Below are 41,233 nucleotides of genomic sequence, written 5' to 3' on the forward strand. Positions count from 1 at the left end.
AAGCGCTGCGCCATGATGCGCGCGTGACCGTGGTTGCTCCTCTGGAGCGACTGCGTCAATTGTCTACGCGGCTTTGGAAATTTGCCGGGCATGAGTTTTTGGCCCATGCCGTGCAAGGTGATGATGCTGAGCTTGTTGCGCTTGCGCCTGTGCTCTTGGTGGAGTCGGCAGCAGCCAGTGTTCATCGCGATGTACTGCTGAATTTGGGGATGGACATGCCTGACGGCTTTGACTCATTTGCCAAAGTAGTGGAAGTGGTCTCAAGCTTTGACGAGCAAGATCGCGCCATGGCTCGTGTAAGGTGGCGCAGCTATCAAAGTGCTGGTCATGTGATAGAGCGCTTTGATCTTGTTCTGAAGGAAGGAGGATGAGTGATGTCTGGTAGGGATAGTCGCCAGCCTCCGCGCTTCGTGCCCACATTGACCGATGTTGTGCAGGAGGCAGTGCATGTGCCGCCTGCAGCAAACTCCGTGGAATATGTCCTTGCGCAGACTCCTGTTCTGGGGGCTGAAGAGGTGGCGTTTGCAGGACAAAGTGCCCAGACAGCCCAGAGCGCGAATGAACCAGATTGGGCCCAGACGGCAAAGGCTATACAGTCCAAGGTGATGGAGCGTATCGACACAGACTTGGAAGAGCGCTTGCGTTATGCCCTGTCCGAGATGGTGCAGTTGCACACGCAGGCTCTGTACCAGGCAATTCGCCAAGATGTGGAAGATTTGGTGCGCACCTCTGTCCATGAGGCAATTGCGCAAGAGCTAGCTCTCATGCGCGATACTCAAAATCGTGATGACCCGGAGGGGGGGGCTTAGCGCTGCAGTGCCTCAGGGTTCAAAATATTGCTTGGTTGGCCGTGGATGAAATTCAGCACATTGTCAAAGGCAGAGCCAAAGTACAGCTCATAACTGTCTTGCTCTACATAGCCTATATGAGGGGTACAGATACAGTTTTCCATGCGCAACAGCGATTGCCCTTGCAAGATTGGCTCACTCTCGAATACGTCGACTGCTGCTAGCCCGGGGCGACCTTGTTGCAAAGCCCTGGTCAATGCATCTGGTTCAATCAGTTCTGCTCGTGCTGTATTCACCAGCAATGCCGTAGGCTTCATGCAAGCCAGATCCTGGCTTCGCACAATGTGCTGCGTGTGTTCGTTCAGCCTCAGATGCAAGGAGAGGACATCACAGGTGGAAAAAAAATCCTCTTTGCTTGGTGCAGCGATATAACCGTCTTGCTGTGCCTTGAGCCGTGAAGTGTCACTGCCCCAGACGATGACTTGCATGCCAAATGCTTTGCCGTAGCCGGCTACGATTTGCCCAATGCGGCCATAGCCCCAAATACCCAAAGTGCGACCACGCAAGGTGGTGCCGATCGCAAAATTAGGTGGCATGGAGGCAGCTTTAAGACCGGACTGCTGCCATGCACCGTGCTTGAGATTGGAGATGTACTGTGGCAGGCGGCGCATCGCAGCCATGATGAGCGCCCACGTTAGCTCTGCTGGAGCAATCGGCGAGCCTATGCCCTCAGCAATTGCTACGCCGTGGTCTGTACAGGCTTGTACATCAACGTGCGGGCCTGCCCTGCCTACTTGTGCGATGAGTCTGAGCTTCGGAAGCTTTTCAATCAGCTGACGCGTGATCGGTGTGCGCTCACGAATCAGTACCAGAACCTCTGCATCACGCAGTCGCACTGCAAGCTGACCAACGCCTTTGACGGTATTGGTGAAGACCTTGATGTTGAACCCATCCAAGCGTGTTGTGCACTGGAGTTTTCGGACAGCATCTTGGTAGTCGTCCAGAATAACAATGTTCATGGGCAATGGAGGCTGAGTGGCAAGAGCGGGAGATTCAGCGCAAACTCGAAAGGTATTGCAGCAGAGCTTGCATTGTCCTATACCTGCCACTTATTAGGCATGCGGATAAACACATCTCGTGTACGGCACTGCGATATTTGTAAGTATTCCCTACTGAAGAGGATGACACATCGGTGTAAGGCGGCAGTTTGACGAGGTGCTTTAGCGCTTGGCTTGCAGCCTGGTAATGTGGGGTGTAGCAGGCAAAACAGACTTCGCACGCTCCCAAGTCAGACGCACATCGGTTTTATCAGCCGAGCGATAGGTGAAGTTGTGGCTCAGCAACCCCCCACTGCTGGGCATGATGGGTTGGCGTGATGTGGACAGAGGTGTGGCACTCATAATTCCTCCTGTCGGTGTATTTGAAGCCTGAGCTTCCATTCGCTGCGACATCTGAATCATGCCGCATTTTTGTCGGCTGAGTCCGCTTGGTTCACTCTTCTTGCTGTCAGCTGTTCGGGGTGTGTGTATGACAGTCAAATGATGGCATTGGAATATTTTTGCGTTCGAACTAGTGCATGGCGATGCGCCAAGCATTAAGTGTTTCTTGAGCAGCCAACTCGTCAAGAGCCGCGCAGACATCAGCAAGTTTGCCAGAGAGGGCAAAGCGCTGGTTATCTCCATCTTTGGTACGCCGCATCAGCCGTACGTTGCCACTGTAGGCGTTGCAATCAAGTGGCACATAGGGATTGTCAGTGAAAGTGGTTTGGTTACTGGCAGCATCAGAGGCTGCATCAATGCGGGTCAAAGGCAGGTTGCAGTGCAGAAGTTGCATGGCGATATCCTCCAGGTTGGGTATTTAAGGCAAAAACAGGCGACAGCTATCCCTGCAGCGCGAAAGGCTACATTGGGAGAATGGATGAGTAATGAAGGGTTTAGAGGTGGAGCGAGTTACGAATCAGACCGACAGCCAAGCCTTCAATCGCAAAGTTTTCTTCTTCTCCAACTTTGATGATTGGATAGTCAGGGTTTTCTGGCAGTAACTCAATGCCGTTGGGAGACTTGCGCAAGCGCTTGACGGTGACTTCATCGCCCAGACGTGCAACGACGATCTGGCCATTGCGAGCTTCACGTGTGGCTTGCACGGCAAGCAAATCACCGTCCAGGATGCCGGCATCGCGCATCGACATGCCGCGCACACGCAGCAAGTAGTCAGGCTTGGTGGCAAACATGCTACTTTCCACGGCAAAGCTTTGATCGATATGCTCTTGCGCCAAAATGGGCGAGCCAGCGGCCACACGACCTACCAAAGGTAGCAAAAGTGGTTGCATGGCTGTAATGGGCAGGTCAAAGTGTGTTCCACGTGCCGCGTTGATGTGGCGCACGGTATCGCTGATGAGGCGGATGCCACGCGAAGTTCCGCTGACCAGCTCCAGCACGCCTTTGCGTGCCAGCGCTTTCAGGTGCTCCTCCGCAGCGTTGGCGGATTTAAAACCAAGGGTGCGTGCAATTTCTGCACGTGTTGGCGGCGCGCCTGTACGTGAGATAGCCTCTTGAATGAGGTCCAGAATTTGCTGCTGTCTGGGGGTGAGGGGGGTGTGCTCCATGCCTGTCCTTGCTAGGAATTACTGTTTGTTTATCCAGTACCTGTATTTTTAACCAGTTTGATGAGGGCTGCAAGTGTCTGATGCAAGAAAAATTGTGATCCTGGGGACGGGAGGGACTATTGCTGGTCAAGGAAGTGCGGATGGCGGCAGTGTTGGTTACAAGGCAGGGCAAATCTCTGTTGCTCAGTTGCTACAGCCCGTGGTGCGAGAAAGCATGCAAGGCCGTTTCGCTTTCGAGGTGGAGCAAGTTGCCCAGCTCGACAGCAAAGATATGGATATTGCAACCTGGCAGGTCTTGGCCAAAGCAAGCTCGAGGTGGCTAGCACAGACCGATGTGGCAGGGATTGTGATTACCCATGGCACTGATACCTTGGAAGAGACTGCTTGGTTTTTGCAATGCGTGTTGCAGCCTGAAAAGCCTGTGGTGATGACATGCGCCATGCGGCCAGCTACTGCGTTATCCGCAGATGGGCCAGCCAATTTGCGCGATGCAGTGATCTGTGCTGCGCAAGCGGCTGCAGGGGTTTGGATCGCAGCGGCAGGGGAGGTGCACAGTGCGCAATGGTTGCGCAAGGTGCACCCATACCGTGTGAATGCATTCTCTTCAGCGGCTCACGGGCCTGTTGGCTGGGTGGAAGAGGGGCATGTGCGTTGGCTGCCTGGCTTGGAGGCGCAGCGAGCAGCTCCGCTGGATAAAGGAGTATGGGCAAGAGATGCTGCTCAGTGGCCCTGGGTAGAAATTGTCACCAGCACCGCGGCTGCAAGGCCAGCCCAGGTGGATGCGCTGGTCACAGCAGGCGTTCAGGGGTTGGTGGTTGCGTGCACTGGTAATGGATCTGTCCATCAAGCCTTGATGGACGCATTACACCGAGCCATGATGCAAGGAGTTCAGGTGTGGCGGACCACACGCTGTGAGCAAGGGCAAATTGTGCTGGGAGACGGAGAAGAGGACTCCTGCGTATCTTCACTGAGTGCGGTGAAGGCACGCATTAGTCTGATGCTGAAGCTATTGCATGAACAGTCGCTCAATTGAAATATCTGTTCAAGAAATGAAAAAAGCTGCCTGAGTGGGGCAGCTTTTTTGATGGTGCGAAATGCAGTACTTATGCGCTCAGAGCTTGGAACGCGCGTGCAGTGATTTCTTCCACAGTGCCCATGCCGCTGATGGCGCGGTACTGGGGAGCCTTGGCGGGATCTTGCTTGGCCCAGGCTTGGTAGTAGTCCACCAGAGGGCGCGTTTGGTTGCTGTACACGTCCAAGCGCTTCTTGACGGTTTCTTCTTGATCGTCAGCGCGCTGAACCAAGTCTTCGCCTGTGACATCGTCTTTGCCTTCCACCTTGGGTGGGTTGAACTTGACGTGGTATGTACGGCCCGAAGCGGGGTGCGAGCGGCGGCCACTCATGCGCTCAATGATCGCGTCAAATGGCACATCAATTTCCAGTACATAGTCCAGATCGACGCCAGCAGCCTTCATTGCATCCGCTTGGGGAATGGTGCGGGGAAAACCGTCAAACAAGAAGCCATTGGCGCAATCGGCCTGGGCGATGCGTTCTTTGACCAGGTTGATGATCAGGTCATCGCTGACCAGTTGACCAGCTTCCATCACGGCCTTAGCTTCTAGGCCCAGGGGAGTGCCAGCCTTCACGGCAGCGCGCAGCATATCGCCTGTGGAAATTTGTGGAATGCCGAACTTCTGGCAGATGAAAGTGGCTTGTGTGCCTTTGCCGGCGCCTGGAGCGCCCAACAAAATCAGTTTCATGGAGATCCTCGAGATGTAGAAATTCTTGGCGGAGCGGGGCTATCTTTGTACGAAGAACAGCAGGCGGCAACCGCTCGTTATCCATGAAAGGATAGCATGCACGCCCTTGTTTTTGACTTACAAATCAAACAGAACTGGGATAGAGCGTATTTTTTTCTATGCGCGACAACTTGCTTGACAGGCATGTCCCGGAGTGCTTGCCACTTATGCATAAATCATAGGTTCACAATACAAATCTTGCATGTCTCGTAGAAGACTTGTTGAGCAGAAACTCAAGAAATGAGCAGCTAACGCAAGCACCAATTTAGTAATTGCTGCGCAAAAACGATGCACAGCAAAAGCATTTATGCGTTAACTGCTTTCATTTCCTCTCAATTTTCAGAAATTTCTGAAATCCTGTCGGCTCATTGCTGAGCTAGCAGCAGGCGCACGCGTTCCAGATCTTCGGGCGTGTCTACGCCAGCGCCAGGTGCTTGGTGTGTGATGTGGACTGCAATCTGGTGTCCGTGCCAAAGTGCTCGCAACTGTTCCAATGATTCAACCTGCTCGGTCGGCGCTGGTGAGAGCTGCGGAAAACTGCGTAAAAACCCCGCTTTGTACGCGTATATGCCCACGTGTCGCAAGGGCGTGAAAGCACTGTTTTCGTTCCACCACTGTGTGCTTGCACTGTCACGATGGAAAGGAATGGGGGCTCGGCTGAAATAGTGCGCTAGCCCCTGGGAATTGCACACCACTTTCACCACATTGGGGTTCAGATATTCTTCATGGGAGGCAATAGGATGGGCGGCAGTACCCATGCTGGCCTCTTGTGCGTTGGCCAGGACTTGGGCCACGGCATTGATCAAGGCTGGGTCAATGAGTGGTTCATCTCCCTGCACGTTAACCACCATCTCATCGCCATCCAAGCCCAACTCTGTGCAGGCTTCAGCCAGGCGATCACTACCACTGGGATGTTCGGGCTTGGTGAGCACGGCCTCAATGCCATGGTGTTCGCAAGCTTGCGCAATAGCGGCACTGTCTGCAGCTACCACCACACGTGTGGCAGCACTTTTTTGCGCTTGCATGGCTACGCGTACCACCATGGGCAGGCCAGCAATATCTGCCAATGGTTTGTTGGGCAGGCGGCTTGAAGCCAGACGCGCAGGTATTAAGACGGTAAAGCCCACGGTGCCTCAGCCTTCCAGTTCACTGTCTTCAAGGGGACGTGCTTCGTTTTCCAGCAAGATGGGCATGCCATCGCGCACAGGATAGGCCAAGCGGGCACTTTGCGAGATCAGTTCCTGGCGCTCTTTGTTGAAACGCAAAGGGCCTTTGGTGACGGGGCAAACCAAGAGTTCAAGCAGTTTGGGATCCATGGCAATCTACCGGTGGTGTTCTTAATGAGTGAATGATAGGCACAGCTGTGTGTCCAGGAGATCAAAATATTCTGGGTCTATTTGCAATTGCAAGGGTACAGCGAGCGCCTGGGGCATACGCTGCCACAGTTTGGCAGCATCTTTTTCAGTGCAAATCACTTGCAGATGCTGATTGTGTGGTGGTTGCCAGTTTTCAAAATTGTAGTGATCCGGCAAGGCTTCCGAGCTGGTCAAGTCCAGAGATTGTGCACGCAACATGGCAAAAAAATCTTCTGGTCGGGCAATGGCTGCAAGTGCATGCAGTTGTACTTCGTGCAAGGAAGACAAGGGAACGCGTTCGCCGTTGCTGCGTAATGCGTAGGAGGCAAGCTCACGCTGAAGTCTAAAACTCGGTGTACTGCTTGGTGTGCCTTTGGGCGGTGAAGACGCTGAATAAAGTATGGCGCTGGCTTGCCGCGGCCAGGGTTCGCGCAAAGGCCCTGCGGGCAGCAGCCAGCCATTGCCGATACCTTCGTCATTGAATACGCAGATTTCCAGGTCTCGGGCCAATGCCAGGTGTTGCAGTCCGTCATCACAGACCAGAATGTTGGTATCAGGGTAAGCAGCAAGCAATGCCCGTGCTGCATCAATGCGTTGACGTGCCACAAAAACGGGAACGCCACTGGAACGTGCCATCAGCAATGGCTCATCACCCACATCCAGTGGTAAGGATTCAGGTCTGGCTTCACGGCAATCGTTCAAGTTGCGGCCGTAGCCTCGAGAGATGATTCCTGGGCGCAGTCCCCGTGCTTTCAGATGTTCTACTGTGGCAAGTGTTACAGGGGTCTTGCCCGCACCTCCTGCAATCACATTGCCAATCACGATGACGGGCACACCAGGGTGCTGCCCCTTTTTTATTCCAAGGTGGTAGAGCTTGCGCTGCAGTCCTGAGAGAGCGCCGTACAAGCCAGCTACAGGCAACAAGGCGCATGCGGCAAGGCAGCGGTTGCGCCAGATGCTTCGAAGTAGCTCAGAACTTGTACCTTGGTGTGAGGGGGTGCGCATCAGAGGGCTTATTGCTTGCCTGCGCTGGTTGCTGACTGCGTGGCAAAGGTGATTTGCGACAAGCCGGCGCGGCGCGCAGCTTCCATGGCGGATACGACAGCCTGATGGGGAGCTGCTGCATCGGCGCTGATGATCACAATGCTGTCGGCACCCGCAGGCGCGGCACCGGACAAGGCGCTGGCAATAGCGTCAACTGAACGATCTTCCAAGGTGTTCTGGTCAATTGCATAGCGGCCATCAGCGGCAATTGAGACGATAACTTCCTTGGGGCGATTTCTCATTTGCTCAGCATCTGCCGTGGGCAGCGTCAGCTGCAGCTCTGTGAACTTGCTGTAGGTGGTGGTCAGCATCAGAAAGATGAGGATTACCAACAGCACGTCGATGAACGGGATCAGATTGATCTCAGGTTCCTCTGCGCGCCGGGTTCTGAAATTCATGGCCATGGTGCAGTGAGCCTTTGCTATTTGGCGCGCAGGCAATTGAGGTGACGCACAAACTGCTCGCTGGCAAGCTCCAATTGCAGCAGGTACGCATCAACACGGGCGCGAAAGTATTTCCAAAAGATCAAGGCTGGTATGGCCACAATCAAACCAAAAGCAGTGTTGTACAACGCAATGGATATGCCATGTGCCAATTGTCCGGGGTTGCCTGTGCCCATGGCACCAGCACCTGCCTGTGAGCCAAAAATCTCAATCATGCCAATCACCGTGCCTAGTAAACCCAGCAAAGGCGCGGCTGACGCAATCGTGGCTAATGCTCCCAGATATTTTTCCAACCGGTGGGCCACTTCGCGGCCGCTGGCTTCCATGCGCGCACGCAGGTCTGCTTCAGTACTTTTTGGGGAGGAGTGCAACTGCTGCAGGCCACTGGCCAGAACTTCGCCCAGAGCGCTGTTTTGTGATAACTGCTGGATCACATCGTTGGAGGGCAGGCGATCTTTGGAGACGGCCATAGCCTCATCCAGTAGCTTGGCGGGTGCTATGCGTGCGGTTTTGAGAGAAATGAAACGCTCGATAATCAGCGCTAGAGCGATGATGGAACATGCAATAAGGGGCCAGATAGGCCAGCCAGCGGCCTGTATGATCGACAGCAACTTCGTTTCTCCCGTGCTAGTTGTGAGTCTGCAGCCGCACATTATCGCGCAGCACTGAGGCTGCGCCTGGCTGGCACGGTTTGATTGGCGCGCAATTGGCAAGTATCAAAGCTTGTATTCGTGTGCAGTGCGTGTGCTGTTGTTTTCTGCGCATTTTGCGCTTATCTGCTCGTCTATCCTCATGTCTATTTTTGATCGTGCATCGCCTGTTGCTCAACCTCGTGTCTGGGATGTGGGGGCTTTGTGCCGGGCCATCGCAGACAGCTTGGAAGCGCGCTTCAACCCGGTGACGGTTCGTGGTGAGATCTCGGGTTTTTCACGTGCAGGAAGCGGTCATTGCTACTTCTCTATCAAGGATGCAGCAGGGCAATTGCGATGTGCCATGTTTCGCCGGGCAGCCATGTCCATGGATTTCTTGCCTCGCGACGGTGAGCTGGTGGAAGTGCGCGGCAAGCTTGGAGTCTATGAGCAGCGCGGGGATCTCCAGCTGATCGTTGAAAGCATGCAGCGTGCTGGACAAGGTGCATGGTTCGAACAATTTTTGAAGTTGAAGGCACAGCTCGAATCGGAAGGCCTGTTTGATGCTGCTCGCAAACGTCCACTGCCAGCTATGCCGCGTGGAATTGGCGTGGTGACTTCACTGGGAGCGGCGGCATTGCATGATGTGGTTACTGCCTTGCAGCGCCGTGTGCCACATATTCCTGTGTGCATTGCCCCTTCTTTGGTGCAGGGTGCTCAAGCCCCTGCTTCCATCGTCCACGCCTTGCTGCAGCTGTACCAATGGGCTGAGTGCAAAGGCGCTCCAGGTGTGCCCGTGATTGATGTGATTTTGCTGGTGCGCGGTGGTGGCTCCATGGAGGATCTGTGGGCCTTCAATGATGAGCAAGTGGCTCGCACCATTGTGCAAAGCCCGGTGCCGTTGATCAGTGGTGTTGGTCATGAGACGGATTTCACCATCGCAGATTTTTGTGCCGACTTGCGTGCACCAACACCTACGGCCGCTGCAGAACTTGTGGCCCAGCCACGCCAAGCTTGGCTGGACGGTCTGGACATGGTGCAAGAGAGAGTACTGTCAGCGCTGCTGCGCCACGTGGATCGGCAAGGGCAGCGCCTGGATGCGGCTGCGATGCGCTTGGGGCGCCCCAGCCAACAATTGAGCGCACAACGTCTGCAATTGTCACGGTTGGGGCAGCAGATCCAGCATGGATTGCGCATGAAAATGCAGCAGCATGCACAGGTGTTCCAAACGCTGGAGCGCAATGTTCTGAGTAACACACGACGACATTTGGAGCAGCAGCGCCAATCCGTTGAGCAGCTGACCATGCGTGTGGAGTTGTTGAACCCGCAACGCGTGCTCGAGCGGGGTTACAGTGTGTTGACCACGCAAGGTGGCGAAGTACTTACCAGTGTGCAGCAGGCCCCTGTTGGCGCTGCATTGAAAGCGGTGTTGGCTGACGGTCATCTTGATGTGACGGTGACGCACCCCAAACTACTGTGAACACAGGTCTTGCCAAGGCGATGAGACATTTTCTGAAGAACGCATGAATATTTGGCTGCAATTGCTCTTGCTTCTTCCTACAATGGATGACAAGGTGTGTAGTTTGCGTTACGTCAAAATACACGCTCAGACTTCGCAGTGCGCAACGTCATTGACTTGCGCAAGTCTTCTAACTATTTAAACCACGATGAGGATTCAAAATGGAACATACCTTGCCCCAGTTGCCTTACGCGATTGACGCCCTGGAACCCCATTACAGCAAAGAAACTTTCGAATACCACCACGGTAAGCACCACAACACCTATGTGGTGAACCTGAACAACCTGATCAAGGGCACTGAGTTCGAAAACCTGTCGCTGGAAGAAATCGTCAAGAAGGCCAGCGGCGGTATTTACAACAATGCAGCTCAGCATTGGAACCACAGCTTTTTCTGGAAGTGCATGACTCCTAACGGTGGTGCAGCGCCTACCGGCAAGCTGGCTGATGCCATCAACGCCAAGTTCGGCAGCTTCGAGAAGTTCAAGGAAGAGTTCGCCAAGTCTGCTGCAGGCAACTTCGGCTCGGGCTGGACATGGCTGGTCAAGAATGCCGACGGCTCTGTCGAGATTGTGAACACTGGCGCTGCTGGGAACCCTCTGGTGGATGGGAAGACTCCTCTGATCACCGTCGACGTGTGGGAACACGCTTACTACATCGACTATCGCAATGCACGTCCCAAGTTCCTGGAAGTTTTCCTGAACAATCTGTCGAACTGGAAGTTCGCAGAAGAAAACTACGCTGCTTAAGACGTTGTCTCGCGCATAGCAGCCATCGCATAACGTGACGATGGTCAAGCCCGCTGGTGAAAGCCCGCGGGCTTTTCTTTTGCTGTGCTGTTAGATTGTCACAAGCAAGCATTAAAAATGGCTTGCGTCAACCAAGTCTTATAGAAGAGTTTTTGAGCAACTCTTGTAGAAGACTTGATAAAAAGTGTCGTTCAACGGTTAGAATTTTGCATAGTGGGAGTCTGCTTCACGTATGCGAAATTTCTGGCGGTTGCTCTATGCACGACAGAAGCCATGCATAACAGCAGGCAACCCGGTCGGGAGCAGGCTACTGAAGTGCCTATCCTCATCCCAGCAATCCATCGAGCCAAAAGCAAGAGATGACAACTCAGCAATCCACCATCATCTACACCCTGACGGATGAAGCTCCCCGTCTGGCGACCAGCGCTTTCCTGCCTGTGGTACAAGCTTTCGCTTCCACCGCTGGCGTGAATGTCGAGACCAGCGACATTTCAGTGGCAGCCCGTATCCTGGGGGAGTTCAGCGATCTGTTGCCAGAAGCGCAGCGCGTGCCCAATACGCTGGCCGAACTGGGCAAGCTGACATTGACCCCTGAAGCCAACATCATCAAGCTGCCCAATATTTCTGCATCCGTTGCGCAGTTGATGGCCGCCATCAAGGAGCTGCAAGGCAAAGGCTATGCGCTGCCAGACTATCCCGAGAACCCCACCACTGACGAAGAGAAAGCCATCAAGGCGCGCTATTCCAAGTGCCTGGGCTCGGCAGTGAACCCTGTGCTGCGTGAAGGCAACTCTGACCGTCGCGCACCAGCTGCGGTGAAGAACTACGCCAAGAAGAATCCTCACTCCATGGGTGAATGGAAGCAATGGTCGCAGACCCACGTTTCGCACATGCATGAAGGCGACTTCTATCACGGTGAAAAGTCCATGACGCTGGACAAGGCACGTGATGTGAAGATGGTGCTTGAGACAGCTTCCGGCAAGACCATCGTTCTGAAAGAAAAGGTTGCGCTCAAGGACGGCGAGATCATCGACTCCATGTTCATGAGCAAGAAGTCGTTGTGCGACTTTTATGAAAAACAGCTTGATGACTGCAAGGAAGCAGGCATCTTGTTCTCGCTGCACGTCAAGGCCACCATGATGAAGGTTTCGCACCCCATCGTGTTCGGTCACTGCGTAAAGATCTACTACAAGGAAGCCTTCGAGAAGCACGGCAAGCTGTTTGACGAGCTGGGCGTGAACGTCAACAACGGCATGGCCACGCTCTACGAAAAGATCGAGACCCTGCCTGCTTCCAAGCGCGAAGAAATCATTCGTGACCTGCATGCTTGCCAAGAGCATCGTCCTGCGCTGGCCATGGTGGATTCCGCCAAGGGCATTACCAACTTCCACTCGCCCAACGATGTGATCGTGGATGCCTCCATGCCTGCAATGATTCGCCAGGGCGGCAAGATGTGGGGGGCCGACGGCAAGCCTTACGACTGCAAGGCCGTGATGCCCGAGTCGACCTTTGCCCGCATCTATCAGGAGATGATCAACTTCTGCAAGTGGCACGGCAATTTCGACCCCAAGACAATGGGCACCGTGCCTAACGTGGGCTTGATGGCGCAAAAGGCTGAAGAGTACGGTTCGCACGACAAGACGTTCGAAATCTCTGAAGCTGGTGTTGCCAATATTGTGGATATCGCCACCGGTGAAGTGCTGCTGACACAGAATGTGGAAGAGGGTGACATCTGGCGCATGTGCCAGGTCAAGGATGCAGCGATTCGTGACTGGGTGAAGCTGGCTGTCACCCGCGCACGCAATTCCGGCATGCCCGCTATCTTCTGGCTGGATGCTTACCGTCCGCACGAAGCCGAGCTGATCAAGAAGGTCAACAAGTACCTGAAGGATCACGACACGACGGGTCTGGATATTCAGATCATGAGTCAGGTTCGCGCCATGCGTTACACCCTGGAGCGCGTGGCTCGTGGTCTGGACACCATTTCGGTAACCGGCAATATTCTGCGCGACTATCTGACCGACCTGTTCCCCATCATGGAGCTGGGTACATCGGCCAAGATGCTGTCCATCGTGCCTTTGATGGCTGGCGGCGGTATGTACGAAACCGGCGCGGGTGGCTCTGCGCCCAAGCACGTGCAGCAGCTGGTGGAAGAAAACTTCCTGCGTTGGGACTCGTTGGGTGAATTCCTGGCGCTGGCTGTTTCGCTGGAAGACATGGGTATCAAGAACGGCAACGCGCAAGCCAAATTGCTGGCCAAGACTCTGGATCAGGCGACTGGCAAGCTGCTGGACGAGAACAAGTCCCCTTCGCGCAAGGTAGGTCAGATTGACAATCGTGGCTCGCAGTTCTATCTGTCTCTGTTCTGGGCTCAGGCCTTGGCAGAGCAGACAGAAGATGCGGCACTGGCTGCCAAGTTCGCGCCTTTGGCCAAGACGTTGGCTGAGAACGAAGCCAAGATCGTGGCTGAGCTGGGTGCTGTGCAAGGCAAGGCTGCCGATATTGGCGGCTACTACCAGCCTGATCTGGCCAAGCTGGACGCCGTGATGCGCCCCAGCGCAACTTTCAACGCAGCGATTGCATCGCTGGCATGAAGCTGAGCTATTAGCTGAAGCATTGCGCAGTTGATTGAAACTGCGCACAACACAAAGAGCTGCAGGCAATTGCCTGCGGCTCTTTTTTAATGTGCAGATGCTGTGAATGCGCTGAAAATTACGGCGCTGGACTTTGGAAGGTAAGGACCACGGCGGTCAGGGCCTGGATTGAAAAGGTGCGCCGCTGAGTTTGCTGCCGGCATGAATGTTTTTGCTCTTGAACCAGCCCTGGTTCATTTCAAGCACGTAGCGCACCGGTTTCTGGGAGCAGTGTGAGGCTTCATCCAGTGGTTGCATGTCTGCCAAATTCACAATCGTGCCGTCGTCATCGACGAATGCCGCAGTCAGTGGGATGAGGGTGTTCTTCATCCAGAAGCACTGCACTCCAGGTTGCTCAAAGATGAACAACATGCCTTCATGCGGGGGCATGGATTGACGGTGCATCAATCCAGTCTGGCGTTGTTGAAAGCGTGCTGCCACCTGTGCATCAATGCGATACATGCCTGCGCGCAGCTCCACACGGGGCAGATTCAGTTGGGGCGAGCCGCTGTGTTGGGCATGGGCTGCAAAACCAGTGACAAGAATCGCAGACAGGGTCAAAGAAGCAGTAAGTCGAAATGGCAGCAAGTTCATGGAGCTATTGTGCAATGTCATGCGAGTGCTTGCCTATGGGTGGAATGCCAGGCAAGCTCACCTAAAATGGTTGTGAAACACCGTTATCCATTCAAACGGCATAGGCTTTGGAGTCAGGAGACCGCGTACCCATGAGCAAAAGCACCCACATTCAAATCCCCGCACAAGGCAAGAAGATAACCGTTAATGCGGACATGTCCTTGAACGTGCCCGCGCAGCCCATTATTCCTTTCATTGAAGGAGATGGGGTTGGTGTGGATGTCACACCAGTGATGCGCAAGGTGGTGGATGCAGCAGTGGCCAAAGCGTACGGTGATGCGCGCCAGATCCAATGGATGGAGGTCTATGCGGGCCAGAAATCCACTCAGGTCTATGGGCCGGACATGTGGTTGCCTGCAGAGACGTTGCAGGCAGTGCGGGACTATGCAGTGTCCATCAAGGGGCCGTTGAATACACCTGTAGGCGGTGGTATTCGCTCGCTCAATGTAGCGTTGAGGCAGGAGCTGGATTTGTATGTCTGCCTTCGACCTGTACGCTATTTCCAAGGTGTTCCTTCTCCGGTGCGCGAGCCTGAGAAAACCAATATGGTCATCTTCCGTGAAAACTCGGAAGACATTTATGCTGGGATCGAGTTCGAGGCAGGCTCGGAAAAAGCCCAAAAGCTGATTGCATTTCTGCGTGACGAACTCGGCACGGACAAGATTCGCTTTCCCGAAACTTCGGGTCTGGGCATCAAGCCGGTGTCCAAGGAGGGGTCAGAGCGTCTGGTTCGCAAGGCTATCCAGTATGCAATCGATCACGACAAGCCTTCGGTGACCCTGGTGCACAAGGGCAACATCATGAAGTACACGGAAGGTAGCTTCCGTGACTGGGGTTATGACCTGGCGATTTCCGAGTTTGGCGGCGAGTTGGTCGATGGCGGACCCTGGGTGGAGCTGAAGAATCCCAAGACGGGTAAACGCATCACCATCAAGGACAGCATCACCGATGCTTTCTTTCAGCAGGTACTGTTGCGTCCTGCCGAGTACAGCGTGATTGCCACCATGAACCTCAACGGCGACTACATCTCGGATGCTGTTGCCGCCCAGGTTGGGGGGATTGGTATTGCACCCGGAGCCAATATGTCGGGTTCTGTGGCGGTGTTTGAGGCCACGCATGGCACGGCACCTAAATATGCTGGCAAGGACTACGTCAACCCCGGCTCTATGATTTTGTGTGGAGAGATGATGTTGAGGCACATGGGGTGGGTTGAAGCCGCAGATCTCATCATCGCCGCGATGGAAAAAGCCATCCAGAGTAAAAAAGTCACCTATGACTTCGCACGCCTGATGGAAGGTGCCACGCAGGTTTCGTGCTCAGGGTTTGGTCAAGTGGTGATTCAGCATCTTTGATGTAGACAATAGCTACGATCACCCCGCGCATGCTGCGGGGTTTTTTTATTTGTCTTGGGGATGAGCGCTGTGATTTTTGGCGCAGATTGTTTTTGAATATGAGTGTTTCAGAGAGTGCTTCTCCGTCCCAGACAGCCTTGCCTGATGGCATGAAGGGCCGACAGCGTAAGCTGGCCATGGCGGTCATTTTGTGCGGCATCATGATTTGTGTGCTGGATGGCACCATGCTGAATCTGGCGCTTCCACAAATGGCCAGACAGTGGCAGATTGACCCGGCTTATACCTTGTGGGTGGTCAATGCCAACCAGATTGCTTCTCTGGTGCTGCTACTGCCCATGGCTGCGCTGGGTGATCGCCTGGGTTACAAGCGCGTCTATCTGTGGGGCATGCTGGTATTTGGCGTGGCAAGTGTGATGGCTGCGCTGGCTCCGTCTTTGTCGTGGCTGATTGTGGCGCGTGCCTTGCAGGGCATGGGCATGGCGGGCGCACTCAGTGTGAATGCGGCATTGGTACGGTTGATATACCCGCGCAGCATGCTGGGCCAGGGGATGGCGTTGAACTCCATGATAGTGGCTTTGAGCACGGTGATGGGGCCGGTGGTGGCGGCGGCGGTGCTGTCCTGGGTGGGGTGGCGATGGCTGTTTTGCCTGCATTTGCCCGTGGCATTGTGGGTGTGCTGGCTGGGTATGAAGTCTTTGCCGCGTCCGCAATATGCCTTGGATGCGAAGGGGCTGTCGTGGGTGGATGTTTTGCTCAATATCACCATGTTCGCGGCGATTTTTCTGGCGCTTGATCGCGTTAGTCACTATCAACCCGGGCAGGGTTTGAGTTGGGCGCTGTTTTGGCTGCTCGTGGGGCTGCTTTCAGGCGTGATTTATGTCAAACGCCAAAAGCATGATGCACAGCCCATGCTGCCTTTGGATTTGCTGCGGATACCGGTATTTCGCTTGTCCATGGGAGCATCCATCAGTGCTTTCAGTGCGCAGACTATCGCTTTCCTCGCCATGCCTTTTTTGCTGATTGAAAGTCATGGCCTGAGCACCGGCCAGGCTGGATTGCTGATCAGCGCATGGCCTTTGGCTTTGGCTGTGGTGGCGCCGATTGTCGGACGTCTGATTGGTCGCGTCCCGGCGGGGCGTCTGGGAGCGATAGGTATGGGACTGTTTGCATGCGGGGTATGGGCTCTGGCTTGGCTGCCGCTCGATGCGGGGATGTGCAATATTGCATGGCGCATGGCCTTGTGTGGCGCGGGTTTTGCCATGTTCCAGTCGCCCAATAATCACACCATAGTCACATCCGCGCCTGTGCATCGTAGTGGTGCAGCCAGTGGTATGCTGGGTTCGGCACGCCATACGGGGCAGGGGCTGGGGGCTGTGTGTCTGGCTGGGGCGTTTGTGCTTTGGCCTGGAAGTGAAGGCATGGCAGAACAGCGCGCTTTGGTACTGGCAGGCAGTTTTGCCGTGCTGTCAGCCTGTTTCAGTGGACTGCGCCAAACACCGGTAAGGCGATTGACGCAAGCAGATTAAAGTACCGTAGCGCAATCCAGTGGCGGCGCAGTAGTTCTGGGTGCTGACGGGGTTTGCAGAATCTGAAGCAAAGACTGTGGATCAATGCATTGCAGCAGCAATGCGCCATGGTTTGCCTTGATCAGTGTTTGTATCAGCAATGGCTCGGTATCACGCAAGCTTGGCATTGGAATGATGGAGTCTTGTGCGAAAGCATGTACGCCATGCAAGTCGCACACCAGGACACCAAGCTTGCGAGTGCCCAGTCGCAGAACCAATACCTGACTTTGGGCTGTAATGTGACTGCGCTTACCAGTCAGCACCTCATGCAGATCAAACACCCATACATAGCTGGTCAGCAATCCTTGGGCATGCCGCGCGAGTGTGCCCAGGCAATAGGGCAAACGGTCTGCAGAGACTGGGCTGATGCTGGATGCGGGCAGTGCTTCCAAGACGGACTCGGCAGGCAGGGCAAACACCTGGGAACCTAAGTAGAAAGTTGCCACTTCCAAGTGGTTGGTAGAGGTGCTGCTGCTTATGATCTTGTGTTCTTCAGGATTCACGATCTCTATCTGAGAGTCAACAGTTCCAAAGTTTTCCACGGAAATTGCAAGTACTTCGTCGCGATAACCGTCGGTGGTTTTGAACTCCCGATATCCGCGGGTGACGCTGGCACCAAGGATGCAATACTGCTGCTGGTAACTGGTGATCACGGCCTCACTGCCGCCTGCCTGGACTTGCAGCAGTTGCGGACAGGGTAGCTCCAGCGTGCTTCCGCTTGGGATAGCCGGGTCGGTGCTGGCAAGCACCAGACCTTGCCGATTGACATACATTGAATGAGTTTTTGGTTTGCCATTCAGTGCGCCGGATAGCATGGCAAGCATCTCGGACTGCGCATTGAACACAATGGCAATACCGCCGATGGTGTGTGCAGCGTCACCTTCTTGGCGGATGGGCGCATGGTAGATATAGGTAGCCTGATCGGCTCCTGAGTGTGTGTGATTCCATGGGCTGACGTAGTAATCCTGACTGCTGCTCAACTGCATGACTGCTTGCAGTGTGGAGCTGTCAATATGCTGATCCAGCACGTTGCTGCCGTCGCGGAGCACGGGGTTTGTCGCGCATAGAATGCGCCCCTGCGCGTCATAGACCATCAGCCGTGTGTAAACGGTGTAGAGGCTGTTGATGTGTTCTAGCACTTGCGTAGCTTCCGCTTGCAAGGCAGCGGTAGACGTGCCTTGGGTATGTGCCTCGGTGAGCAGTTGACGCAGTACTGGGGACAATGCCCACCAGCGACAGTCATTGGCCCGCTCGTACAAGTTGCGATCCAGCAAATCCACCAGCAGCTGTGTGAGTGTTTGGCTGTCTTTCACGCTTGCGCTCAGTACGGTGTCAAACAGGCTTCGAATCGATTGCGCAAAGACTTCGTTGGTCCGGACGCCGGTCTCACCGATTTCCTCCAATACGGATTTGAGGCGGCTCGAGCTTCCACGCTGGCCTGCCGTCATGACCTGACCATTCCATACAACGCGGCGGATGGCTTGTGCAGCCTGAATGATGTTGCTCAGTGGAGGGCAAAAGCTTGGCGCGTGGTTGAGCAATCCCTGGGCCATTCGTGGCGTCAGCATGTTCGTGCAGTGCATTGTTTTGGTGCCAAAGGCCTGCTCGATGGGGATCATGACCTGGCATTGCCAGCCAGAGGGGCCTGCATAGCCTTGATAGGCAACTGCCTTGACGGTCTGCACCAAATATGTGCGACCCGAGTGATTGTGCATTGGTGCTGCACCATTTTGGTTGGTTGGCACCACCGAGCCAGTTGGCATCCAGTGTGCGTCGCTGCTGGCCAGAATGCGGTTGTCAGCATCCAGTAGCATGGCTACATAGCGGCCATGTGACACCGAACTACCGGAGAAGATCGTGCGCATCTCACTTTCAAAGTCGAATGACAGGCAGAGCACGCCGCAGACTTGGGCGGTTTCTGGGTGCAGCATGCGATGGGAGTAGATCAGCGCTTGTGCTTTCGCTGGCCTCAGTGGAGTGGCACGAAAAGTTTCGACAAACTTATTGCTTTGAAACGTATGCGCAAGCAGCGGATCCTGAACCTGCTGGACAGGGGAAGCGGTATCTATGTGAGTGATGACGGCACCTTGCGCATCAAGGAGCAGGATTTCATCGTACACACTGTATTTGCGCTGATATTCCTTCAGACGCTCCACAATACCTTCGCGATCACTCAGTCCAGCTGCATAGCGGCTCAATGTCTGGTCGGAGGCCAGAAAGCCCACGTCAGCTGTGCGCTCGTAGAGGTTGCGAACAACAATGTCCATGACATGGTGCGCGCATGTAGAGATTTCTGTCATCACTGCGGTGACAGCCTCCGCCACCATCGATTGCACCAGATCGTTTTCCAGCCGCCGGAAGCCTTCACGAGTGGCAGCCATCATGGGCAGCAAGCCATGGGCTTCCTCCGCGCAATTCATTTTTGCGGATGCTTCAATCAAACGCCACATGAGGCTAAGCTCATGCAAGGAGCGCTCACAGCGCCCTACATCCCGCATAAAGGGGATCAAAGTATCAACCTGGATGTCGTCGTGGTAAGCCATGTCTGTCCCTGCGTGACAGAGCGGCGAATGCACAAAGCAGGCACCGCTCTTGTAACTCATTGTTAGCAAGAGACAGGCCAGTCCTGCAGGAAAATTTATATCAAATCGATGTTGTGAACTTGTAGTGTGCCGCTTGCGCGATCTTCCAGATAACGCTGCAGCGTAAGGCTCACCGTTCGAAACGCAAGTTCATCCCAGGGAATGTCTTGCGCTTCGAACAAACGCGCCTCGATAGTCTCATGTCCTGGGTTGAGGACATCGCTGCGCAAGCGCGCGCAATAAAACAGATGTACCTGGCCTACGCGCGGGACACTGATGACTGAAAAGAGGCGACCCATCTCAATGTCTGCACCAGCTTCTTCGTCGGTTTCGCGGGCGGCTCCTTCAGACGTGGTCTCGTCCAGTTCCATGAAGCCTGCAGGCAATGTCCATTTGCCCCAGCGTGGCTCAATATTGCGTTTGCACAGCAAAATACGCCCATCGTCCATGACTGGAATGCAGCCCACCACATTCAGCGGGTTTTGGTAGTGCACAGTTGCGCAGGCAGGGCATACAGCGCGCATGCGGGTGTCCCCATCATCGGGAATGACATGGTTCACAGGGCTGCCGCACTGATTGCAAAACTTGATAGTTGCGCGAAAACTCATGGGTGAAGCGTAGCTTAAGCTGTGATTTCCACGCGCAGAGGGCTTAAACCGGTGATTCCACCTTCAAGCACATCACCAGTTTGTACGGCGCCCACACCTTCGGGAGTGCCGGTCATGATGAGATCACCTGCCTTCAATTCCCACGCTTGAGAGAGATGCTCGATTGTTTCAGCAATGTTCCAGATCAGCTGATCGACACTGCTTCGCTGGCGGTCTTCGCGGTTCACTTGAAGCCATATTTGTGCTTGTTCTATATTGCCAGCTTGCGCTACAGGAGTGATGGCGCCGATGGGGGCACTGTGCTCAAAAGCCTTGCCAATGCACCAGGGACGGCCCTGTTTCTTCATCTCGCCTTGCAGGTCTCGGCGCGTCATGTCCAGGCCGACAGCGTAACCCCAAATATGTTCCATCGCTTGTGCAGAAGCAATGTTCTTGCCGCCTTTGCCAATAGCCACCACCAGCTCAATTTCGTGGTGCAGATTGTGGGTCAAGCCGGGGTAGGGCATGCGCACCGTCTGGCCATCTTCTGCGGGCAAAATGGCATCGGCAGGTTTCATGAAAAAGAACGGGGCTTCACGGCCTGTAAACCCCATCTCCTTGGCATGTTCTGCGTAGTTGCGGCCGACACAATAGATGCGGTGCACGGGAAAACGCTGGGTATGGCCGACGACAGGGACGGAAGCTTGGACAGGAGGCGTGAACACAAATTGCATGGCAAACAGACAAAGCGGTTGGAATGCGCAAAGTGTGCCACGAGTCAGTTGTCATTTTTGCAGGTTATGCTGCGCATGTGACTGATACCAAGCTCCTCGCGCAGCAATGGCTGCAGCCCGCATGGCCCGCAATCGACGGCGTGCATGCCTTGTTTACCACGCGTGAAGGGGGGCGTAGCCAGCCTCCCTTCGATACGATGAATCTGGGTGATCATGTACATGACAATGCAGCGCATGTGGCTGCCAATAGGCAGACATTACGGGCGGTAATTGACCACCTCTCTGGCACAGCGGTGCACACGGTGTTTTTGCAGCAGGTCCATGGCTGCGATGTACAGGTGCTTGATCGCGAGGCTCTAGCGGGCCAGACTTTCGATGCCTGTGTTACCAGTGCGCCTGGGGTGGCTTGCACCATCATGGTGGCCGATTGTCTGCCAGTGTTTTTTGCACATCGGTCAGGGCATGCTGTGGCGGCAGCGCATGCCGGATGGAGAGGCTTGGCGGGGCTGAGCGGTTATGGCGTGCTTGAAGCGACATGGCAAGCCTATGTCAACACTTTGCCTGAAATGTTGCGCAGCGATGTGGCCGCGCAGACCCAGGTATGGCTGGGTCCATGCATTGGCCCGGATGCGTTTGAAGTAGGGCCCGACGTGAGAGAGGCCTTTGTCCGCGGTGGAGCTCAAATGGAAAGCTGTTTTGTCCCTTCGCCTCAGCATTCAGGCAAGTGGTTGGCCAATCTGCCAGCGCTGGCGCGTCGGCGTTTACAGGCAATGGGTATTTCACAAATCTATGGCAATGACGGCAGCCCGCCATGGTGCACAGTGCGAAATGCCTCACAGTTTTTCTCGCACCGGCGCGATGCCGCTGCTTTGGGAACTACCGGGCGGATGGCCGCCTGTATCTGGAAAGTTTGAGGCACAGGTCTGCGCCGCTTGTGCAGCGTCATAGGCACGCTGCTCAGCATCGCGACGAGCCTTGAGTCGTCGTTTCCGCTCAGGTGTTCCTAAGATATAGATCAGGATTCCCATAGGGAGTAGTCCATACAAGGAGAAAGTGATCAGGGCACCCAGAATGCTGCCTTGCGGGCTGCTTGCCTCTGCAACGGCCATCATTACGGTGACATAAAACCAAGCGATAACAATCAAATACATATTCGAAATGTGCCTCAATTGCTGATGAGCAACTACTAATTAGTCTTGATTCGTGTCATGAAGCTGAGCTTTCCCTGACCATGGGCTTTTGCCGCATTGCCACAATCATGTTGCTACGCAACAATTGGTGCATAACGATGCAAGCCACCCAGCGTTTGCCAGCCATAAGGAAGACAAGCATGAGTTCAACGCCTTTTGGGAACCCTGATTCGCAGCTGTTCCAACAGTTTTTTGCAGAACAATGGGCCAAGGCCTTGGCTGCATTTCCTCAGTCCTCGCCGGATGGTGCGCAGTCAACTGCCTTGCAGTTTGATGCCACCAAGCTTCAAGCTTTGCAACAGGAATATGTGCAATCAGCAACCAGGTTGTGGTCTCAAGGGCTGACAGCTAATCCTATCTTGAATGATAGGCGCTTTGGCGGTGACGCTTGGCAGAGCAATCCATTGGCTGCCTTGACGGCTTCCAGCTATTTGCTCAATGCAAAAGCCCTGACAGGCATGGCAGATGCCATTCAAGCGGATGCCAAAACACGTCAGCGCATCCGTTTTGCGGTGGAGCAGTGGGTCGCTGCCATGTCACCCAGCAACTATCTGGCCTTGAATCCTGAAGCCCAGCAAAAAGCGATTGATACCAAAGGCGAAAGTCTGGCCAAAGGCATTCAGAACCTGTTGCATGACATGGAGCAGGGACATGTGTCGATGACGGATGAGCGCGTCTTTGAGGTGGGCAAAAACGTGGCGACCACTGAGGGTGCCGTAGTCTATGAAAATGAAATTTTTCAACTCATTGAATACAAACCGCTGACCACCAAGGTGCATGAGCGGCCTTTCTTGCTCGTGCCGCCTTGCATCAACAAGTACTACATCCTGGATTTGCAGCCTGAAAATTCTCTGATTCGCTACGCTGTCAGCCAGGGACACCGCACTTTTGTGGTCAGCTGGCGCAATCCGGATGCCTCCATGGCGCAACTGACATGGGATGACTACATCGAAAATGCCGTGATTCGCGCTATTGAGGTGACGCAGGAGATTGGCCCGACTGAACAGATCAACACATTGGGTTTTTGTGTGGGCGGCACCATGCTGACTACAGCTTTGGCTGTATTGGCGGCCCGGAATGTACATCCCGTTGCCAGTGCCACCTTGCTGACGACATTGGTTGATTTCAGCGACACAGGTGTTCTGGATGTCTTTATCGATGAGGCTTTTGTCCAGATGCGAGAGTTGCAAATGGGCAAGAGCGGCCTGCTCAAAGGTCAGGAGCTGGCCTCCACCTTTAGCTTTCTGCGCCCAAACGAGTTGGTCTGGAATTATGTGGTGGGCAATTATTTGAAAGGTGAAACACCGCCACCTTTTGATTTGCTTTACTGGAACAGCGACGCAACCAATTTACCCGGACCGTGGTATGCCTGGTACTTGCGCAATATGTACCTTGAGAACAATCTGGTGAAACCTGGACAGTTGACTGTGTGCGGTCAGGCTGTTGATGTGGGAGCAGTTGATCTGCCTTTGTACATCTATGGTTCGCGCGAGGATCACATTGTGCCGATCACAGCTTCGTATGCGGCAACCCAGGTCCTGGCAGGTGAAAAGCGCTACGTCATGGGCGCGTCCGGTCATATTGCAGGAGTGATCAATCCTCCTGCCAAGAAAAAACGCAGTCACTGGATTCGTCCTGACGGTGCACTTCCTGCAACGCACTTGCAGTGGTTGCAGGGGGCCGACGAATTGCCTGGCAGTTGGTGGGATGACTGGTCGCAATGGCTCAGTGGTCATGCTGGCAAAAAAATTGCAGCGCCTAAACGCTATGGCAAGGGCAGCACATACAAGGCCATCGAGGATGCACCAGGGCGCTACGTGCGGCAAAAGGCATAGCCGGGCATAAAGGACATATTCGCTTTTACTTTTACAACGGCAAGGTGAGGTTACACAGAGAACCTGCGCTGTAAACCATCCAGTTAACTACGAGGGAGATAGAACATGGAAGACATCGTCATTGTTTCAGCAGTACGTACCCCAGTGGGTAAATTCGGGGGAAGCTTGGCAAAGGTGCCTGCCGTCGACCTGGGGGCAATTGTGATCAAGGAAGCACTGCAACGCGCCAAGGTGGGGCATGATCAGGTGGGCGAGGTCATTATGGGGCAGGTACTTGCTGCTGGCGTTGGTCAGAATCCGGCACGTCAAGCCATGATGAAGGCAGGGGTAGCCAAAGAAACCCCAGCGCTGACCATCAATGCGGTTTGTGGCTCAGGTCTGAAAGCGGTCATGCTGGCAGCACAGGCTGTTGCTACAGGTGATAGCGAAATTGTGGTTGCCGGTGGTCAAGAGAATATGAGCTTGTCGCCCCATGTGCTGAACGGCTCACGCGATGGTCAGCGCATGGGTGACTGGAAAATGCAGGACACCATGATCGTTGATGGTCTGTGGGACGTTTACAACCAGTACCACATGGGCATCACGGCAGAAAATGTGGCCAGAGAAAACGAAATCTCGCGTTTACAGCAAGATGAGCTGGCGATTGGTAGCCAGCAAAAAGCGGCAGCGGCCCAGGATGCAGGCAAGTTCAAGGACGAAATCGTTCCTGTGGTGATTCCACAGCGCAAAGGTGAGCCTGTAGTGTTTGATGCTGACGAGTACATCAATCGCAAGACCAGTCTGGAAGCGCTGGGAGGGCTGAGACCAGCTTTTGACAAGTCAGGCTCGGTGACGGCGGGGAACGCTTCGGGCATCAACGACGGCGCAGCTGCGGTCGTGGTGATGTCGGCGTCCAAAGCCAAAGCCATGGGACTGACGCCATTGGCAACTATCAAGGCCTATGCAACCAGCGGCCTGGATCCTGCCACCATGGGTATGGGCCCTGTTTTTGCTACTCGTAAAGCGTTGGATCGCGCGGGCTGGCAAGTGGCTGATGTGGATTTGTTTGAACTCAACGAAGCGTTTGCTGCCCAGGCTTGTGCTGTCAACAAGGTGTTGGAGATTGACGCTGCCAAGGTCAATGTCAATGGTGGAGCGATTGCTATTGGACACCCCATTGGGGCGTCAGGTTGCCGTGTTTTGGTGACCTTGCTGCATGAAATGCAGCGTCGTGATGCCAAAAAGGGCGTGGCGGCATTGTGTATCGGCGGTGGTATGGGGGTGGCGCTGGCGGTAGAGCGCTGAGTGCATGGCATGCATGCAGCCGTGGTTGTATGCATGTCTCCAAGGGTTCACCACATCGTGGAAGAGCTGCCTTTAACGTAGAGTCTTTTAAATAGATTCAATTAGAGCAATTACATCAGGAGATAGTGAATGACTCAGAAAATTGCATATGTCACAGGGGGAATGGGCGGAATTGGTACCGCTATTTGCCAGCGGCTTCACGATGATGGTTTCAAAGTGATTGCGGGTTGCGGCCCTACCCGTGACTATCAAAAGTGGCTTGACGAGCAAAAAGCACTGGGCTACGTTTTCCACGCCTCCGTGGGTAATGTAGGTGAGTGGGATTCAACGGTGGAAGCTTTTGGCCAAGCCAAACAGACCCATGGCGCTATTGACGTATTGGTCAACAACGCGGGGATCACGCGAGATCGCATGTTCCTGAAGATGACGCCCGAGGATTGGCAGGCAGTGATCGAAACCAACCTGAACTCCATGTTCAACGTCACCAAGCAGGTGGTAGGCGACATGGTGGAAAAAGGCTGGGGCCGCATCATCAACATCAGTTCGGTTAACGGTGCCAAAGGTCAAGCTGGTCAGACCAACTACTCGGCAGCCAAAGCAGGCATGCATGGTTTCACTATGGCTTTGGCGCAAGAGTTGGCGAGCAAAGGAGTGACGGTGAATACGGTCAGTCCTGGCTATATTGGCACTGACATGGTCAGGGCCATTCGCCAAGATGTGTTGGACAAGATCGTAGGCACAATTCCTGTGAAACGACTGGGTGAGCCCAAGGAGATCGCTTCCATCGTGTCGTGGTTGGCATCTCAGGAAGGTGGCTATTCAACAGGAGCAGATTTCTCTGTGAATGGTGGATTGCACATGCATTAAGCGGCTTGTGTCAGCGCTGGATGTAAAAAGCCCGCAAAAGCGGGCTTTTTTACAGGGTGAAGGTTTATTCAAAGACCGTCTGAAGTTTCACTGCTCTGCCATCCATATTGCAGAGCCTGCATTTACAGACGAGAAGGTGCGCGTTTGCGATCGCGTTCGTCTTCAGGCCAGACAGAAAAAATTGCTTGGGTTTGCATAGCTTTCACTCCTTTGCTTCTTCAACGATTGCTTTGCCATATGCGTTGACGCTGGATGTGCAAGCGTCTGCATGAATTGTTCAAAGCTGTATCCGTATAAGAAGTTCTTAAAAACAAAGCCCGCCTAAAGGTGAGCGGGCTCAGTGGCTGCCAGCAGAAGCTAGCAGCTAAAAAATTCAGGCGAGCAGGGGGGTGCGTTTGCGATCACGTTCGTCTTCAGGCCAAATAGAAAAGATGGTATTCATGGTGGTATCAGTTCCTTGTGTGTTCTTCAACGCTGCTCGTGAAACATTGGTTGACAGAACTTCCAAATTTTTTTGCTTGGGCTTAGATGCGGACAGGAGCGCGTTTGCGGTCGCGCTCATCTTCAGGCCAAACAGTCAGAACAGAGATGGTTTTCATGGGGATGTTCTCCTTATGTAAGAGAAACAACGTGACGGATCTGAACAACGTTGACAGTCAAAAGTAAAAAAATGCACGGTTTTTATGGGGCTGTTCTGCGGGTCAAGAGACCGTATCTAATTGCCTAGAATGAAGTGTTTTGCAGCTTTGGAATCAGCCCGCTTGCAGTGTGGATGGAGTGCTTGGCATGTCTTGGGATTTGTGGCTTCTATATGTGTCTTTGGCGACTGCGGTGATCGTTTCGCCAGGTCCATCGGCGTTACTTTGTGTTTCACATGGAGTCAGCCATGGAGCGCGTAAGACTGTGGCGACCATCGTCGGAGGGATTACTGCCTCAATGACTTTGATGTTGCTCTCTGCGCTTGGTCTGGGTGCAGTGATTGCAGCATCTGATACTTTGTTTCATGCAATCAAATGGGCAGGCGCTGCCTATCTGGTGTATTTGGGGATCAGCACTTGGCGCAGCAAGCCTGAGAGAGCTGAGCCTGACGAGGTCGACATTGTGGTGGCTTCATTGCCGGAGCCTTCTGCGGGAGCAGTGTCTGGTACCACCTGGAAGCAGCTTTACCGTAAAGGCTTCATGGTGGGTATTGGCAATCCGAAAGACCTACTGTTTTTCAGCGCCTTGTTCCCTCAGTTCATGAATCCTGCCGAGGCGATTGCTGCGCAACTGATCATCCTGGGCGTGACCTGGATGATGCTGGATGGCACCATCATGTTTGCTTATGCCGTCTGTGGTTCCAAAGTCATTGCGCGTATGGGACGTGGTGGTGTGGGCCGCTGGTTTCAGCGTGTGACAGGCGGCGCATTCATTGCTGCCGGTGGTGCACTGGCGGCATCTAACCGCTGAGCGTAGCGAATACGCGCACCTCGCTGTTCGTTTTATCGAACAGCGAGCAAGTCAGTTGGGCCTCTTGTGGGCGATCTGGGCTGGGGCAGATATTGCTGCGCTTGAAAATTGGAGATAGCAGATAGCAGATAGCAGATAGCAGATAGCAGATAGCAGATAGCAGATAGCAGATAGCAGATAGCAGATAGCAGATAGCAGATAGCAGATAGCAGATAGCAGATAGCAGATAGCAGAGGCCTAGCTGATCAAGCCTGCAGCTTGTGAAAGCTGCTCGATTTCCTCGCTCAACTCCAACCAACGCTCTTCCAGCATATCCAGCTCATCGCCCACAATTTTCAGGCGCTTACCTGCTTCGGCAATTTCTGCGGGGGGAATTGGTGTTGCCAGCTTTTCTTCCAGTTGCGCTCTTTCTGTAGACAGCGCTGCCATCTTTTTATCAACCTGTTCCAGTTCCTTTTTTAAAGGCCTGGTTTTTTCGCTGAGTTGCTGGCGTGCTGCTGCAGCAAGTTTGCGGGCTTCTCGCTGATCGACAACTGGAGCTGCTTGTGTTGAAACAGGTGAATGAATGACTACCTGCTGCAATTGGGCTTGCTTGGCTTCTTCGCGCAAGCGCTTGGACTCATCCAGCAGGTAGCGCTGGTAGTCGTCCAGGTCGCCATCGAATGGCCCCACAACGCCACGCCCGACCATCCAGAAGTCCTCGCACACGGCACGCAACAGGTGGCGGTCGTGCGAGACCAGCATCACCGTACCGTCAAAGTCATTGATGGCCATGGCCAACGCTTCCCGAGTTGCAAGATCCAGGTGGTTGGTGGGCTCGTCCAACAGCAACAGGTTGGGGCGCTGCCAGACGATCATGGCTAGCACCAAGCGGGCTTTTTCTCCGCCACTCATGCTTCCAACGGTTTGCTTGACCATGTCACCGCTGAAGTTGAAAGTGCCTAACCAGTTGCGCAAATCTTGCTCGCGGCTGGCAGCTGGCGCATCAGCACCCAGATCCTTGGCAAGGCGCGTCATATGTTGCAGCGGATTTTCGTCGGGGCGTAGCACGTCCAGTTCCTGCTGGGCAAAGTAACCTATGTTCAGCCCCTTGCCTTCGGTGATCTTGCCTGCCAGCGCGCCCATTGTGCGTGCAATGGTTTTGACCAGAGTCGATTTGCCCTGGCCATTGGCACCCAGGATACCGATACGCTGGCCGGCAAGCACAGAGCGGTTCACACCACGCAAGATCACGGTTTCATTGCCGGCTTCATCCTTGTAACCAAAGCTGGCATCGGAAATTGCCAGCATGGGATTGGGCAGGTTGTTAGGTTCTTTGAATTCGAAGGTGAACTCAGCATCTGCCAGCACGGGGGCCACTTTTTCCATGCGTTCAATCTGCTTCATGCGGCTTTGCGCCTGCTTGGCCTTCGTAGCTTTGGCTTTGAAGCGGTCAATGAACTTTTGCAGGTGTGCAATCTTGTCTTGCTGCTTGTCGAAAGCTGATTGCTGTAGTTCCAAATGCTGGGCATGCAGCTCTTCAAATTTGCTGTAGTTGCCACCGTAACGTGTGATCTGGCCGCTCGCAAGGTTCAGTGTGACACTGGTCACTGCATCCAGAAACTCTCGGTCGTGCGAGATCACAATCATGGTGCCGGGATAGCGGTTGAGCCACGCTTCCAGCCAGACCAGTGCATCCAAGTCCAGGTGGTTGGTGGGTTCGTCCAAGAGCAGCAAGTCGGAGGGGCACATCAGCGCACGGGCCAGTTGAAGGCGCATGCGCCAGCCACCAGAGAAGCTGTTGACCGGGTGTTCCAATTCACTGGTCTTGAAGCCCAGACCCAGAATCAATGCCTGCGCGCGTGCAGTGGCATCGTGGGCGCCTGCATCTTGCAAGTCGGCATGGGCTTGGGCAATCGCCATGCCATCACCAGAGGTTTCGGCAGCTTGTAGGCGTGCTTGTACTTCCGACAGTCGGGTATCGCCATCCAGCACGAACTGGGTGGCTGATTCTTCGGTTTCAGGCATGTGCTGGGCAACCTGTGCCATGCGCCATGTCGGAGGAATGAAAAAGTCACCACTGTCTTCGTGCAGCGTGCCGTTCAGCAATGCGAACAGTGATGATTTGCCAGCCCCGTTACGGCCAACCAAGCCGACATGCTCGCCGGGGTTGATGGTGGCATTGACGCTGTCGAGCACTACTTTGGTGCCGCGGCGCAGGGTGACGTTTTTCAGGGTAATCATCGACTGTCTAAGAAAAAAGCACACCCGCAGAGGTTGCCCATCGTGCGGGTAAAAAATCAGATAGGGTGAGGCCTCACAGCATCCAGCGGGTTATTGTGCCGTGCGTTGGGCTTGGGCGAGCAGCTCCTGCTTGGTGACCAGCAACACGGCGTCTTCGCCCACGCTGGTGTCCAGCCAGTAGACCAGCATTTCGGGGAATGCGGCTTCAAAGAAAGGGCGTTCATTGCCGATTTCCAGAACCAGGACTGCATCATCATTCATGCATGCAGGGGCATCGGCAAACAGTTGGCGTATGAAGTCCATGCCATCCATACCACCGGCAAGAGCCAGTGCAGGCTCTGCCAGATATTCGGCAGGAAGTTTGGACATGCTGTCAGCGTTCACATACGGAGGGTTGCACAAAATCAGATCCCAGGGGCCTGGGACTTTGGACAACCCATCGGTCTCTACCAAGGTGACACGGTCTTGCAGGCCGTGTTTGTCTACATTGATGCGAGCTACGGCCAGTGCATCGGTGGATAAGTCTCCTCCGGTCACATGAACTTCGGGGTAGGCCATGGCAGCCAAGCAGGCCAGAGAGCCATTGCCGGTGCACAGATCCAGTACGTTCTTGGTTTTGTCCGAGAGAAAGTGGTCAATGCTTCCATCAGCCAACAATTCCGCAATAAAACTGCGCGGCACAATGGAGCGCTCATCAATGTAGAACGGCACACCCATGAGCCATGCTTCATTGGTGAGATAGGCCGCAGGTTTGCGTGTGTCTATACGTTCTTTGAAAAGCCTGGCAACCTGAGCTTGCTGTTCAGGTGTCACGGCTTGGTTTTCCACAGACTCTTCTTCATTGCCCAAAGGGGCATCAATAGGCAAATCCAGCTTCCACAGCACCAGCCAGATGGCTTCTTCTTCGGCATTTGCAGTGCCATGCCCAAAGCCTACGCCTGCCTGTTCCAGGCATTGGGTACCGCTTGCAATCAGCTCACCAACAGTGCAGCCATGGGGGAGGGTGTAAGCATGGCTCATGCTGCTGCACCTTGTTCTAGGTTGGAGGTTTGCAAGCGTGTATGCAGGTTGACCAGCATGCGGCGGTAGATGTTTTTCAGTGGCTCCACATCAGCGACAAAGATATGCTCGTCAATTTTGTGGATGGTGGCATTGGGAGGGCCCAGCTCAATCACTTGTGAGCAGACCTTGGCAATGAAACGGCCATCGCTGGTGCCGCCGGTGGTGGATAACTCGGTCTCCAGGCCCGTTTCAGCGCGGATGGCTTGTTGCGCTGCCTCCACGAGGTCACCGGGCGTGGTCAAAAAGGGTTCTCCAGACAGACTCCAGGTCAGGTCGTATTCCAGGGCGTGCTTGTCCAATACCGATTTGACCCGCTGTTTCAGGCTTTCTGCCGTGTTTTCCGAGCTGTAGCGGAAGTTGAAGTCAATCACGACTTCACCAGGTATTACATTGGACGCTCCGGTGCCACCGTGAATATTGCTGATTTGCCAGCTGGTGGGTGGAAAAAAGTCGTTGCCCTTGTCCCACTCGATACTGGCCAATTCGGTCAGCGCCGGAAGGGCTTGGTGAATGGGGTTGCGTGCCAGCTGCGGATATGCAATATGGCCCTGAACGCCTTCCACGGTCAGGCGGCCGCCGAGAGAGCCTCGACGGCCATTTTTGATCATGTCTCCGGTTTGTTTGACAGCAGTGGGCTCACCCACAATGCACCAGTCCATGGGCTCTTGGCGCGCTTGTAATGCTTGCACCACAATTTTGGTGCCATCATGCCCGGGGCCTTCTTCATCGCTGGTCAGCAAGAAAGCAATATCCAGTGGTGTTTCTCGGTTTTCTGCCAGGAACTCCTCCACGGCAACCACAAAGGCGGCAATTGAAGTCTTCATGTCGCTGGCACCGCGACCAAACAGCTTGCCGTCATGGTAGGTCGGTGTAAAAGGCGGATGTGACCATTGAGCGGCAGGCCCAGTGGGCACCACATCCGTGTGGCCGGCAAATATCAGGGTTTTGGCGCTGGCTTGCCCGGTGCGGCGTACGGCCCAGAGATTGTGTACCCGAAATGTGTCCGGGCCGCCGTCCATGCGTTCGCATTGGAAGCCCAATGTGCCCAAACGCTCTGCGAGCAGTTCCAGACAACCCGCGTCTTCTGGTGTGATGGAGGGGCGGCTGATCAGTTGCTCAGCCAGTTGCAGGGTGCGAGACATGAGAGAAATCCAAGTGGGGCTGCACGCTCGGTGCAGCCGACCCCCAGGTCTGCACCTGGGGTTTTATGTTTTAGGGCCAGTGTTCAGCAACATTTCGCCAAACTCAGGCAGGGCCGGTATGAGCTCTTGAATCGCTGGTGATGCTGCTTGCACAGTCTTGACCGGAGCGATGCTTTGAGGCGCATTTTGCAGGCGCCACATCAAGTTGGTGGGAGAGTCTGCATTGGCCAAGCCTTCATCACGGTCAATTGTGCCATTGCTGATGAGCTCTGCCAGGGCTTCTTCAAAGGTTTGCGAGCCTTGGGCCATGGACTTTTCCATGCTGTCGCTCACACCGGAGAAGTCGCCTTTCTCTATCAGTTCGGATACCAGCTTGGTGTTGAGAAGCACTTCCACGGCAGGGACGCGATGTCCAGAGGGAGTGCGCAGCAAGCGCTGAGTGACGATTGATTTGAGTGACGAGGACAAATCTCCCAGCATGGTGGCGCGAACCTCCACAGGGTAGAAACTCAAAATACGGTTGAGTGCGTGGTAACTGTTGTTGCCGTGCAGAGTGGCTAAGACCAGGTGGCCGGATTGTGAATACGAAATGGCTGCTGACATGGTTTCTCGATCACGGATCTCACCAATCAAGATCACATCTGGTGATTGCCGCAGTGCATTTTTCAGTGCAACCTGCAGTGATTGCGTATCGCTGCCCACCTCACGCTGGTTGACAATGGAGCGCTTGTTGCGGAACTGGAACTCGATAGGGTCTTCAATCGTGAGTATGTGGCCGGATTTGTGTTCGTTGCGATGGTCAATCATTGCAGCGAGCGTGGTGCTTTTGCCTGAACCTGTAGCACCGACAACCAAGATCAGTCCACGCTTTTGCAAGATCAAACTTTCCAGAATGGGAGGAAGGTTTAGATCCTTGAGCATCGGTACCTGCTGGGAAATAAATCGAACCACCACTGCAATAGAGCCGCGTTGGCGCATGGCACTGATACGAAAGCGACCCACACCTTTGAGTGGAACTGCCAGATTGAGCTCACCGGATTCAAGCAATGATTCCATGGCCTGGGGGGACACTACTTCGGAAAGCAATGCGCGCGGTGCATCGGGAGGCAGCAACTGGTTGTTGATGGGGATGCATTCACCATCTATTTTGATCAGTGCAGGCGAATTGGCAGACAGGTAAACGTCAGATGCTTTTTTCTCAGCCATCAAACGCAGAATGCGTTGCATCATGCTCATGCGCTAAACCTTGTTGTAGTGTTTGAAAACTCGCGAATCCCTCGCTTTGGCAAGTCTGCCGCAAAAAGAAGCAAAAAAAAGCCGGACAATTTGTCCGGCATCAGAGGTGAATCAACTGGTTATCAATCGCGCAGCAGATCGTTCAGGCTCGTTGTCGAGCGGGTCTTGGCATCCACGGTTTTCACAATGATGGCGGCGTACATGGAGTAGTCCTTGCCGTCTTTGGTCTTCTTGGGCAGATTGCCAGAAACCACCACCGAACCAGCAGGCACGCGACCATAAGTGATCTCGCCAGTCTCACGGTTGAAGATAGGTGTGGACTGACCGATATACACACCCATGGAGATCACGGAGTTCTCTTCGACGATAACGCCCTCGACCACTTCAGAGCGCGCGCCGATGAAACAGTTATCTTCGATGATGGTTGGATTGGCTTGAAGAGGCTCGAGCACGCCACCCAGGCCCACGCCGCCAGAGAGGTGAACGTTTTTGCCAACTTGTGCGCATGAGCCCACAGTGGCCCAGGTGTCGACCATGGTGCCTTCATCCACATAAGCGCCAATGTTCACGTAAGAAGGCATCAAAATGGCGCCCCTGGCAATGAAGGAGCCACGGCGGGCCACGGCAGGGGGCACCACGCGCACACCAGTCGCGGCGATTTCGGTTTCCGTCATGCCTTCGTACTTTGTGGGGACTTTGTCGAAGAAATTCAGGTCGCCAGATGAGATCAGCTTGTTGTCATTGAGGCGGAAGGACAGGAGCACCGCTTTTTTGAGCCACTGATGAACAGTCCATTGACCTACGCCTTCGCGAGAAGCAACTCGCAATGTGCCATTGTTCAATGCGTTGAGTGCGAACTCAACAGCCTCAACCACTTCCTTGGGCGCAGCCTTGGCGGAGATTTCCGCACGGTTTTCCCAGGCTTGGTCGATGATTTGCTGCAGTTGTTGGGTCATAACAGTGATTTACTTGACGTTCTTTTGAATGAAATCCGCGATGCGCTGAGCTGCCTCGACGCACTCAGCCGTCTCTGCCACAAGAGCCAGACGTACACGTTGCGCACCGGGGTTGTGTCCTTGCACATTTCGTGCCAGATAGCTTCCAGGCAGCACGGTCACATGGCTTTGCGCGAACAACTCGCGTGCAAACTCGGTTTCGCTCATACCCAGGGCATCGGGGATGCGTGGCCAGAGATAGAAGCTGGCGTCGGGCAGACGCACATCCATCACTGGTGAGAGAATTGGCATCACTGCAGCGAATTTCTCTTTGTATAGCGCGCGATTGTGAGCCACATGGGCTTCATCGGACCAAGCCGCAATTGATGCGTGCTGAATGGGCAACCCCATGGCTCCACCGTGGTAGGTTCGGTAGAGTAAAAAAGACTTGAGCAAACGCGCATCGCCAGCAACAAAGCCACTGCGCAGGCCTGGCACATTGCTGCGTTTGGACAGGCTGGTGAAAGCCACAAGATTGCGAAAATCTTCACGACCTAGCTGCGACGCTGCTTCCAGACCACCCAGAGGCGCTTCTTCGCGGAAATAGATTTCGCTGTAGCACTCATCCGAGGCGATCACAAAGCCATAGCGATCAGACAGCTCGAACAGCTTCTTCCATTCGCTCAGTGGCATCACGGCTCCGGTGGGATTGCCGGGTGAACAGACATACATCAACTGGGTTTTCGCCCAGACATCGACAGGCACACTGTCCCAATCCACGGCAAAGTTGCGTGCAGGGTCGCTGGAGACGAAATAAGGCTGAGCCCCTGCAAGTAGTGCCGCACCTTCGTAGATTTGATAGAAGGGGTTGGGGCACAAAACCGTCGCACCTGCTTGCGTGGGATCAATCACGGTCTGGGCGAACGAGAACAATGCTTCACGCGAGCCATTAACGGGCAAAATTTGCGTGGCAGCGTCCACATTGATGTGGTAGCGGCGCTGAAGCCAATCACTGCATGCATGGCGCAAATGCGCATCGCCCGCGGTAGCTGGGTAAGTGGCCAAGCCTGCGAGGTTGTCAGTCAGACTGGTCTGAATGAAGGGGGGCGTTTCGTGCCGGGGCTCACCAATGCCCAAGCTGATGTGGCGCAGTTGTGCAGGTGGTGTGACTCCCGCAAGCAGTTGGCGCAGCCGTTCAAAGGGGTAAGGCTGAAGTTGTTGGAGCAGCGGATTCATGATCCAAATATTATGTGCCGAGATTCAGCCTCGTAGCTGATCTTTATGCGTAATTTCATTGGAATGCATGCAGGGATTGCATGAATGTCGCGCTGACTTGCGTACAGATTACATCTGCTCCTAGGAAAAATCCGGGGATAGCCATGAATGCGCCCACGGTAAAAACCTTTTGATACAAATTCAAAAGGAGAGTGGAGCATGCAAAGTCCAATGCAATGGGTGCTCAGCCGCTGCAGTTTGGCCAGCAAGCTGGGGTTTGTGGCCTTCAATGCCTTGTTTGTGATGAGCGGCGTGTGGGTGGTCGCCCATTCAGAATGGAGTGCTGCAACCACTGCCGGCCTGGCTTTCTTGGGCGGAGCTTGGTTTTTGTACGTTCTCTACGGTGTTTATCAAAACATTCGAAGTGAAATGAAGCGGCTGCTTGATGCCATGGGCCATGCGGCGCAAGGTAATCTCACACACCGCATTTCGGCACGCAGCAAAGATGAATGGGGCGTGATGGCATCCTTGCTGGACAGCATGGTGGTGTCGCTGTCGAGCATGGTGGCAGAAATTCGCAGCAATGCGGCCTTGGTGGCTCAAGCAGGGCAGGTACTTACGCACGACAACCGTGCTTTGGCCGAACTCACCGAGCATCAGGCCTGCAATATGGCACAAACGGTGGTGAGTGTGGAACAGGTTACGACCTTGATACAGAACAACAACGAGGCTGCGCTGGCGGCAGATCGTTTTACCCATCAGTTGCGCCAAGTGGTGGAGCAGGGTAGCGGCGTGATGGAGCAAGCCGTGTACTCTGTGGAGAGTATCGAGCGTGGGGCCGGGCGTATGTCAGAAATCATCGGTGTAATAGATGGCATTGCCTTTCAGACGAATATATTGGCCTTGAATGCAGCGGTGGAAGCTGCACGTGCTGGAGAGCAAGGTCGGGGTTTTGCAGTTGTAGCTTCTGAAGTGCGTAGCCTGGCGCAACGTGCATCGGAGGCAGCCAAGGAAATTCGAAGCTTGATTGAGGCTTCTGTGCAGCAGGTGAGCAGCAGCACGCGCCTGATACGACAGGCTGGCACTGGCATGCAGCAAGCAGCCGATGGCATTCGGTCGGTGGCGCATCATGTAGAGGCCATCTCGCAGACAGGCAATGTCCAGGATACAAGCTTGCAGCAGGTCAATATTGCTGTGCACGACATTGACAAAGTCACACAAGAAAATGCGCGTATGGTGCGCAATGTGGTGTACGAGGCACAGGCGCTTGAACAACGCGCCGCCACGTTGTCGGCCTCTGTGGAACGCTTTTGCTTGCTGCAAGGCACAGCTGATGAGGCGGTGGCCATGGTTCAGCGCGCGCAAGCCTTGCGTCGCATGGGGATGCCTCTGAAAAAATATTGGCAGGCCTTGACGGACCCCCAGCAGCCCTTTCATGACAGGGACATGTATGTTTTTGTTCTGGACGCCGCAGGACGTTATCTGGCTTTTGGTGGCAATGCCGCCAAATGCGGCACCCAGGTCCAAGATGTGCCCGGCGTGGATGGCGATGCCCTGCTTGCAGCCATTGTGGCGCAGGCGGAGCAGGGTGCGGGCTGGGTCGAATACGACATTACCAACCCTCTGACAGGCAAGCTGCAATCCAAGATGTCTTACGTGTGCAAGCAGGACGGCGTGTACCTGGGTTGCGGTGTGTACAAGAGCTTTGCCGGATGAAGCATCCGGCTTCACTGCTTGCGCAAGCCGCGCGCTTTGGCCAATGCTGCGGCAATGGCGGCTTTTTTGTCAGGTGGCGCTGCGGGAGCTGATGCTGTGGCCTGCGCATTCGCAGGCTCTGCCTGAATAGACTGGGTGCGCTGTTTGTGGGCTTCGTAGCGTTGCCGGGCGTGAGCGGCCTGTTCTTGCGACCACGCATCCCAGCCAGTTCGAGTGCCGCTTACTACGTCCAGCTCAATGCAATCGACCGGACACACCGGGATGCACAGCTCGCATCCCGTGCAGTGCTGCGCAATCACCGTATGCATCAGCTTGTTGGCTCCGAGAATGGCATCGGTCGGACAAGCCTTGATACACAGCGTGCATCCGATGCACCAGTTCTCATCAATGCGTGCCAGCGTCAGCGGACCTTCAATCCCGAATTTTCGATTGAGCGAAGTCGATTCGCGCCCTGTGATGGCCGCCAACCGTGCTATGCCCTCTTCACCACCGGGAGGGCATTGGTTGATGGGGGCACCCTCATTGGCAATGGCCTGTGCATAGCTGGCGCAATCGGGGAAACCACAACGTTGGCACTGCGTTTGAGGCAGTGCGGCATCAATGGAAAAAGCCAGTCCGGTCAGGGCTGGCTTGCTGGAAAACTCAGGCATGCAGTCTAGCGTGAATCAGATCAGCGCTTTTTCCGGGAGATGGGCGCTGGCTTGGTGGTGTTGGGAGATATGGGGGCTGAGTGTCGCGCAACTTCAGGAGCAGTGTTTGTCGCTGACACCAATTCCCCTTCGTTTGCAGCCGTCGAGCTGCCGGATGCTTCCCATTGGTGGTGCGCGTAAATAAATCCTCGCACCTTGGGATACACCATATCGCGCCAGCGGCGACCGCTGAAGATGCCGTAATGGCCAGCACCCATCACGTCATATTGCAGGCGCATGTTCGACGGAATATTGGCGCACAAATCTTGCGCAGCATGGGTTTGGCCCGATCCTGAGATATCGTCCAACTCACCCTCAATGGTGAAGAGTGCGGTTGTTTGTATGTCCTGAGGCCTGACGCGCTCAAGCTGGCCTTCTGGCGAACGAACATCCCATGTTCCATGAACGAGCTTGAACTCCTGAAATACAGTCTGAATTGTTTCCAGATAGTAATTCGCATCCATGTCCAGTACAGCGTTGTACTCATCGTAGAACTTGCGATGTTGCTCCGCGCTGGCATCGTCGCCTTTGACCAGATTCTTGAAATAGTCGTAATGGCTGCTGGCGTGGCGGTCAGGGTTCATGGCCACAAAGCCTGTGTACTGTAAAAAACCTGGATAGACGCGGCGACCAGCACCTGGGTAGTTTTCTGGCACGCGGTGAATCACATTGTTCTCAAACCACTCATAGCTGCGTTGCGTAGCCAAGTTGTTGACGTCGGTGGGTGATTTGCGTGCATCGATAGGTCCCCCCATCATGGTCATGCTCAAGGGAGTGGTCTCGCCGCGGCTGGCCATCAGGGAAATGGCCGCCAGCACTGGTACGGTTGGCTGGCACACGCTGATGACATGGCAGTTTCCATACTGCTTTTGCAGATAGCGAATGAATTCCTGCACGTAATTGATGTAATCGTCCAGGTGAAATTCGCCGTCCTGTACTGGCACCAAGCGTGCGTTTTTCCAGTCGGTAATGAATACCTTGTGGTCACTGAGCAAGCTTTTGACGGTGTCACGCAGCAAGGTCGCGTAGTGACCAGACAATGGTGCTACAACCAGAACGGGGGGCTGGGTGAGCAGGGCATTGAGTGTCTTGGGATCATCCGAGAAGCGTTTGAAGCGACGTAGCTCACAGAATGGCTTGTCCATCTCGACGCGTTCCATGATGGTGACATTCACACCCTGTACAGGCACCGACTGGATACCAAACTCTGGCTTTTCATAGCCCTTACCCAAGCGGTAAAACAAGTCAAAACCAGCGACTACGCGTTGTGAAAAAGGAGCTTGTGATAAAGGCAGCAGAGGATTGCTATAGAGCTTGGCAGTAGCCTGGGCAAAATCTGCAAAAGGCTCAAGCAGGGCGCGCTGTGTTTCATAGAGCTGGTAGAACATGGGACAGATCCTGTTATGTTGCAGTGCAATATATCAGCATGTTGCAACAAAACGGAACAGCGTTTTTCTGCATGCAAAGTCACGGTGGAGACAATTTTTGATGTGCAATCTCTATAAATTTTGCAGAAATTGATAGCAATCAACCTATAAGTTGTAAAGCTAAAGGGGTAAATTTGAAAGCATTGCATCAAAATGGCTGGCAACAAGTGCCGAGGGCTGGTTTGAAGCACTTTTTTGCTCCATAGCAGCGCTGCACATCAGTTGGTTGCTATGCTTTTTTTAGTTTTGTCAAATTTGGTCAGCTACATTGCTTACATGGCGGGTGTTGGCAATGGTTGAAACCTCGCTTGGCGACAGATGCTTGAGTTTGTGGTCACTCCAGACTTGTCGCCAGCGGCGTGCACCAGGCAGGCCATGACGTAGCCCCAGCATATGGCGGGCAATGCTGTACCAATGTGTGCCGTGTTCCTTCGCTTCTCGCTCCATGTAGGCCACCATGGCATGTTCTACCTGAAGATGCGTTAGCTCAGAGGGAGCGGCACCGAAATACAGCTCGTCCCAGCGCGACATCCACCAGGGGTTGTGATAGGCCTCACGACCCACCATCACACCATCAACTTTTTGCAACTGCGCCTGGACCACATCATCAGTCTTGATGCCGCCGTTGATGGCAATTGTCAGATGCGGAAATTCCTGCTTGAGCTGGGCAACCATTTCATAACGCAGCGGCGGAATATCGCGGTTTTCTTTGGGGGAGAGACCTTGCAACCAGGCATTGCGTGCATGCACGATGAAAACCTCGCACCCTGCTTCCGCGACCGTACCCACAAAATCGCGAACAAAGTCATAGCTTTCAATCTTGTCGACGCCAATGCGGTGCTTGACGGTGACTGGAATGTCTACCATGTCGCGCATGGCCTTGACGCAATCAGCCACCAGACTGGCCTCTTTCATCAGGCAGGCTCCAAACGCGCCGCGCTGGACGCGTTCGCTTGGGCAACCGCAATTCAAGTTGATTTCGTCGTAACCCCAATCCTGGCCAATTTTGGCAGCCTTGGCCAAATCTGCAGGTTCGCTGCCGCCCAGCTGCAAAGCTACAGGGTGCTCTTCTACGTTAAAGCGTAGATGCCGAGCCTGATCACCATAAATCAGGGCGCCCGTGGTGATCATCTCTGTATAGAGGAGGGTGTTTTTGCTCAGCAAACGGTGCAGATAACGGCAATGACGGTCTGTCCAGTCGAGCATGGGGGCTACAGACATGCGCGGATATGGCTTAAGAGTTTTTTTTGATTGCGTTTCTTTTTGATTCATTAGCATTTTCTGCTATCTGTAGCACCGTGTGTAGCACCCTAAAAACGCCTAAAAACCCCGATCTTCCATTGTCAGTGCTACGAACGAGACTTGTAGCACTAGGCATCATGGGAACAATATCGGCAAGAAAGCGTGCGGATGGATATACCGCACACACGGCACAGATTCGCCTTAAAGAGTAAGGCGTTATTGTGCACACAGAAGCGCAGACCTTCATGAAGAAGGCTTTGGCGCAGGCTTGCATGAAACGCTGTGAGGCTGTGCTTGACGAGCTGCGTACAGCTGGTGCTCTCAACCAGGACAAGATAACGGTGGGTGATTTGCGGAATGCCTAAGTCCAGCAGTCTGAGGGTGTTCAGTCCCACAGTGAGCTTGTGCGGATGAAACTAAAGGGGCTTGGATCTTTGCTCCAAGCCTTGCACATGGTCCTGAAGGGTGTTTCAGCGTAATGTTTTCAGGTGATATGCACAAATCCCAGCGCGGTTGCTTCAAACTGCCCACACTTTGGTTTGCAGCATTTTGGGGACAAACGATTAATGTCGAGGTGTTGCAGGCAACGATGCCACGCACTGCGACTGAGCTTGGGAGCGGTACACAATAACTGGCCCATCAAGTCATCTGGCGACGCCCCCGTAGTTTCTGACAGCGATAACTTGACTTCCTGTACAGCACTAAGG

At 54.3% G+C, this 41,233-nt stretch carries 38 protein-coding genes (1 of these 38 cut by a window edge); 14 read left to right on the forward strand and 24 right to left on the reverse strand.

All coding sequences use genetic code 11. From position 1 onward, the window contains the following. Window positions 1-371: the 3' portion of a DNA polymerase III subunit chi gene (locus tag QEP11_RS04860; RefSeq protein WP_284335510.1), read on the forward strand. Its footprint begins 82 nt before the window's first position; only the last 371 of its 453 coding nucleotides appear in the window; its start codon lies off the left edge, out of view; it ends in the stop codon at window positions 369-371. 3 nt (window positions 372-374) lie between these two features. Then, complete coding sequence (locus QEP11_RS04865) at window positions 375-809, forward strand: hypothetical protein (protein WP_284335511.1); 435 nt, start codon at window positions 375-377, stop codon at window positions 807-809. Here the strand turns inward: QEP11_RS04865 and QEP11_RS04870 are convergent. The 4 genes from QEP11_RS04870 to lexA all read right to left on the reverse strand — a co-directional run bounded on the left by QEP11_RS04870 (window position 806) and on the right by lexA (window position 3,393). Further along, window positions 806-1,807 carry a D-2-hydroxyacid dehydrogenase family protein gene (locus tag QEP11_RS04870; protein ID WP_284335512.1) on the reverse strand — a complete coding sequence of 334 codons (1,002 nt, stop codon included), beginning with the start codon at window positions 1,805-1,807 and terminating at the stop codon, window positions 806-808. The genes QEP11_RS04865 and QEP11_RS04870 overlap by 4 nt on opposite strands. A gap of 201 nt (window positions 1,808-2,008) precedes the next feature. Further along, window positions 2,009-2,188, reverse strand: a complete 180-nt coding sequence (locus QEP11_RS04875) for a hypothetical protein (RefSeq protein WP_284335513.1) — start codon at window positions 2,186-2,188, stop codon at window positions 2,009-2,011. A gap of 169 nt (window positions 2,189-2,357) precedes the next feature. Continuing rightward, on the reverse strand, window positions 2,358-2,621 hold the full coding sequence (locus tag QEP11_RS04880; RefSeq protein WP_284335514.1) for a hypothetical protein: 264 nt from the start codon (window positions 2,619-2,621) through the stop codon (window positions 2,358-2,360). A 100-nt stretch (window positions 2,622-2,721) separates the two neighbouring features. Continuing rightward, window positions 2,722-3,393, reverse strand: coding sequence for a transcriptional repressor LexA (gene lexA / locus QEP11_RS04885; RefSeq protein ID WP_284335515.1), 672 nt, complete (start codon window positions 3,391-3,393; stop codon window positions 2,722-2,724). 73 nt (window positions 3,394-3,466) lie between these two features. On the opposite strand from lexA, the gene QEP11_RS04890 reads away from it, so the two are divergent. After that, the gene (locus QEP11_RS04890) at window positions 3,467-4,426 is read left to right on the forward strand and encodes an asparaginase (protein WP_284335516.1); all 960 of its coding nucleotides are present in this window, start codon (window positions 3,467-3,469) and stop codon (window positions 4,424-4,426) included. Between the two features lie 70 nt (window positions 4,427-4,496). Here the strand turns inward: QEP11_RS04890 and adk are convergent, their stop codons facing one another. The 6 genes from adk to QEP11_RS04920 all read right to left on the reverse strand — a co-directional run bounded on the left by adk (window position 4,497) and on the right by QEP11_RS04920 (window position 8,645). Next, window positions 4,497-5,153 (reverse strand): adenylate kinase, encoded by a 657-nt coding sequence (gene adk / locus QEP11_RS04895; protein WP_284335517.1) that lies wholly within the window; start codon window positions 5,151-5,153, stop codon window positions 4,497-4,499. A gap of 404 nt (window positions 5,154-5,557) precedes the next feature. Then, entirely contained in the window at window positions 5,558-6,319 is a 762-nt protein-coding gene (gene kdsB / locus QEP11_RS04900) for a 3-deoxy-manno-octulosonate cytidylyltransferase (RefSeq protein ID WP_284335518.1), read from the reverse strand. Between the two features lie 6 nt (window positions 6,320-6,325). Next, entirely contained in the window at window positions 6,326-6,508 is a 183-nt protein-coding gene (locus QEP11_RS04905; protein WP_284335519.1) for a Trm112 family protein, read from the reverse strand. Window positions 6,509-6,529: 21 nt separating this feature from the next. Then, window positions 6,530-7,552 carry a tetraacyldisaccharide 4'-kinase gene (gene lpxK / locus QEP11_RS04910; RefSeq protein ID WP_284335520.1) on the reverse strand — a complete coding sequence of 341 codons (1,023 nt, stop codon included), beginning with the start codon at window positions 7,550-7,552 and terminating at the stop codon, window positions 6,530-6,532. A gap of 8 nt (window positions 7,553-7,560) precedes the next feature. Continuing rightward, window positions 7,561-7,989: an ExbD/TolR family protein gene (locus QEP11_RS04915; RefSeq protein ID WP_284335521.1), complete on the reverse strand. Its 429-nt coding sequence runs from the start codon at window positions 7,987-7,989 to the stop codon at window positions 7,561-7,563. Between the two features lie 23 nt (window positions 7,990-8,012). Continuing rightward, window positions 8,013-8,645: a MotA/TolQ/ExbB proton channel family protein gene (locus QEP11_RS04920; RefSeq protein ID WP_284335522.1), complete on the reverse strand. Its 633-nt coding sequence runs from the start codon at window positions 8,643-8,645 to the stop codon at window positions 8,013-8,015. 181 nt (window positions 8,646-8,826) lie between these two features. Here QEP11_RS04920 and xseA point away from each other — a divergent pair, with 181 nt between their 5' ends. From xseA to QEP11_RS04935, 3 genes are all read left to right on the forward strand, one after another. Continuing rightward, a complete protein-coding gene (xseA, locus tag QEP11_RS04925; protein ID WP_284335523.1) occupies window positions 8,827-10,143 on the forward strand; it encodes an exodeoxyribonuclease VII large subunit in 1,317 nt (438 codons plus the stop codon). Window positions 10,144-10,343: 200 nt separating this feature from the next. Beyond that, the gene (locus QEP11_RS04930) at window positions 10,344-10,928 is read left to right on the forward strand and encodes a superoxide dismutase (protein ID WP_284335524.1); all 585 of its coding nucleotides are present in this window, start codon (window positions 10,344-10,346) and stop codon (window positions 10,926-10,928) included. Between the two features lie 359 nt (window positions 10,929-11,287). After that, window positions 11,288-13,522: an NADP-dependent isocitrate dehydrogenase gene (locus QEP11_RS04935; protein ID WP_284335525.1), complete on the forward strand. Its 2,235-nt coding sequence runs from the start codon at window positions 11,288-11,290 to the stop codon at window positions 13,520-13,522. A 156-nt stretch (window positions 13,523-13,678) separates the two neighbouring features. Here QEP11_RS04935 and QEP11_RS04940 read toward each other — a convergent pair whose 3' ends face one another. Next, window positions 13,679-14,176, reverse strand: a complete 498-nt coding sequence (locus QEP11_RS04940; protein ID WP_284335526.1) for a DUF192 domain-containing protein — start codon at window positions 14,174-14,176, stop codon at window positions 13,679-13,681. A gap of 110 nt (window positions 14,177-14,286) precedes the next feature. On the opposite strand from QEP11_RS04940, the gene icd reads away from it, so the two are divergent. Both icd and QEP11_RS04950 read left to right on the forward strand, forming a co-directional pair. After that, on the forward strand, window positions 14,287-15,546 hold the full coding sequence (gene icd / locus QEP11_RS04945; RefSeq protein WP_284335527.1) for an NADP-dependent isocitrate dehydrogenase: 1,260 nt from the start codon (window positions 14,287-14,289) through the stop codon (window positions 15,544-15,546). A gap of 98 nt (window positions 15,547-15,644) precedes the next feature. Continuing rightward, the gene (locus tag QEP11_RS04950) at window positions 15,645-17,072 is read left to right on the forward strand and encodes an MFS transporter (RefSeq protein WP_284335528.1); all 1,428 of its coding nucleotides are present in this window, start codon (window positions 15,645-15,647) and stop codon (window positions 17,070-17,072) included. On the opposite strand, the gene QEP11_RS04955 is transcribed toward QEP11_RS04950, so the two are convergent. The 3 genes from QEP11_RS04955 to QEP11_RS04965 form a co-directional block, all read right to left on the reverse strand. Then, window positions 17,069-19,654: a chemotaxis protein CheW gene (locus QEP11_RS04955; protein WP_284335529.1), complete on the reverse strand. Its 2,586-nt coding sequence runs from the start codon at window positions 19,652-19,654 to the stop codon at window positions 17,069-17,071. The two genes, QEP11_RS04950 and QEP11_RS04955, sit on opposite strands and share 4 nt — an antisense overlap. A gap of 95 nt (window positions 19,655-19,749) precedes the next feature. Further along, on the reverse strand, window positions 19,750-20,301 hold the full coding sequence (locus QEP11_RS04960) for an NUDIX hydrolase (RefSeq protein ID WP_284335530.1): 552 nt from the start codon (window positions 20,299-20,301) through the stop codon (window positions 19,750-19,752). A gap of 14 nt (window positions 20,302-20,315) precedes the next feature. Next, on the reverse strand, window positions 20,316-21,014 hold the full coding sequence (locus tag QEP11_RS04965; protein WP_284335531.1) for a fumarylacetoacetate hydrolase family protein: 699 nt from the start codon (window positions 21,012-21,014) through the stop codon (window positions 20,316-20,318). Window positions 21,015-21,091: 77 nt separating this feature from the next. Between QEP11_RS04965 and pgeF the strand changes: the two genes are divergently transcribed. Further along, window positions 21,092-21,928 carry a peptidoglycan editing factor PgeF gene (gene pgeF, locus QEP11_RS04970; protein ID WP_284335532.1) on the forward strand — a complete coding sequence of 279 codons (837 nt, stop codon included), beginning with the start codon at window positions 21,092-21,094 and terminating at the stop codon, window positions 21,926-21,928. On the opposite strand, the gene QEP11_RS04975 is transcribed toward pgeF, so the two are convergent. Next, complete coding sequence (locus QEP11_RS04975; RefSeq protein WP_284335533.1) at window positions 21,848-22,165, reverse strand: hypothetical protein; 318 nt, start codon at window positions 22,163-22,165, stop codon at window positions 21,848-21,850. The two genes, pgeF and QEP11_RS04975, sit on opposite strands and share 81 nt — an antisense overlap. A gap of 179 nt (window positions 22,166-22,344) precedes the next feature. Here QEP11_RS04975 and QEP11_RS04980 point away from each other — a divergent pair, with 179 nt between their 5' ends. The 4 genes from QEP11_RS04980 (at window position 22,345) to QEP11_RS04995 (ending at window position 27,639) form a co-directional block, all read left to right on the forward strand. Beyond that, a complete protein-coding gene (locus QEP11_RS04980; protein ID WP_284335534.1) occupies window positions 22,345-24,039 on the forward strand; it encodes a PHA/PHB synthase family protein in 1,695 nt (564 codons plus the stop codon). 105 nt (window positions 24,040-24,144) lie between these two features. Next, a complete protein-coding gene (locus QEP11_RS04985; RefSeq protein ID WP_284335535.1) occupies window positions 24,145-25,323 on the forward strand; it encodes an acetyl-CoA C-acetyltransferase in 1,179 nt (392 codons plus the stop codon). 129 nt (window positions 25,324-25,452) lie between these two features. Next, window positions 25,453-26,190: an acetoacetyl-CoA reductase gene (gene phbB / locus QEP11_RS04990; protein WP_284335536.1), complete on the forward strand. Its 738-nt coding sequence runs from the start codon at window positions 25,453-25,455 to the stop codon at window positions 26,188-26,190. Window positions 26,191-26,976: 786 nt separating this feature from the next. Further along, window positions 26,977-27,639, forward strand: coding sequence for a LysE family translocator (locus tag QEP11_RS04995; protein WP_284335537.1), 663 nt, complete (start codon window positions 26,977-26,979; stop codon window positions 27,637-27,639). 237 nt (window positions 27,640-27,876) lie between these two features. On the opposite strand, the gene QEP11_RS05000 is transcribed toward QEP11_RS04995, so the two are convergent. The 6 genes from QEP11_RS05000 to dapC form a co-directional block, all read right to left on the reverse strand. Next, window positions 27,877-29,862, reverse strand: a complete 1,986-nt coding sequence (locus tag QEP11_RS05000) for an ATP-binding cassette domain-containing protein (RefSeq protein WP_284335538.1) — start codon at window positions 29,860-29,862, stop codon at window positions 27,877-27,879. Window positions 29,863-29,952: 90 nt separating this feature from the next. Continuing rightward, complete coding sequence (prmB, locus tag QEP11_RS05005) at window positions 29,953-30,882, reverse strand: 50S ribosomal protein L3 N(5)-glutamine methyltransferase (protein WP_284335539.1); 930 nt, start codon at window positions 30,880-30,882, stop codon at window positions 29,953-29,955. Continuing rightward, window positions 30,879-32,066, reverse strand: coding sequence for a succinyl-diaminopimelate desuccinylase (gene dapE, locus QEP11_RS05010; RefSeq protein ID WP_284335540.1), 1,188 nt, complete (start codon window positions 32,064-32,066; stop codon window positions 30,879-30,881). The genes prmB and dapE overlap by 4 nt, the downstream gene beginning before the upstream one ends. Before the next feature lie 63 nt (window positions 32,067-32,129). Further along, on the reverse strand, window positions 32,130-33,302 hold the full coding sequence (locus QEP11_RS05015) for a PilT/PilU family type 4a pilus ATPase (protein WP_284335541.1): 1,173 nt from the start codon (window positions 33,300-33,302) through the stop codon (window positions 32,130-32,132). 122 nt (window positions 33,303-33,424) lie between these two features. Beyond that, on the reverse strand, window positions 33,425-34,258 hold the full coding sequence (dapD, locus tag QEP11_RS05020; RefSeq protein ID WP_284335542.1) for a 2,3,4,5-tetrahydropyridine-2,6-dicarboxylate N-succinyltransferase: 834 nt from the start codon (window positions 34,256-34,258) through the stop codon (window positions 33,425-33,427). Between the two features lie 9 nt (window positions 34,259-34,267). Further along, entirely contained in the window at window positions 34,268-35,473 is a 1,206-nt protein-coding gene (gene dapC / locus QEP11_RS05025; protein WP_284335543.1) for a succinyldiaminopimelate transaminase, read from the reverse strand. 198 nt (window positions 35,474-35,671) lie between these two features. On the opposite strand from dapC, the gene QEP11_RS05030 reads away from it, so the two are divergent. Beyond that, on the forward strand, window positions 35,672-37,168 hold the full coding sequence (locus tag QEP11_RS05030; protein ID WP_284335544.1) for a methyl-accepting chemotaxis protein: 1,497 nt from the start codon (window positions 35,672-35,674) through the stop codon (window positions 37,166-37,168). Window positions 37,169-37,179: 11 nt separating this feature from the next. Here QEP11_RS05030 and QEP11_RS05035 read toward each other — a convergent pair whose 3' ends face one another. The 3 genes from QEP11_RS05035 to dusA form a co-directional block, all read right to left on the reverse strand. Then, window positions 37,180-37,818 (reverse strand): RnfABCDGE type electron transport complex subunit B, encoded by a 639-nt coding sequence (locus tag QEP11_RS05035; protein WP_284335545.1) that lies wholly within the window; start codon window positions 37,816-37,818, stop codon window positions 37,180-37,182. 20 nt (window positions 37,819-37,838) lie between these two features. Further along, a complete protein-coding gene (locus tag QEP11_RS05040; protein WP_284335546.1) occupies window positions 37,839-39,245 on the reverse strand; it encodes a polyhydroxyalkanoate depolymerase in 1,407 nt (468 codons plus the stop codon). Between the two features lie 288 nt (window positions 39,246-39,533). Then, window positions 39,534-40,556: a tRNA dihydrouridine(20/20a) synthase DusA gene (dusA, locus tag QEP11_RS05045; RefSeq protein WP_284335547.1), complete on the reverse strand. Its 1,023-nt coding sequence runs from the start codon at window positions 40,554-40,556 to the stop codon at window positions 39,534-39,536. Between the last annotated feature and the right edge of the window lie 677 nt (window positions 40,557-41,233).

Origin of the sequence: Comamonas halotolerans (assembly GCF_030162935.1) — a bacterium.
GTDB lineage: Bacteria > Pseudomonadota > Gammaproteobacteria > Burkholderiales > Burkholderiaceae_C > Comamonas > Comamonas halotolerans.

What these genes read in the sequence shown, in the direction of transcription:
- QEP11_RS04865 (WP_284335511.1), top strand. Translation starts at nt 375, where the DNA reads ATGTCTGGTAGGGATAGTCGCCAGCCTCCGCGCTTCGTGCCCACATTG.
- QEP11_RS04870 (WP_284335512.1), bottom strand. Translation starts at nt 1,807, where the DNA reads ATGAACATTGTTATTCTGGACGACTACCAAGATGCTGTCCGAAAACTC.
- QEP11_RS04875 (WP_284335513.1), bottom strand. Translation starts at nt 2,188, where the DNA reads ATGAGTGCCACACCTCTGTCCACATCACGCCAACCCATCATGCCCAGC.
- QEP11_RS04880 (WP_284335514.1), bottom strand. Translation starts at nt 2,621, where the DNA reads ATGCAACTTCTGCACTGCAACCTGCCTTTGACCCGCATTGATGCAGCC.
- lexA (WP_284335515.1), bottom strand. Translation starts at nt 3,393, where the DNA reads ATGGAGCACACCCCCCTCACCCCCAGACAGCAGCAAATTCTGGACCTC.
- adk (WP_284335517.1), bottom strand. Translation starts at nt 5,153, where the DNA reads ATGAAACTGATTTTGTTGGGCGCTCCAGGCGCCGGCAAAGGCACACAA.
- QEP11_RS04905 (WP_284335519.1), bottom strand. Translation starts at nt 6,508, where the DNA reads ATGGATCCCAAACTGCTTGAACTCTTGGTTTGCCCCGTCACCAAAGGC.
- lpxK (WP_284335520.1), bottom strand. Translation starts at nt 7,552, where the DNA reads ATGCGCACCCCCTCACACCAAGGTACAAGTTCTGAGCTACTTCGAAGC.
- QEP11_RS04915 (WP_284335521.1), bottom strand. Translation starts at nt 7,989, where the DNA reads ATGAATTTCAGAACCCGGCGCGCAGAGGAACCTGAGATCAATCTGATC.
- xseA (WP_284335523.1), top strand. Translation starts at nt 8,827, where the DNA reads ATGTCTATTTTTGATCGTGCATCGCCTGTTGCTCAACCTCGTGTCTGG.
- QEP11_RS04930 (WP_284335524.1), top strand. Translation starts at nt 10,344, where the DNA reads ATGGAACATACCTTGCCCCAGTTGCCTTACGCGATTGACGCCCTGGAA.
- QEP11_RS04935 (WP_284335525.1), top strand. Translation starts at nt 11,288, where the DNA reads ATGACAACTCAGCAATCCACCATCATCTACACCCTGACGGATGAAGCT.
- QEP11_RS04940 (WP_284335526.1), bottom strand. Translation starts at nt 14,176, where the DNA reads ATGACATTGCACAATAGCTCCATGAACTTGCTGCCATTTCGACTTACT.
- icd (WP_284335527.1), top strand. Translation starts at nt 14,287, where the DNA reads ATGAGCAAAAGCACCCACATTCAAATCCCCGCACAAGGCAAGAAGATA.
- QEP11_RS04950 (WP_284335528.1), top strand. Translation starts at nt 15,645, where the DNA reads ATGAGTGTTTCAGAGAGTGCTTCTCCGTCCCAGACAGCCTTGCCTGAT.
- QEP11_RS04955 (WP_284335529.1), bottom strand. Translation starts at nt 19,654, where the DNA reads ATGGCTTACCACGACGACATCCAGGTTGATACTTTGATCCCCTTTATG.
- QEP11_RS04960 (WP_284335530.1), bottom strand. Translation starts at nt 20,301, where the DNA reads ATGAGTTTTCGCGCAACTATCAAGTTTTGCAATCAGTGCGGCAGCCCT.
- QEP11_RS04965 (WP_284335531.1), bottom strand. Translation starts at nt 21,014, where the DNA reads ATGCAATTTGTGTTCACGCCTCCTGTCCAAGCTTCCGTCCCTGTCGTC.
- QEP11_RS04975 (WP_284335533.1), bottom strand. Translation starts at nt 22,165, where the DNA reads ATGTATTTGATTGTTATCGCTTGGTTTTATGTCACCGTAATGATGGCC.
- QEP11_RS04980 (WP_284335534.1), top strand. Translation starts at nt 22,345, where the DNA reads ATGAGTTCAACGCCTTTTGGGAACCCTGATTCGCAGCTGTTCCAACAG.
- QEP11_RS04985 (WP_284335535.1), top strand. Translation starts at nt 24,145, where the DNA reads ATGGAAGACATCGTCATTGTTTCAGCAGTACGTACCCCAGTGGGTAAA.
- phbB (WP_284335536.1), top strand. Translation starts at nt 25,453, where the DNA reads ATGACTCAGAAAATTGCATATGTCACAGGGGGAATGGGCGGAATTGGT.
- QEP11_RS04995 (WP_284335537.1), top strand. Translation starts at nt 26,977, where the DNA reads ATGTCTTGGGATTTGTGGCTTCTATATGTGTCTTTGGCGACTGCGGTG.
- QEP11_RS05000 (WP_284335538.1), bottom strand. Translation starts at nt 29,862, where the DNA reads ATGATTACCCTGAAAAACGTCACCCTGCGCCGCGGCACCAAAGTAGTG.
- prmB (WP_284335539.1), bottom strand. Translation starts at nt 30,882, where the DNA reads ATGAGCCATGCTTACACCCTCCCCCATGGCTGCACTGTTGGTGAGCTG.
- dapE (WP_284335540.1), bottom strand. Translation starts at nt 32,066, where the DNA reads ATGTCTCGCACCCTGCAACTGGCTGAGCAACTGATCAGCCGCCCCTCC.
- QEP11_RS05015 (WP_284335541.1), bottom strand. Translation starts at nt 33,302, where the DNA reads ATGAGCATGATGCAACGCATTCTGCGTTTGATGGCTGAGAAAAAAGCA.
- dapD (WP_284335542.1), bottom strand. Translation starts at nt 34,258, where the DNA reads ATGACCCAACAACTGCAGCAAATCATCGACCAAGCCTGGGAAAACCGT.
- dapC (WP_284335543.1), bottom strand. Translation starts at nt 35,473, where the DNA reads ATGAATCCGCTGCTCCAACAACTTCAGCCTTACCCCTTTGAACGGCTG.
- QEP11_RS05030 (WP_284335544.1), top strand. Translation starts at nt 35,672, where the DNA reads ATGCAAAGTCCAATGCAATGGGTGCTCAGCCGCTGCAGTTTGGCCAGC.
- QEP11_RS05035 (WP_284335545.1), bottom strand. Translation starts at nt 37,818, where the DNA reads ATGCCTGAGTTTTCCAGCAAGCCAGCCCTGACCGGACTGGCTTTTTCC.
- QEP11_RS05040 (WP_284335546.1), bottom strand. Translation starts at nt 39,245, where the DNA reads ATGTTCTACCAGCTCTATGAAACACAGCGCGCCCTGCTTGAGCCTTTT.
- dusA (WP_284335547.1), bottom strand. Translation starts at nt 40,556, where the DNA reads ATGAATCAAAAAGAAACGCAATCAAAAAAAACTCTTAAGCCATATCCG.